Source organism: Roseovarius amoyensis, from assembly GCF_003260265.1.
GTDB lineage: Bacteria > Pseudomonadota > Alphaproteobacteria > Rhodobacterales > Rhodobacteraceae > Roseovarius > Roseovarius amoyensis.
The window spans coordinates 336,744-379,617 of sequence record NZ_QITQ01000001.1 but is presented as its reverse complement, the minus strand read 5'-3'; the positions used below and the strand labels follow the sequence as shown (position 1 = coordinate 379,617).

The window sequence follows — 42,874 nt, the reverse complement described above, 5'->3', positions numbered from 1 at the left end:
GGACCCTGAAATACGAGTGCGTCTACCTGCATGCCTGGGAAACCGGCTCGGAGGCAAAGGCAGGCATCCGAAAATGGATGACCTTCTACAATCACCAACGCCCGCACTCGGCCCTTGGCGGCAGACCACCCGCCGTGGTCTATTGGCAGAGAAATGAAACAACCAACCCCGATCAGCAGATGCAAAGAGTAGCTTGAATTACGCCAGATCCTGTCCAACCGATGGGGAGTAGCTCATGTGCCTGCGCAAGCGTGAACGGACGACGCCCTGCGCGGCACGAATGAACGGCGGCAGGTCAGGCGAGAGGTGCGCCTTCGAGGGGCGGAAATGCGAACAGAACAAAAACAGAATGTTTAGACGAATGTTTAGACGCGCGAGGCCGCGCCTGCCAGAAATCCGCTAAGTCATTGATTTTAAATGGAGGCGAGTACCGGAATCGAACCGGTGTACACGGATTTGCAATCCGCTGCGTCACCACTCCGCCAACTCGCCGCCCTGGATGTGGTTGACACGAATTATCCGATCGTTCGGGGCTTCGCAAGGGCCGTTGCGCAGGTGTTCGATACATACGTGGGCGCACAGGTGATCGTGCGCCGAATGGCGTTGTCGGGCACCGGGATATATGGCAGAAGGTCGGAGAACCAACCGGATGTGAGACTTCAGCGTCATGACAGACTACGCTCAGCGCCGCACGATGATGGTCGATACCCAGGTCAGACCTTCGGATGTCACCAAGTTCCCGATCATCAATGCCATGCTTTCCGTTCCGCGAGAGGCTTTCGTACCCGACCACCTGCGCGAGGCCGCCTATATGGGCGACAATATCGATCTGGGCGGCGGGCGCGTGGTGCTTGAGCCGCGGACACTGGCCAAGATGCTCGATGCGCTGGATATTCAGCCGGACGAGCTGGTGCTCGATATCGGCAGCGCGCTGGGCTATTCGGCGGCGGTGATCGCGCATATGGCCGAGGCCGTCGTCGCGGTCGAGGAAAACCCCGAATTCGCCGCCGAGGCGCAGTCGCTGCTGCCCGAGCTGGGCGCCGACAACGTGGCGGTGCACGAGGGCCCGCTGGTGCAGGGCGCGGCCGAACATGGCCCGTTCGACGTGATCGTGATCGAGGGCGCGGTGGCCACTTTGCCGCAGGCGCTGTGTGACCAGCTCAAGGATGGCGGGCGCATGGCCGTGCTGTTCATGGAGGGCTCGCTCGGCTCGGTGCGTATCGGCTACAAGATCGACGGGCACATGAACTGGCGTTTTGCCTTCAACGCCGGCGCGCCGGTGCTGCCGGGGTTTGAACGGCACGCCGCCTTTACCCTCTAGATACGGCCCGCCTGACAGGAGAGCGTCCCAATGTCATCCCGTTACAAAACCCGCCTGCTGGGGATCGCGGCCGCCCTTTTCCTGAGCGTGGCGCAACCGCTGACGGCGACGGCAGAAACGCTCGCCGATACGCTGGTCAGCGCCTACAACAACAGCGGCTTGCTGGCGCAGAACCGGGCGCTGTTGCGCGCGGCTGACGAGGACGTGGCACAGGTTGTTGCCGGGTTGCGCCCGATCATCAACTGGTCGGTGGACATGTCGCGCCAGTTCGGCCGGAGGGAAACCAACGGCGTTCCCGCCGGGTTCACGGCGAATGTCGCGACGGCCGGCATCGGGCTTGAACTCCTGCTTTATGATTTCGGCGCCACGCAGCTGAGAGTTCAGGCCGCGCGGGAAACCGTGCTTGCCACCCGCCAGAGCCTGCGCGCCATCGAACAGCAGGTGCTGTTGCGGGCGGTGGCGGCGTTCATGAACGTGCGCCGCACGGCCGAACTGGTATCTGTACGGCAAAACAACCTGCGGCTCCTGCGCGAGGAACTGCGCGCCACCCGCGACCGTTTCGAGGTGGGCGAGGTGACGCGCACCGACGTGGCGCTGGCCGAGGCGCAGCTTGCATCGGCCCAGGCGGGATTGGCCGCGGCGCAGGGCGACCGGCGTCAGGCGGTCGAGGAATTCCGCAACGCGGTGGGCCGCGATCCCGGCGCACTCAGCCCGCCGACGCGGCTGCCGCAGCTTTCGGGCGATATCGACGGGGCCAAGGGGCTCGCCGTGCGCAAGCACCCCGACATCCTGATGGCGCAGCACTATGTCTCAGCTGCGGATATGGCCGTGCGGGCGGCCGAGGCCGATATCAAACCCAAGGTGAAATTCACCACCTCGCTGTCGGCCGGGGACGAGATATTGGGCGGCGACTATGACCGACAGGGCAGCGTCGGGGTTTCCGTCAGCGGCCCGATCTATCAGGGCGGGCGGCTCAGCTCTCTGGTGCGCAAGGCGATGGCTCAGCGCGACCAGCAGCGCGCCGGCCTGCATCTGACGCGGCTGCAGGTGGAACAGGATGTGGGCAATGCCTATGCCGACCTGCTAGCCGCCCAGGCGAGCCGAAAGGCCCGTTTGGAAGAGGTGCGCGCCGCGCGCGTCGCCTTTGAGGGATTACGCGAAGAGGCCAAGCTGGGCGCGCGTACCACGCTGGACGTGCTGGATGCCGAACAGGATCTGCTTGATGCACAGGCGGGCTTGATCGACGCCGAGACGGCGCTTTACGTCGCGGCCTACACGGTGCTGGAAACGATCGGGGAACTGACGGCCAGCGACCTGCGGTTGAACGTCCAGATCTACGATCCGGCGGCCTATTACAACCTGGTCAAGGACGCGCCTGTGCCGATCAGCCCGCAGGGGCAAAAGCTGGACCGTGTGTTGCGCGCGCTCGGCAAAGAGTAGAATTCTAGCGAACCAGTTGTGTGAAATGGGCCCGGGCGGTAGACTGCCCGCAGGCAAGAGTGGTAATTGAGCATGTCAGATCCCATCGCGAACGCGGATATAGAGGATGTCCTGTCGTCCATTCGCCGGCTTGTTTCGGCGGAAGAGCGCGGCGAACGCCCAGGCAGACCGCAACCGAATAACAGGAAAAATCCCAGTGCAAAGCTGGTTCTGACCCCGGCCCACAGGGTCGATGACGCGCAACCGGAAGATGCAGAGGATGCAGCCCTGGGCATGGATCAGGGCCATGTCGGCGAAGGCGAGGAAGCCGGAATCGAGATCGACCTGCCAGAGCCGGATATGTCCCTGAGCGCCGAAGAATTCGACACGATTGAGGATGCCGAGGTGGTCGAGGAAGGGGACGCCCCGGCCGAAGCCATTGACGCGGCGGGCGATCATACCGGGCTTGATGAGCACCAAGCCGACGACGAGGACGCGCTTTCCGACGATGAAGAACTGGCATGGTTCATGCGCCACACGGCCCCCGAGGGGGAGGGGGACACATCCGACGATGCCGCCGCGGCACAGGACGACACGCCTGAACCAAATTTGGGCGATGCCGCCCGGGATTCGGACGACGAAGAGGCGTATTTTGCGGCGGAAACAGACGAATACACCGACGACGCCACTGCCGACGCCACCGCCGAAGACACCGCCGCAAAGGTCGATCTGGGCGAAATCGGCGCGCGTATCGCCGAATTCGAAAGTGTCGTGGCCGAACAGCCCGGCGACTGGGAACCTGATGGCGCGCCGGATGACGGCGATAACGCCGCCGATCCGGTTTCGCCCTTGCCTTGGGACGATCTGGAACGCGACGTGTCAGAGCCGGGCGACCAAGCACAGGACGGCGCGGCCGATGGCGCAGAGGACCGTACGGACGCTGAAAGCGGCTGGTATTTCGAGGATTCGCTGATCGACGAGGACGCGCTGCGCGACCTGATCGGCGAAATCGTCCGGCAGGAGCTGCAGGGCGCGCTGGGCGAACGGATCACGCGTAATGTGCGCAAGTTGGTGCGCCGCGAAATCCACCGCGCATTGATGTCTCAGGGCCTCGACGACTGAGCGCCATCCGTCGGCTCGGCAGCGAGGCTGAGCAGCAGATCGAGGTCGAGATGCGCCGCAACATGCGCCGCCAGCGCATAGAGTGTGGCACCCTTACCACCGGCTGAAAGCGCGATGTCCGGGCGGCCCAGTGGCAAGCCCGCAAAGCATGTGTCTTAGGGCAGGCAAAGAAGAACCCCGGCCAGGGCACCAGCCCTTTGCATTTCATAGTGCAGCGGCGGGGCGCAAGGATATGGTTGTCGTCATACTGAAACGCGCTTGCGCAGGTCGCGAGCGCCACATCGGGAGCGACGAGTTCTACGGAATGGTCACGAAGCGGGAGCTTTGCTTTGATTGTGAGCTACGGATTGGACCCAGCAATATTTCCGAAGAACTCTTCGGGCGAATATATGCCTGTCGAGTTTGCTTCAGGTTCAGAAAAAGGTGAAGTTGATATAGCCTATCAGGGCAGATATTCCCAAAATGCCAGTGATGACGGCAAGAGGGATCAGCATCCCCGAGAAATATCCCAACCTCTCCACAAAGAGAATTGGCTTTCTGGCGATATGATCATCGTCGGAAACTTCGGGCAAATGGCCCTGCCCACCGGTAGATGTTAGCGGGTTGAGGAAGTGCTTTGCGAGGTACGAAAATATGACCAGGAAAAAGACAATTCCCGCGCCGCCAAACAATGAAAGCGCCAGGTATCCCGGCGCACCGCTGCCGCCAAATACGATCCAGCCCCAGAACGAAAGAGCCAGAATGCCAACCATGGTGAAAACACCAATACTGGCCATGGGCGTGATGTCGACCTCCGCCGCGCAGTTGCTGCATTTGTAACGGATAACCGAGCTATAGACTTGCATCCGGCGTGAGATCGGCAGCAATGTGGGCTGGGCGCATTCAGCGCATCGTCTGATCATCGGATGTCAACTCGCTCTTACCTGCTGTCTCTGTTCATTCCTGGTCATTGTTATCGCCACTCCGAAAAACCATCCTGTTTTGACCCGGAATGCCGATAGACTATAGCCTTGGAATCGGATTTCCTTGTTGGAAATTTGCAACTAAGACCATATGCCCTACCCGGCAAGGCCCAGTTTTCTCTTACGTTTCGTCGCTATATGATCTTACTTTCTGTCCTCACGCAAATTGAAAAAATCAAAGGCAAGGGACGAGGACATGGTGAAACTTCCGTATAAGATTTTCTCATCAGTGGTGCCGGTGGCCGCCGCACTTTTTGCAACCGCCGGTGTGGCAAGTGCCCAGGGCGATCTCTATTTCATGCACAATGCAAGCGCATATTATCTCTGGTCTGATTACGACACCTGCGAAAGTGACCTGAGCCGCAGCGGTCTTGATTGCCCGCCGGCCTTTGATTCTTCAGTCTGCGGCCATCATCTGGTTTCGAGCATGGCGACCCGCAATGTTGCCGCCGACAAGTTGAAGCGCAACGAAGAAGTGCTGTTGCGCCACACCAGCACGAACGAGGGGTTCTGCCGGGTCACGCCGTAACAAATCGGCCCCACCGGACGTCGCCATGACGCTGATGAAAGCACTGCCGACCCAGAAGCCCCCGAAGAAATCTTTGGGGGCTTTATTCCTGTCTGGGGTTCGTGTTTGCTGAGCCACCCGCGGCGATCTGCATCATGAACTGCAAAGAAAAAACCCCGGCCAGGGGCACGGGGTCTTTATCTGGCCGGGCCCTGGGGCCAGGCATATGTGCGTTGTCTCAGGCTGCTTCGGCCTGCGCGGCGGCCTCGGCCTGGGCGGCGGCGTGACGACGCTCGCTTTCTTCGCGCGACAGCGCCACCGAGGTGCGCACACCCTTGGATACGAATTCCATCAGCCCGCCCACGACGCGTTCGTTCGGGTCGATGCCGGCACAGCTCAGTACCTCGCGGCCATCGCGCGAGCGCGCCCAGCGGGCGATCTGTTCCGGACCGTTGCCATACTTCTTGTCGTCTGCAATGGCATCGTCCAGTGCGGCCAGTACCACGGCTGCGAAAAGTTTGCGCGCACGGTTGCCCTGTTCGGCATTGAAAGCCGTGCCGTCAACGAAATCTTTCATGATCCGTCCTTGGTTCTTATTGCTCTTGCGTTTCTGGTGTTGGGCTGGTTATGGAGGACTTCGCCCGATTCGGATAGCCCTTTGGTGCATATCTGTCATGCGTATTGCGCAAGTCTTTCTGCATACGCATAACGAAATCGGTCATGTTGCCCCGCAGGCCAACCCAAGATATAGGGCCCGTCAAGATCTGATCAACCTTTTGCCACGAGAAAGACCCCATGCCCAAGATCAACGGAAACGAAATCCGCCCCGGCCATGTGCTCGAGCATAATGACGGGCTCTGGAGCGCGGTGAAGGTGGACCACGTCAAGCCCGGCAAGGGCGGCGCCTTTGCCCAGGTAGAGCTGCGCAACCTGCGCAATGGTAGCAAGCTGAACGAAAGGTTCCGCAGCGCCGACAAGGTAGAGCGGGTGCGCCTGGAACAGAAAGACCAGCAATTCCTGTACGAGGATAACGGCAAGCTGGTGTTCATGGACACCGAAACCTATGAACAGATCGAACTGCCGGCCGACATCCTGGGCGAACGCCGCCCGTTCCTGCAGGACGGAATGACCATCACCGTGGAATTCTACGAAAGCGAGGCGCTGAACGCCACGCTGCCGGCCAAGGTCACCTGCCGCGTGGTCGAGACCGAGCCGGTGGTCAAGGGCCAGACCGCCGCCAACAGTTTCAAGCCCGCGGTTCTGGACAACGGGGTCAAGGTGATGGTGCCGCCCTTTGTCGGCCAGGACGAGGATATCATCGTCAACACCGAAACCATGGAATATGCCGAGCGCGCCTGACGCCCGGCCGACCTGGTTTCAGCCCGCCTTGTCCTGATGCTCCAGCATCAGGATGGCATTACCCGCCTGCATCTCGCCCCCCGCGCGGTTGAAGCGCAGATAGGCGATGGCCTGATCCCCCGACTGGGTGAACAGCGTACCCGCGGGCTTGCCCCCGGCCGTGATCGGGGTGCCGACAGGCGCGGCGCCATCTATGCGCACTGTGACCAGCCCCTTTTGCAGGGTGGTCTTGTGCTTCATCCGCGCTGTCACCTCTTGCCCGACATAACAGCCCTTGCGGAAATCGACGCCATTGAGCCGCTCGAACCCGGCCTCGAGGATGAATGTCTCCGGCGTCAGCTCGATGCCCGTCTCGGGGATGCAGTGGCGCACCCGCAGCGCGTCGAAATCGGTGCCGTCGTCGCCCTCTTCGTCGCCATATAGCCGCCAGCCCATATCCGGGTGGCGCGGATCGGTCATCGCACCCTCGGACGGCGTGCCGGTGCCGCGTCGCAGCTTCAGCCCCGTCTCAGTAATATTCACATCGGCGCGCAGCTTGTACATCGTCAGCCGGCGGGCCAGGTCGGCGGCCAGCGCGGCATCGACGTCCAGCATGATCGCATCCCCCCGCCGGAACAGAAAGAAATCGGCGATGTACTTGCCCTGCGGCGTCAGCAGGGCGGCATAGACCAGCCCGTCATTCAGCTTGGCGACATCATTGGTCACCAGCCCTTGCAGGAAATGTTCGGCATCGGTGCCGGAAATTTCAAATACCGTGCGAGTCATCCCGCCTCCTATTTGGTTCGTGGGTGTAATATATGCGTTGATGGGCGGGGGAACAGGGTAACAGCATGCAACCAGGGCTTTCGGTGGTAATCCCGACGCTGAACGCGGGCCAGGGGCTGGCGCGCAGCCTGTCGGCGCTGTTTGAGGCGCAGGAGACGGGCCTCGTGCACGAAATCGTGGTCTCGGACGGCGGGTCGGATGACGACACGCTGGCGCTGGCCAGAGCGGCGGGGGCGGTTATCGTTCGTGGCGCGCCGTCGCGCGGCGGGCAATTGCAGCGCGGGGCCGCAGTGGCGGGGGGGGAGTGGCTGCTTTTCCTGCATGCCGACACGGTGTTGCCGCCGGACTGGGCGGGATGCGTGCAGGCGCATCTGCCCACGGGCCGGCCTGCCTGTTTCCGCCTGCGTTTCGATCGTGGGGGCAGGGCGGCGCGGTTGGTGGCGGGGTGGGCCAACCTGCGCACACGTCTGCTGCATCTGCCGTATGGCGACCAGGGGCTGTTGATCACGCGGGCCGAATATGACCGCGCGGGCGGGTTCCCCGATATTCCGCTGATGGAGGATGTGGCCCTGGCGCGGCGGCTGGGGCGGCGGCTGGTGGTCCTGCCCGCGACGGTGACCACGAACGCCGAAAGATATGTCCGCGATGGCTGGTTCAGGCGGGGCGCGCGCAACCTGTGGCTGCTGGTGTGCTATCTGTGCGGCGCAGACCCGGCGCGGCTGGTAAGGCGGTATTAATGGCCCTCAGAAAATCGTCCGCTTGGTTTCGTTGAACGCCTGTTGCACCGCCTTGAAATCGTATTCGCTGGCGACCCAATCCTCGAACGAGATCGGATCGCGCGCGTTGCGGGCCTCGTAAAGGTCGAGGATGTAATCCAGCACGCCGGTCTTCGTCCAATGGAAATGGATGTAGCGCGCGCTCAGCATACGCCGCGCCTCGGATACCGGGCGGCCCTCGATCACGATCAGATAGATGGCCGAGGCAAAACCGGCGCGGTCGGCGCCCGACTTGCAATGCATCACGAAGGGGCGCTCGATGGTGCGGAACGCCTCGATCACCTTCAGAATATCCCCGGTCGGGGCGGCGTGGCGGGCGTGAAAGGTGACGTTGACCAGGTTCAGCCCCAGTTCGCGGCAACTTTCCTCTTCGACCAGGTAGTGGGCAGCACCGCCGGCGCCGCGCAGGTTCAGGATCGACTTTATGCCCATCGCCTTGAGCTTTTCAAACCGGCGATGCGTCGGCTGGTTCGAGCGATAGACACCCGGCGCCACCTCGTCGAAATTGGTCCAGATCGTGCGCAGAACGGCGTGATCGAACCACAGGTTGTAGATGTGCGCGCGGCGGCGGTTCTCGGGCGTCGAAAGATCGGTATTGTAATGGGCGCGCAGATCCCGTTCCCAGTCGGCGATCCGTTTGAAAAGCTTCATTGCGATTTTTGCGCTCCACGTCCTGCGCCCCGCTGATCGGGCGCGACCCGTCTAGGGGCAACCGGCGCACAAGGCAAGCGGCGCGCGGGCGATTGACGCCGTCGCGCGGCGGCGTAAGGTCCGTCCGGCAAGTAACAGGAGATTACCCAGATGACCGATGCCGGCGGGCGGCCCTACCGGGCGATACCGGGCCCCAGCGTGGTGCCCGACGCGGTGTTGCGGGCCATGCACCGCGCGGCGCCCAACATCTACGAGGGCGAGATCGTCGATCTTACCGCCGGGCTGATCCCCGATCTGAAGCGCGTCGCGCGGACCGAGGGCGACGTCGCGATCTACATCGCCAACGGTCACGGCGCGTGGGAGGCAGCGTTGGCCAACACCGTCGCCCCGGGTGAACGCGTGCTGGTCGTGGCCACCGGGCGTTTCGGCCACGGCTGGGCCGAGATCGCCCAAGCCCGCGGGCTGGAGGTCGAGTTGATCGACTGCGGCACCCGGACCCCGGCCGACCCGGCCCGTGTCGAGGCCGCGCTCAGGGCCGATACCGATGGGCGCATCAAGGCGGTAATGGCCACCCATGTGGACACCGCCAGTTCCCTGCGTAACGACATCGCCGGCCTGCGCCATGCGATCGACGCCACCGGTGGTCATCCCGCGTTGCTGATGGCCGATTGCATCGCCTCGCTGGGCTGCGACCGGTTCGAGATGGATGACTGGGGTGCCGATGTCGCCGTCGCCGCCAGCCAGAAGGGGCTGATGCTGCCGCCGGGGCTGGGTTTTGTCTTTTTCAACGACCGTGCCGCCAGCGCGCGCGCCCGGCTGTCTGTCGTGTCGAAATACTGGGACTGGGTGCCGCGCGCCGCGCCCGAACGGTTCTACCAGTATTTCGGGGGTACCGCACCAACCCATCACCTCTATGGGCTGCGCGCCGCGCTGGACATCATTCATGCCGAGGGGGTCGAGGCCGTCTGGGACCGGCACGAACGCCTGGCGCACGCCATCTGGGCCGCGTGCGAGGCATGGGGGCAGGGCGGCGCGCTGAGATTGAACATCGCCGACCCGGCGCATCGCAGTCGCGCGGTGACGGCGCTGGCGCTGAACCCACCAGACGCCACCCGCCTGCGCGGCTGGATGGAACAGCACACAGGTGTCACACTGGGCATCGGGCTGGGCATGGAAAGCGCCGCCGACCCCGGCGCCGACGGTGCCTTTCGCATCGGCCACATGGGGCATGTCAATGCGCATATGGTGCTGGGGGTCCTGGGTGCGATGGAGGCGGGTATGCAGGCGCTGGATATCGTGCACGGCTCCGGCGCCCTGGCCGCCGCCGCAGGGGTGATCGCGGCGCCCTAGGCGCCCGCGCGCCGGCTAAAGCGCGAGATCGCCAAGTTCAGCACATACCCGATGGCCAGCACCACTGGCATGCCGAAAACTGCCCAGAGCACGGCAAATATCCACAAAAGATTGACCAAGGCCATCACAAGTGCAGCATTGGTGTAGTTGGGTGCTTTTGGCAGAACCCCGCGTTTCATGACCCGATTTTAGCGCAAAATCGGCGCCTGTCAGAAAAAATTGCAGGACGTGCGGTTCAGCCGCGGGCCTCTGCAAGCGCACCGGGCAGAGCCTCGGCCAGAATGTCCAGGTCCTGCGGGCGGCCGCAACTGACGCGGATACAGCGGTTTTGCGGCGCAACGAAGGGCATGCGAACAAAGACCCCGCGTGCGCCCAACGCCTGAACGATGCGCTTGGCCAGCACCCCGTCACCGCCGCAATCCACGGCGACAAAGTTGGTGGCAGAGGGCAGGGCGCTCAGCCCGTTCTGTTCCGCAATGCGGGTGATTTCCTCGCGCGCCCTGGCGACCTCGGCCTGCACATGGGCCAGCCAGGCTCCATCTTGCAACGCCGCCAGTGCACCCGCTTGCGCCACCCGGTTCATGCCGAAATGGTTGCGGATCTTGTCGAAGGCGCGGATCAGGTCGGTCTGCCCCAGCGCATAGCCCACCCGAGCCCCGGCCATGCCGTAAGCCTTTGAAAAGGTGCGCATGCGGATCACCCTTGGGTCATCGGCGGCCACCGGCGCGGCGGTGCCCTCGGGCGCGAATTCGACATAGGCCTCGTCAAGCACCATCAGGCACCCGTCGGGCAGTGCATCCAGCGCGGCGGCAATCGCCTCGCCTTGGTGCCAGCTGCCCATCGGGTTGTCTGGGTTGGCGACATAGACGATCTTGGCGCCGGTCTCTGCCGCGTGGGCAACCAGGGCATCGGGGTCTTCGGCGTCATCCCGATAGGGCACCGTTTTCAGCACACCGCCGAACCCGGTGACATGGTAATTGAAGGTCGGATAGGCCCCGTCGGAGGTGACCACCACGTCGCCCGGCTCGATCAAGAGCCGCACCAGGTTGCCCAGCAGCCCATCTATACCCTCGCCCACCAGCACGTTTTCCACCGCCACGCCGTGATGTGCGGCCAGCGCGGCGCGCAGGTCATGGCTGTTGGGATCGCCGTATTTCCAGACATGCGCCAGCTCTGCCTGCATCGCCTCCAACGCCTTGGGCGAGGGACCGAAAACGCTTTCGTTGGCGCCCAGCCGGGCGCTGAACGGCTCGCCCCGCGCGCGTTCCAGTTCCTCGGGGCCGACAAAGGGCACGCTGGCCGGCAAGCCGTCGATCAGGGCGGTATAGCGCGGCCCGGCCATGGCTCAGGCCACTTCCGCCAGCCGGTTCAACGCATCACGCAGCTTGGCTTCTTCGGCGGTGCGGGCACGCAGGTTGTCGCGGGTTTCCTCGACCACGTCGGCGGGGGCGCTTTCGGCGAATTTGGGGTTGTCCAGGCGCTTGCGCAGGCCGTTGATTTCCTTTTCCAGCTTGGCCACGGATTTTTCCAGCCGCGCCTTTTCCGCCGCCACGTCGATCAGGTCGGCCACGGGCAGGGCAAAGACGCCGCCCTCGACCGGGATGGTGATCGCGCCCTTGGGCAGGGTGTCGGTGCGCGTCAGGCTGTCGATCCGCGCGAGGCGCTTGATCATCGCCTCGTTGCGCTCCCAGGCCTGTTCGCCCGCCGCGTCGATCTCGGTCACCAGCACCGGCACCTGCAGCCCGGCCGGCACGTTCACCTGCGCCCGGGCGGAACGGATCGCCTCGATCAGCGAGATGACCCAGTTGATTTCCCGGTCGGCGTCGGCGTCGATCAGTTCGTCCCCGTAGGTCGGCCAGTCGCCATGCACCAGCATCTTGTCGCGCTTGCCCAGCGTCTGCCACAGCTCTTCGGTGATGAAGGGCATGATCGGGTGCAGCAGCACCAGGCATTGGTCAATTACCCAGGCCATGGTTTCGCGGGTCTCGGCCTGCTCGGTTTCGGTGCCGTCCATCAGCAGGGGCTTGGAAAACTCGACATACCAATCGCACACCTTTCCCCAGACAAAGGCATAGAGCGCATTGGCCGCGTCGTTGAAGCGGAACTCGGAAAGTGACAGATCGACGATATTACGGACCTTGGCAGTTTCCCCGACGATCCAACGGTTTACGGTGATTTTCGGCTGCGGGATGGTGCCGATCGATCCGGTCGCGCCATGCATTTCGGCGAAACGCGCGGCATTCCACAACTTGGTGCCGAAATTCCTATAGCCGGCAATGCGTTGCGTCGAAAGCTTGAGGTCACGCCCCATCGCCGCCATCGCCGTCAGGGTAAAGCGCACCGCGTCGGCGCCGTACTCGTCGATCAGCTCCAGCGGGTCGAGCACGTTGCCCAGGCTCTTGGACATCTTCTTGCCCTTCTCGTCACGGACGAGGGCATGAACGTAGACATGATCGAACGGGCGCTGCCCGACGACGGCGTACTGCATCATCATCATCCGAGCGACCCAGAAGAAGATGATGTCGAAGCCGGTGATCAACACGTTGGTGGGAAAGTATTTTTTCAGCTCCGGCGTGTCCTCGGGCCAGCCCAGTGTACCGATGGGCCAGAGGCCGGAGGAAAACCAGGTGTCGAGCACGTCGGGGTCGCGCCAAATGTATTCGGCTTCCGGATCTGAAAATACTGCATCGTCATTGCTGCTAGGCGGTTCCTGTAGAACGACGATTTTGTCGTTTGAGTAGTTCGCCTTTGCCCACTCAATGGCCTGCTGCTCTGAAGCGCAACAAATCATGTCTCTTGTGCTTTTCAGATTCTCGTAACCACCTCCGTCTTTCGCGCGACGACCATACCACACCGGGATCTGATGCCCCCACCACAGCTGGCGGGAAATGCACCAGGGCTCGATGTTTTCCAGCCAGTGGAAATACACCTTGCGGTCGGATTCGGGCATGATCGTGGTTTCGCCGCTGCGCACCGCGTCGATGGCCGGCCCGACGATCTGGGCGGTGTCGACGAACCACTGATCGGTCAGCATAGGTTCGATTACGACTTTCGAGCGATCACCAAACGGCTGCATGATCGGCTTTTTATCCACAAGCGGGACCAGTTCGCCTTGATCATTTTCAACCATGACCGCCAAACCTTCACTGGTGATCTGATCGACCACCTTTTCACGGGCTTCAAAGCGGTCCAGCCCGCGCAGGTCGTCGGGCACGAGGTTCAGCGCGTCCACCTCTTCGACGGTGAAATCGGCGCCCTCGGCAATTTCCTGCGCGCGTTTCGCGCAGGTGGCGTAATCCGCGCCGTCGCTGCGCATATGCGCGCTTGTGTCCATCAGCCGGTACATCGGGATGTTGTTGCGGCTGGCGACGCCGTAGTCGTTGAAGTCATGCGCGCCGGTGATCTTGACCGCGCCCGATCCGAAATTCGGGTCGGGGTATTCGTCGGTGATGATCGGGATCAGCCGCCGGTGTTCCTTGGGCCCCACCGGGATTTCGCAAAGTTTCCCCACGATTGGCGCGTAGCGTTCATCCGAGGGGTGCACCGCCACCGCGCCATCGCCCAGCATGGTTTCGGGCCGGGTCGTGGCGATGGAAATATAGTCGCGCTCTTCCTCCAGCACGACATTGCCGTCGGCGTTGCGTTCGACATAGGTATAGGTCTCGCCCCCCGCCAGCGGGTACTTGAAGTGCCACATCGAACCCGGCACCTCGGTATTCTCGACCTCGAGGTCCGAAATCGCGGTCTCAAAATGCGGGTCCCAGTTCACCAGCCGCTTGCCGCGGTAGATGAGGCCCTTGTTGTACATGTCGACAAAGACCTTGATCACCGCGTCGTGGAAATTGCCCTCTTCGCCCTCGGGCGCGCCGGGCGCGCCGGACATGGTGAAGGCGTTGCGCGACCAGTCGCACGAGGCCCCAAGCCGCTTGAGCTGGTTGATGATCGTGCCGCCTGATTCCTGCTTCCATTCCCAGACCTTGGCCAGGAATTCCTCGCGCGTGAAATCGGTCCGGCGCTTGCCCTCTTGTGCAAGCTGGCGTTCGACCACCATCTGCGTGGCGATGCCGGCATGGTCCTGCCCGGGCTGCCACAGCGTGTCATAACCCCGCATCCGGTGCCAGCGCACCAGGATGTCCTGCAAGGTGTTGTTGAAGGCATGCCCCATGTGCAGACTGCCGGTCACGTTGGGCGGCGGGATCATGATGCAGAAGGTTTCGTCGCGGTTGGCATTGGCCCCGGCGCGAAAGGCCCCGGCGCTTTCCCAGGCGTCGTAGATGCGGCCCTCGGCCTGTTTGGCGTCGAATGTCTTGTCCATCGCCATCTCTCGCGCTTCCCTTGCGTGTATTGCCCCAAAAGGATCGCGCCCCGAATAGCGAATGTGCGCGCCAAGGGAAAGCCGTTATGCCGGCACTTGGATTTTGCGGGTCTTTGTCGCAGGATCGGGCGCATGACCGGCGATACGCCCCTTTCCCCGGTGCCGATGTGGCGCCTGTTTCTGAAAATGGGCGGCTGGTTCGTCATTGGACTGGGCGTGCCGTTGCTGGTGATGGCCCTGATCGGGCAGTTGATGTTCGTCACCGCCAAACGGTTCGAGGCCGAGGGCCGGCACACGCTGGCGCTGGTGACCGAGAAATACATCACCGAAAGCACCGATTCTGACGGCGACAAGACCATCACCCGTTGGCTGGACCTTGAATTCAGCACGCAGGCCGGCGAACGGATCGCCATGAGCAAATCGGTCAGCAAGGGTGAGTATCACCGCGCCATCGAAGGCGAAGAGATCGACCTGTGGTACCTCGAAAGCGCGCCGCAAAAGGTCGAGATCACCCGCGGCAGCAACGCCCGCGGCGCGCGCATCCTGCAGATCGTCATGATGGTTCTGGGCGCGATCTGGCTGGGGCTTTTCTGGGTGGTCGGGCGCTGGGTGGTCGAGGCGGTGCGCGCGCGCCGCTATGGCGCCTTTGAGACAGCAGAGGTGACAGAGGTTTTTCGCACCTCGGTCAGGGTCAACAACCGCCCCCGTTACCGGCTGAAGTGGCGCGACGGGCAGGGACGCGAAGGAAAGAGCCTGCTGCACAAGGCTGAAGAGTTGGAGGGGTTCGGCCCCGGCGCCCCTGTACGCATCTATCAGGGACTCAAGCGCAGCTGGTGGGCCGGCGACATCGGCGACCGGGCCGAGTAACGGCGGGCCGGGGCGCAAACGGCACAGACGCGACCGGGATATCTTCAACCAGAAAGAAGCAGGGTCGAAGCGCCCTGACCGGCACGCGCCACACTATCTGGTCGCGCCGGCCGGCAGGGCTGCTTCTTCCTGGTGCGGTCATCGGCTCCCCAGCCTGTACCGCGGCAATGACTCTGGAGACGCAGGATTAAGAATTCGTTACTGCTACTTTCTGGTTTCAAATACCCAAACAGCGCGCCGTCGGCGGCCAGCGCCCCCTTGCCAGTCTGGGCGCCCCGGCGTATACGCGCGCCCTGATCCTCGACATTGGAGCCTTGAGATGCACGGCAGCGCCAACCTCAACATCATGATCAAGGCGGCGCGCAAGGCGGGGCGGTCGCTGGTCAAGGATTTCCGCGAAGTGGAGAACCTGCAATCCTCGATGAAGGGGGCGGGTGATTTCGTCAGTCGTGCCGACATCGCGGCCGAAAAGATCCTGCATGACGAATTGCGCGGCGCGCGGCCCAATTACGGTTGGCTGGCCGAAGAGGGCGGCGAAGAGCCGGGCGAGGACCCGACCCGCCGCTGGATCGTCGATCCGCTGGACGGGACCACCAATTTTCTGCACGGGCTGCCGCACTGGGCGATCTCGATCGCGCTCGAACACAAGGGCCAAGTGGTGGCCGGTGTCGTTTTCGACGCGGCCAAGGATGAACTTTTCTGGGCCGAAAAGGGCGAGGGCGCGTGGCTGAATGAAACCCGCCTGCGGGTGTCGAACCGTGCGCGCATGATCGAGGCGCTTTTTGCGACCGGCGTGCCCTTTGGCGGGCGCTCGGACCTGCCGCAGACGTTGCAGGAACTGGCGCGCCTGATGCCGTCCTGCGCCGGGGTGCGGCGTTGGGGTTCGGCGGCGCTGGACATGGCCTATGTCGCCGCCGGTCGCTACGAGGGGTTCTGGGAACGCCGCCTGAACGCCTGGGACATCGCCGCCGGGTTGATTATCGTGCGCGAGGCGGGTGGGCTGGCCGATCCGCTGCGCGAGGGGCGTGATATCCTTGCCGATGGCGAGGTGATCTGCGCCAACGAGGTGATCTTTAACAAGTTCGCGGGTCTCGTCCGAGGCGGCTAAGTGCCGCCGGGCGTTACCTGTCCGAGGGGTGGTTCACCCCGTCCGACCACGGGATCGGCTCCAGCAAGGCCGGGTTTACGCCGTCGATGCAGCCGATATTGACGCCGTATTCGCCGGGGTTCGAACGCCGCCGGTGATGGGTGTAGATGCCGCAGACCGAACAGAACCAGTGCCGCGCGGTGCCGGTATTCCAGGTGTAAAGCGTCAGCTTGTCGGCCCCCCTGACCACCTCCAACGCGTCGACGGGCACGCCGATGGTGGCCGCCCCGCGCCGGCGGCAGAAGCTGCAATCGCAGCGATGCGCCCCGGCCAGCCCCTCGGCGGGCATGGTGAGGTGCAGTTCAACTGCGCCGCAATGGCAGGTGGCGCGCGCCTTGGTCATCGTTTCCGCCTCACCGTCGGGATGTGGCTGCGCGTATAGGTGTATTCGGCATCGGGGTGCGGCGGGTGGCCGTGGGTGCGGCTCCAGAATGCCTGCCCGCCCTTGCGCAGAAGGACCGGCAGCGTCAGCAGCCCGCCGATGACGAAACCGCCGGCATGGGCCCAGTAGGCAACGCCGCCCTGGGTCGCATCCGTGCCCACGCTGCCGATAAGCTGCAAGCCGAACCAGATCGCCAGCATGATCCAGGCGGGGATGGTGATGATGCGGATCAGGAAGATGAAAAATATCAGCACATCCACGCGCGCTTTGGGAAAGAGCAGCAGGTAGCCGCCCATCACGCCCGCGATCGCGCCCGAGGCGCCGACCGTGGGTACGGTTGCGTCGGGGGCGGCCATCACCTGTGCCAGTGCCGCGCCGATGCCGCAGGCGAGATAGAAGAAGAGATAGCGCATGTGCCCCATCTCGTCTTCCATATTGTCGCCGAAAATCCACAGGAACAGCATGTTGCCCGCCAGGTGCAGCAGCCCGCCATGCAGGAACATCGAACTGACGATGCCGGAATAGGCGCCCTGGTGGGTGACCTGGGCCGGCACCATGCCCCAGTCGTAAAAGAACAGGGTCAGCGCGCGCGGGTTATCAAAAAGCGGCCAATATGAAAGGAAAATCAGGACATTGGCCGCGATCAACGCCCACGTCACATATGGTTTGCGCCCCGAGGGGTTATGGTCGCGGATCGGAAACATGCCAGCAAGCTGGGGGCAAAGCCGGGCCCCGTCAAGCAGTCACTCGACGCGGCCCGGTGTTGTGGTGCCCGCTCAGGCCGCCCCGCCCAAAAGCGCGGCGTTGCCGCCGGCGGCGGTGGTGTCGACGCAGACATGGCGTTCATGCGCGACATGGGCGGCATCGGGCAGGCCGGTGATCAGCGGCAGGATCGGCCCCTTGCGGGCGGCAAGCGCCCCGGCATAGGCGCGGCCCCTGTCCGCATCCCCCCACCACAGCACGCCAGAGAGCCCCTGCAGCCCTGTCAGAACCTCGGGTGTGACCGTGCCCGCAACCTCGACCGCGGCGCCGCCAATGGCGCGCACCGCCTCTGCCTGCGCGTGCGCGGTGGTCTCGCCCGGGCCGAGGCAGAGCAGCGCATCGCGGCTATAGCTGCCCAGCCGGTTCGATTCGCCCGTGGGGCCGGGCAGCACCAGATCATCCAGCCTTTCACCGGCGCCGGAATTGGCCTGCCGCAGGCGCGCGACCAGATCGCCGGTGTCCTGCCCCGGCCAGTTGTTGCCCTGCATGGCTGCATCCTGGCGGGTAAAGCGCGCCAGGTAATGCGGCCCGCCCGCCTTGGGGCCGGTGCCCGAAAGCCCTTCGCCGCCAAAGGGCTGGCTGCCGACGATGGCGCCGATCTGGTTGCGGTTGACATACATGTTGCCGGCCCTGACGCGTTCGGTCACATGCTGAACGCGGTCATCGATGCGGGTCATCAGCCCGAAGGTCAGGCCATAGCCGGTGGCGTTGATGGCGTCGATCACAGCATCGAGTTCGTTGGCGCGGAAGGTCGCAAGGTGCAGGACAGGGCCGAAGATCTCGCGCTCCAGATCGGCAATGCCGCCCACGCGGATCAGCGTCGGTGCAACGAAGGTGCCGGCGTTGGGGGTCTTGATCTCGTGGATCAGCCGCCCCTCTGCGCGGGCAGACTGGATATGGGCCATGATGCCGGCGCGGGCCTCTTCGTCGATCACCGGGCCGACATCGGTGTGCAGGTGCCAGGGCGCATCGAGCCGCAACTCATCCATCGCGCCGGTCAGCATTTCGGTCAGGCTGTCGGCAATGTCTTCCTGCACATAAAGGCAGCACAGCGCCGAACAGCGTTGCCCGGCCGACTGGAACGCGCTTTCGACGATGGCCTGCACCGCCTGTTCGGGCAGGGCGGTCGAATCGACGATCATCGCGTTCAGCCCGCCGGTTTCGGCGATAAGCGGCGCGCCGGGGGTCAGGTTCTCGGCCATCGCGGCGCGGATCTTCATCGCCGTCTCGGTCGAGCCGGTAAAGGCCACGCCGCCGACGCGCGGGTCGGAGGTCAGCGCCGCGCCCACCTCGCCCGCACCGGGCAGCAGTTGCAGCACCGTGCGGGGCACGCCGGCCTCATGCATCAGGCGCACCGCCACATGGGCGATCAGCGGGGTCTGCTCGGCCGGTTTGGCAAGCACCGCGTTGCCCGCCGCCAGCGCGGCGCTGATCTGGCCGGTGAAGATCGCCAGCGGAAAGTTCCACGGGCTGATGCAGGTAAAGGTGCCGACCGGCGTGGCCTCGGGCGCGTTGGCGGCGTAGTAGCGCAGGAAATCGACCGCCTCGCGCAGCTCGGCCACCGCATCGGGCAAGGATTTGCCGGCCTCGCGCGCGATCACCGCGAACAGCTCGCCGTGGTTTTCCTCATAGAGGTCGGCCACCCGGGTCAGCACAAGGGCGCGCTCTGCCGCCGTGGCCTGCCACGGCTCGGCCGCCGCCAGCGCAGTTTGAATATCGGCGTCGCTGGCAAAGCGCACCTCGCCGGGGCTGTCGGCCGGGTCGGCGGGGTTGGTTGCGGCGTGTGCGGGCCGGGGCGCGGCAGTGCCGGCAATGATGGGTGCGGCCTGCCAATGGTGGTTGGCAAAGCGGCTGCGCGCGGCCTCTATCGCGTCAAGCGTTGGCTGGTGGGTCAGGTCGAAGCCCTTGGAATTTTTCCGTTCGGGCAGGAACAGCGCTGGGCCGTCGGGCAGGCGTGGCGTGTCGTCCGCGATCGCCTCGAACGGGTCGCGCGCGACCTCTTGGGGCGGCACATCTTCGTCGACGATCTGGTTGACAAAGCTCGAGTTGGCGCCGTTTTCCAAAAGCCGCCGCACCAGGTAGGCCAGCAGGTCGCGATGCGCGCCAACCGGGGCATAGATGCGGCAGCGTGTGCCCTCGGCCGCCTTGATCAGGTCATGCAACGCCTCGCCCATTCCGTGCAGGCGTTGGAACTCGAACACCTCGCGGTTCGGCGCCATTTCGAGGATCGCCGCCGCCGTATGGGCGTTGTGGGTGGCGAATTGGGGATAGATGCGGTCGGTCATCCCAAGCAGCTTGCGCGCGTTGGCGATGTAGGAAACATCGGTAGCAGGTTTGGAGGTAAAGACCGGAAAGCCGGCGACCCCCTCGACCTGGGCGCGCTTGACCTCTGTGTCCCAGTAGGCACCCTTGACCAGACGCACCATGATGCGCCGGTCAAGGCGCTGGGCAAGGGCATAGAGATAGTCGATCACCAGCGAGGCGCGCTGGCCATAGGCCTGCACCACCACGCCAAATCCGTCCCAGCCCGTCAGAGCAGGTTCCGACAGCGCCGCCTCGATCACGTCGAGCGACAGCGACAGACGGTCGGCCTCTTCGGCGTCGATGTTCAGCCCCATGCCCGCCGACCGGGCGAGCAGGGCCAGACCGCGCAGGCGCGGCACCAGAACGTCCATCACCCGGTCGCGCTGCGCCACCTCATAGCGTGGAAACAGCGCCGACAGCTTGATCGAGATGCCGGGATTGTCGCGGATGTCGCGGTTGGTGGCGGCGGTGGAAATGGCGGTGATGGCGCGGGAATAGGCCAGGTGATAGCGGTTCGCGTCGGCATCGGTGCGCGCGGCCTCGCCCAGCATGTCATAGGAATAGGTATAGCCCTTGTTTTCCATCCCGGCGGCGCGTGTCATCGCGGATTCGATGGTTTCGCCCAGCACGAACTGGCGGCCCATTTCCTTCATCGCGCGGCCGACGGCGGTGCGGATTACCGGCTCGCCCAGCCGGCGGATGGCGCCGCGCAGGTGGCCCACGGGGCCGGGTTCGTCGTCTTTCAGCACCTTGCCGGTCAGCATCAAGGCCCAGGTCGAGGCATTGACCAGCGGCGAGGTGGAATGCCCCATGTGGCGGCCCCAGTCGCTGGGCGCGATCTTGTCCTCGATCAGCGCGTGGATGGTTTCGGCATCGGGCACGCGCAGCAGCGCCTCTGCCAGGCACATAAGGGCGATGCCCTCGTCGGTGGAAAGGCCATATTCGGCCAGGAACACCTCCATCAGGCCGGGACTCGACTGGCTGCGGATGTCGCGCACCAGCTCTGTCGCGCGTCGACAGATGCGCGCGCGCCTGTCGCTGTCCAGATCGGCGAGCGCGATCAGTTTCGTGATCGTTTCGCCCTCAGCGGCATAGGTGGCAAGGTCGATGGCGCGGCGCTGGTCGCTGTCATACGGCATGGCGGTATCCGATCATGAGGCCAAAGAGAATTGACCCATTATATCACTGTCAAACTTGTCATATTTCCCGAATAATGCCAAAACACGGGCGAATATCCCGAAAAATGGGGGCACGACAATGCAAGATGACCAGCCCGATCTTGACCGGTTCGACCGCGCGATTCTGCATGTCCTGGCCGGGGATGGACGGATCAGCATCACCGACCTGGCCCGCGCGATAGGCCTGTCGAAATCGCCCACCCAGGCGCGGCTGCGGCGGCTGGAAAAAAGCGGCGTTATCACCGGCTATCGTGCCCAGATCGACCCGATCAGGCTGGGGCAGGATCACGTCAGCTTTGTCGAGGTGCGTCTGCACGACACGCGTGAGGCGGCGCTTGCGGCCTTCAATGCCGCGGTGCTGCGGGTGCCCGAGATCGAACAGGCCTACATGATCGCGGGCAATTTCGACTATCTGCTGAAAATCCGCACTCACAGCATGGCCGATTACCGGCGTGTCCTGGCCGATCGGGTCTCGACCCTGCCGCATGTCGCCAGCACCTCGACCTACGTGGCGATGGAGGCGGTCAAGGAAGACGCTCTTGAGGATGTGATTTGATTGCGCGGGCGGGCGCGTCATAATCCCAACGCATGAAACGGTATCTTGGCATGATGCTGTTCGTTCTGGCGGCGCCGGCCCGGGCCGGGGATTGCCCGCCACCACCGGACAGGGCGGATGAGCTGACGCAGCTGATCGAGGCGGTGCAGCAGGCCCCCGACGCCCAGAGCGCGCGGCTGATTTCCAACGATATGTGGGAAATATGGGCCGACGCCCCCGACCCCCACGCGCAGGAACTGCTGGACGAGGGCATGACACGGCGTGCGGCGTTCGATCTGAACGGCGCTGTTGCCGCCTTTGATGCACTGATCGACTATTGCCCCAACTATGCCGAGGGCTACAACCAGCGCGCCTTTGTCAATTACATCCGACAGGATTATGCTGTGGCGCTGCCCGACCTGGAACGCACGCTGGAGCTGTCGCCGCGCCACTTGGGTGCGATGTCGGGCAAGGCGCTGACGCTGGTCGCGCTGGGCCGCAATGGCGAGGCGGCGCTGGCGCTGCGCGCTGCGCTCAGGCTCAATCCCTGGCTGAGCGAGCGCGGCCTGCTACCGGCGCTGGAGGCGACCGAAGACGACATATAGCGATGCCCCACCGTCCCAATTGGGCCGTTTACACGCGGGCTATTGTGGCTATTCTGCGCGCCGCAGGCCCGCGTGGTGGAATGGTAGACACAGGGGACTTAAAATCCCCAGGCCGAAAGGCCGTGCCGGTTCGAGTCCGGCCGCGGGTACCAATTTGATCGAATCAGTATCCGACTATTGGCGCGCACGTTAAGGGCGACCGCCGAGGTTAATCAAACAACCCCGGCATGCGCCGTGCGCTCGGCCGAATTGGCACCGTTAATGCCAATTCGGAGGGCGGCCGCGATTCAGATTGCAAGATCGTCCAGTGATTTGCCCTGATCAAGATACGCCTTGATCCAATTGGGTTTGCGCCCGCGGCCGGTCCAGGTGCGCGACGGATCGGCAGGGTCGGCGTATTTTGGGGCGCTTACGGTTTGTTTTCCAATGTTTTTTGCGGCATCGGCACCGAAAATCTCGCTTATCGAAAAGCCCATTTCCCGAGCGGTCTTTTCGATAGCGGCTTTCGCCTCCTTGAGCGCTTTCTTTTCCTGTGTCGCGATTGCTGCGGCAACAGCGTTTTGCAATTGCCGGAGTTCGGGAAGGCTCATATCAGCCAAATCTGATTTCTTGATGGTCATTACGGGCTTCCTGAAATTGGTTTCACCAAAGCTATTCATATATGTAATAGGGAATATGGGAAATCAAAAAAAACTGAACCGGCATCCCGAATTTGAATGCAAATCCCGAGAGTGTTGCAAATGGACAAGGTCGGCGTGCCCAGCGGCGTATCAGCCGCGCCCGCCAGAGAAACGCGCCTGCCAGTCTTCGCGCTGTTCATCGGTGATCTTTGCAAACAATACATCGGGCACCGTGAAACCATGACCGGCCGGCAGGGCGGACAGGGCGGCGGTCACGTCGTCGGGCCAGCCGGCGCCCTGTGCGTTCATCGCTGCCAGCATCGCCGCGCTGGCGTCGGGGATGAACGGCGCCGAAAGCACCGCGTAGACCGGGATAAGGTTCAGCGCCAGCCGGATCTGCGCCGCGGCGCGCGCCGGGTCTTCCTTGAAGGCGGCCCAGGGCGCGGCCTCTTGCAGGTATTCGTTGCCCGCAACCCAGATCGCCCGCAGGGCCGCCGCCGCCTTGCGAACCTCGATCGCATCCATATGCGCCTGATAGGCGGCGATCTTGGCCGTCAGGTCGGAAATCAACGCCTCTTCGCGGGGGCCGTATTCGCCGCCCTGGGGCACCTCTTCGCCGAATTTCGAGCGGCAGAACTTGGTCACGCGGCTGACGAAATTACCCAACACATCGGCCAGGTCCTTGTTGACGCTGACCTGAAAGTTTTCCCAGGTGAATTCGCTGTCGGAACTTTCCGGCGCATGGGACAGCAGCCACCAGCGCCAGTAATCCGCCGGCAGAATATCCAGCGCGTCATCCATGAACACGCCGCGGCCCTGGCTGGTCGAAAACTGGCCGCCGTCGTAATTCAGATAATTAAACGACTTGATGTAATCGACCAGCTTCCACGGCTCGCCCGATCCCATCAGCGTGGCGGGAAAGCTGAGCGTGTGAAAGGGGACGTTGTCCTTGCCCATGAACTGGGTATAGCGCACGTCGTCTGCGCCATTGTCGGTACGCCACCAGCGTTGCCATTGGCTTTCGTCCAGCCCCTGCGCGTCGGCCCATTCGGCGGCGCAGGCGATATATTCGATCGGTGCGTCGAACCACACGTAGAAAACCTTGCCCTCCATTCCCGACCACTGCGCGCCGTCGAATTGCACGGGGATACCCCAATCAAGATCGCGGGTAATGCCCCGGTCCTGCAGCCCGTCGCCATCGTTAAGCCATTTGCGCGCGATCGAGGTGGTCAGCACCGGCCAGTCGGTCTTGGCGTCGATCCATTCATTCAGCGTATCGCGCATCCGGCTCTGGCGCAGGAAAAGGTGCTTGGTCTCGCGCGTTTCCAGATCGGTCGATCCGGAAATCGCGCTGCGCGGGTCGATCAGGTCGGTGGGGTCAAGTTGCTTGGTGCAGTTCTCGCACTGATCGCCCCGGGCCTTGTCATAGCCGCAGTTGGGGCAGGTGCCCTCGATATAGCGGTCGGGCAGGAAACGACCGTCGGCAATGGAATAGACCTGTTGTTCCGTCACCACTTCGATCAACCCGGCCTCGTGCAGGCGCGCGGCCAGATGCTGGGTCAGCTTGTGGTTCTGCGGGCTGGAGGAGCGGCCGAAATGATCAAAGCTCAGGCGAAAGCCCCTGGAAAGCGCCTCTTGCACATCGTGCATCTCGGCGCAGTAGTCGGCCACCGGCTTGCCGGCCTTGGTGGCGGCCAGCTCGGCCGGGGTGCCGTGTTCGTCGGTGGCGCAGAGGAACAGCACCTCGTGCCCGCGCCCGCGCTGGTAGCGGGCAAAGAGGTCGGCGGGCAACTGGCTGCCCACCAGGTTGCCCAAATGCTTGACCCCGTTGATATAGGGGATGGCGGATGTGATCAGGTGGCGTGCCATGTCGCGCTGCGTCCTTCGGCCAATGTCACGCTTCCTTTAGCGAAGCTTGCCACCGGGTGCCAGAGGGCAGCGATGTTCAGCGGTCCTCGCGTGAGGTGCCGGTCAGCCGGCCGATGATGAAACTGGTGCGTGGCGACCAGACATAGCGGGTGCGTGGCCCGGCGGCGCTGCGCGCGCGCATCCGCACCAGCCCGAAGACGATCAGAAATGCGTGCCCCGCGGCGATCAGCAGGAACATTGCCGGCGGGCCGAAAAGATCGACCAGCGCCGAGGCCGCCAGCGGCGCGGCGATGGCACCCACCGCGTAAAAGAACATCAGCGCGGCCGACAGCTCGACCCGCTGGCTGCTGTCGGCAAAGTCGTTGGCGTGGGCCGCCGACACTGAATAGATCGGAAATGAGAACATGCCGAACAGGAACGCCGTCAGCATCACGCCGCCCGCGCTCAGCCCGTCGAGCGATGCAGTGACAAGGCAGGCGACGATGGTCAGGACCGAAAGCACGATCAGGACATGACGCCGGTCGTACTTGTCCGCCAGCCACCCCGCCGGGTATTGCGCCAGCGCGCCGCCCAGCACGAAGGCGGCCAGGAACCAGGCGATCTGGCTGGCGTCCAGGCCCACGCCCTCGCCGTAAAGCGGGCCGACCATGCGAAATGATGCGCTCGACAGCGCCGCCACCAGCACCCCCGCCGTGGCCAGCGGTGAGCAGCGGATCAGCAACCCCGGGCGCAACCGGGGCGCCGGCGGTGTTTCGGGCTGGCGCACGGTGGTCAGCGTCAGTGGCAGCAGCGAGGCGCAGCAGATGATGGCAAGGATGTTGTAGGACACATAGCTGGCCGGTTCGAGAACCGAGATCACCAGCTGCGCCATCAGCGATGCGCCCATGTCGGCCATCCGGTAGGTGCCCATTGAGCGTGCGCGCGCGTTGTTGTCGACCTTGGCCTGCAGCCACGCCTCGATCACCGTATAGCACCCGGCCACGCACATGCCTGTCGCCACCCGCATCAGCGCCCAGGCGTGCGGCTCGACAAACAGCATATGCGCCAGCAGGCCGATCGCCCCGGTGGCGGTAAAGGCGGCGAAGGCGCGGGAATGTCCGACGTTGCCCATCAGACGCGGCGCCCACCAGCAGCCGATGAAGAAGCCCACGAAATGGGCCGACCCCAACAGACCGATCTGGGTGGCGCTGAAGCCCAGCTTGAGCCCCGACAGCGCATCCAGCGGCACCACCCCGCCAGACGAAAGCTGTAGCAGGATCACCGACAGGATGAGGGCGGCGAATGAGATAAGTGTCCGCATGTCCGCCCCAGCATGGCAGCCTGATCCGGGTCGGCTGGCGCGTTTTCGACATGGCGGTGTCGTTTTGCGCGGCTCGTGACTATTTCGCGATATAGGCGAGGATGCGCAGGGTGATGGTGTCCCCGATCACGCCGGGATAGCCGCTGGCGCCAAACTCCGTGCGGTTGACCTGGCCGGTCAGCAGAACGATCAGCCGGTCGCGGTCTGTGGGCGCGGTTTCGGGCTGACGGTAGACGGCGGCGCGCAGAATGACGGGGCGGGTGACGCCACGCAGGGTCAGCTCGCCCGTCACGGTGGCGTCGCGCAGCCTGCCGGTGACAGAGGTGGACCGGAACCGGATCAGCGGATGGGTCGCGGTGTCGAGCATCGACGCCCCCCGCATCGCCTGCGTTGCCAAGAAAAACCCCGCTCGTGCGGCGCGCGCGTCAAGCGCCACGTCGACCCGGCTGGCCGGCAGGTTGTCGACATCGAGCGTTATCTGCGCCGCATGTACCGGCATGTGGCCGGTCATGTCCGCACCGTCAAAGACAAAACCGAATTTCACCGCCGAGCGGTTTTTGTCCAGCTCATAGTCCTCGGGCGCGGCGCATGCCGGCGTGGCGGCAACTCCGGCAAGGCTGACAAGGCAGAACAGCAGAACCCTGATCATGGCTTTTGGCAATTGCGGATTGGGCCTCGTATGGGCGGGGGTGCGGGTTGTCTGGCGCTGGCCGGGGCCAGCCCTTTGTCTAGCTGCTCACCGGGCAACGCGCCAGCCCCCGGACGGCAAAGGCGTGCGCGGCGGGATGTCCCGGGGGCCTTGAGCCACGATGCCGTGTCGGAGCCGCCGAGGGCGCGCATGTCGCCGATCGCGCCTTTGCCGCTGTCGATGCCTGTCTGAGCATTGCGCGGAAACACGGGCTCGCCCCGGTGCAGATGGCGCTGGAATGGGTGATGGGGCAGCCGTTTGCCTGCTTGGCGATCTTCATGGTGGCGTCGCGGGCCAGGCTTGCAACCGCGCTGGGCCGCGCCGATGTAACGCTGACAAAAGAGGCGCGCCAGGCCATCGATGACGCCGACCGCGCGCATCCGATGCGCTATTGACGCGGCTCAGCGCGGGGTCAGCTTTTCCAGTGCGGTGCCGTTTTCCCAGGTGCCGTGCAATTCGCGCCCCATCAGCACATAGACGACAGGCGTTGGACTACCCCAATCGACGGTGACGACGCGGCCCTCGATCTGGCCGCGCCCGGTATAGCTCTGGCTGGCGACGTTCCAATAGACCTCGACGGCGCTGCCCTGCTGGGAAATCTGCACCGCGCCGCGATAGACCGAGCCGTCGGGGTTCATCCCCCGCGCGTCATAGGTCCCGGCGATGTGGTAGACGGGCGTCTGCTGGGCTGCGGCCCCGGTGGCAAGCGTGGCCATCGCGGCCAGCGCCCCGGCAATGAAAAGGCGGCGGTCGGTCATGGCGTGTCTCCTTTTGCGCCAAAGCCTGGCGCGGCGCGGATGATCTGGCATACTAGCCTCGATTCGGGGTTCCAGCCCAGAGGGCGCGAACATGGCTCGGCAGGTTGCGTGCGGTGACATGGGCCTCGCGCACCAGGTGGTCGAAATGCCCGGTCAGTGCCTGCACCCGTTCGGTATCGCGAAAGACCATGTAGTTCTGCCCGATATAGATCGCCGCCAGCAGCGGGCCGAATACGGTCAGCGGCGCGGAATAAAGCCGCCGTGCGTCAAAGAGATATATCCGCAACCGGGGGTATAGCTGTTCACAAACCTCCAGCAGGAATTCCACCTGCGCGGCCCGAACCGGATAGGGCAGGCCGGAATAATAGCCCTCAGCCTGCAGAAAGGACTGCAGCTCGTATATTGGCAGCGCGATCTCGTAGTCGGATTGCGCGTCCCGCATCCATGCCAGCCGGTCCTCTGACGCGCCGATGGCCTGGTCGATGCTGCGGCCCAGGTGCGGGGCGTATTCCCATTGCAGGAATTCCCGCGTCTTCAGCATGTCGGGCAGCCCGGCGGGAACGTGACGTATCTTGTAACCTGCGGCCTCCTGGTGCCACAGAAATATCTGTTCATCGACCAGCGCACGTGGCGCCTCGGTCAGCGACAGGCTGCTGGCCAGGATGTCAGCGGCGGTTTCGGGCCGGTCGGTCAGCCCCAGCAGCCAGTCGGCCGACACCCCCAGCGCAGCGGCGCATTCGCCCACCACCTGCGCGTTGGGCAGCCTTGGGCCTGTGCCCTTGATCAGTTGCGACACGGTCGAGCGGTCCACCCCCACGGCGCGGGCCAGCGCGCTCTGGCTGGTGCCGCGTGCCTCCATCGCCTCGGCAAGACGGCTGCGAAACAGGGCCGCGCGGGCGCGTTTGTCGGTTTTTTCCATCATGTGGTGAATTATACAAACAATGTGGAACAATGTTAACTGTATTCGGAGTTCCCCCGTTGCGGCAGTGGGCGTATCGGTTGTGTGACCCAAACAATCGAAGAGGGAAGGAATGGAAACGCGAGCGCGCACGCTTGTGAAAGCACTGCTGTGGAATGCGATCGGCCTGCTGATGATGAGCGCGGTCGGTCTGGCGCTGACCGGCTCTGCCGCCATCGGCGGGATCATGGCGGCGGTCAACACGGCGATCGGGCTGGTGTCTTATGTGATCTACGAACGTGTCTGGTCGCGCATCAACTGGGGCCGTCGCCATGTCTGAGCGTTCGTTGCCGACACAGACCGAGTGGCCGACCCTTGCGATACTGGTGGCGTGCTACGGGCTGTGGGTGCTGGCGGTGTTCTGGGCGGCAGGCGTATGGCTGCCGCTGGGCATCGGGCTGGCGGCGCTGGCCATCGCGCTGCATTCCTCGCTGACGCATGAGGTGCTGCACGGCCATCCTTTCCGCAATGCCCTGCTGAACGAGGCGCTGGTATTCGTCTGCCCTGGGCTTTTCGTGCCATATCGCCGCTTTCGCGACCTGCACCTGGCGCACCATCATGACGAGGTGCTGACCGACCCCTATGACGACCCGGAATCGAACTATCTGGACCCGGCGGTGTGGGCGCGCCTGCCGCGCTGGGGCCGGGCGGTGCTGCGGGTCAACAATACCCTGGCCGGGCGCATGGTGCTGGGTCCGGCGATCGGCATCTGGTGCCTGCTGCGCGACGACTCGCGCGCCATCCGCGCGGGCGATCCGGGCGTTTTGCTGGCCTGGGTGCTGCACGCGCTGGGCGTCGTGCCGGTTGTGGTGTTGGTGGCGTTGTCCCCGATGCCGTTCTGGGCCTATCTCGTGGCGGCCTATGGCGGCATGTCGATCCTCAAGATCCGCACCTTTCTGGAACACCAGGCGCATGAACGCGCCAGCGGGCGCACCGTGGTGATCGAGGATTGCGGGCCGCTGGCGCTGATCTTTCTCAACAACAACCTGCATGTGGTTCACCACATGCACCCGCGCGCGCCGTGGTATCGCCTGCCGCGCCTGTTCGACCAGAACCGCGACACCTATCTGCGCCGCAATGGCGGCTATTACTACCGATCCTATGCCGAGGTCTTTGCCCGCCATTTCCTGACGGCCAAGGACCCGGTGCCGCATCCGCTGTCGCAGGGCAAGGGGCGGGAACCGACGCCATAGCTCCCGTCTGCCGCCGCCGGGTCTGGTAAAGCCCGCTCAACCCGGGCATAGGTGTTGGGTATGGAGGCCTGGGTTGCCCTTTCTATCGTGGCGGCGGCGTTTCAGACGCTGCGCTTTATGTTGCAGAAATTGCTCAGCATGGGGGCGCTGTCCGCTGCCGGGGCGACCTATGCGCGTTTTGCCTATGCCGCGCCCGTGGCCCTGATCCTGGCGGCGGGTTATCTGGCATGGCTGTGCCAGGCGCTGCCGCCCCTCACGGCCCTGTTCTGGCTTTACGCCGCAATCGGCGGACTGATGCAGATCCTGGCCACCTGGTGCGTGGTGCTGCTGTTCGCGCGGCGGAGCTTTGCCGTCGGCATCACCTTCAAGAAGACCGAGGTCATACAGACAGCGCTGGTGGGGTTCGTGGTGTTGGGCGACCGGATCAGCCTGCCGGCGCTGGGCGCCATCGTGCTGGGGCTCTGGGGGGTGCTGGTGCTATCCGACATGCCGGGGCTGGCGGGCGGTCTGCTGCGGCGGCTGTGGAACCGTTCGGCGGGTCTGGGGCTGGCCTCGGGCGCGTTGTTCGCCGTCTCTGCGGTGTCCTATCGCGGCGCCACGCTGGAGGTGGCGAGCGAAGACGCCTTTCTGCGCGCCACGGTCGCAGTAGCGGCGGTCACGCTGATGCAGACAGTGGGGATGGGGCTGTGGCTGGCGCGGGCCGAACCCGGGCAACTGGCACGGATCTGGGGCGCGCGCAGGCAGGGCGTCTGGATGGGGCTGGCCGGTCTGGGCGGATCGGTTGGATGGTTCACCGCCTTCACGCTGCAGAACGCGGCCTATGTCTTTGCCGTGGGCCAGGTCGAACTGATATTTTCACTGCTGGCGTCGGTGCTGTTCTTCCGCGAACGCGTCGCCTGCCGCGAATACGTCGGCATCGCGCTGTTGGCGGCCAGCATCCTGGGACTTGTACTGCTGGGGTAGGGGCCTCAGTCGTTCATCTCGACGCCGTAGAGACGCAGATGAAAGCTGGCCTCGGCGCCGTTGCGAAAGAACGGCACTGATGCCGGCGGGCCGGGTTCATGCAGCCGGGCGGCGGTTTCGGCCAGCACCACCTCGGTGACGAACGGCAGATCCAGCGCGCGCGCCTCTTCCAGCGGCACCCATTGCAGGTGCGAAAGCTCGTCACAGGCGGCCGAGAAATCGTCGAGATCGCCCTCGATCCGCCCCGCGTCGACCAGGAAAAAACGCGCATCGAACCGGCGCGGCCGTCCCGGCGGCGTGATTGCGCGGAATATGAACTGCATCCCCTCTGCCGAGGGCAGGCGCCCGGCCGCGGCAAAGTCCTTCCAGTCCTCGGGCGGTGTTCTGGGCCAGGCGCCGTCGCTACCCAGCATCAGCCCGGTTTCTTCCCACAGCTCGCGGACCGCGGCGACTGCGAGGGCGTGCGAAATATCGCTGGCGCATTCATCCAGTAACCGCCCGCGGCAGGGCTGGGGCAGGGGCGCGGCCAGCGGAACCTGTGCGTCGGCCTGGTCGACCGCCCCGCCGGGAAAGACGAACTTGTTGGGCATGAATGCCGCCTTGGCGCCGCGCTGGCCCATCAGGACCCGCGGCGTGGTTTCGCGGTCGCGCAGCACCACCAGCGTGGCGGCGTCTCGTACGGCGGTCTTGTCTATCGTCATTTGTTCTTCCTCGTTCGGTCTCGTGGTCCGAATGCGCGGTCTGAATGCGCGGTCCGAACAAAGCGGCGGTCTAGTCGGCGCCGCCGAACCCGTGCATCCGCCGGGCCCATTGAAAACCGACGATCGACCCTTTCAGCCTCGGCAGAAGATATAGCGACAGGGTGACGCAGCCAACAGAAAATATAGTGAAAAGTACCAGCGGTTCGGGCCGGAAGGTGGTAAAGACGATATGCAGCAGCGGCGCCATCAGGTGCCCCACGACCAGGATCGTCAGATAGGCCGGCCCGTCATCGGCACGGTGCTGGCTCAGGTCTTCCTGGCAGACGGTGCAGCGGTCGCGCACCTTTAGATAACTGCACATCAGCGGCCCGGCGCCGCATTTCGGGCATTTGCGTCGAAAGCCCCGCCTGACGGCTGGCCAGAGCTCACGCTCGGCGGTGTCGGTGATGGCGGTATCGTCTGCTGTCTGGTCGGTCATGGTGTCCCTCATGAGTAACGCAGATAGATGCCGATTCTACCGGGGTCAACGCTAAGGCACGAAATGCCCTTGCGGCGCGATGTCGCAAAAGGTGCAAAATCCGCTCATCTTTTAGAGGACGAAGATTTTTTCGCGTAGCAGCGACGGAAGCGCGGACCTGATGCGTTCAAGGGGTGTGACCGGGGCAGAAACGGTGCCGGTCGCAAACGGGTTTCACCAACGAAACCGGGACAAGCAGACCAGGAGAAGCAGATATGAAAAACTCATTTGTGATGGCCGCCCTCAGCGCCGCAATCCTCGCCGGAACCGGGATGCAGGGTATCGCCCAGGGTACGGACGATGCCATGGCCGGCAAGGGCGCGCGCCCGAGCTTTACCGAACTCGACGCTGACGGCGACGGCAAACTGACCCGCGCCGAGATGGAAAACCATCGCAAGGCCCGCTTTGCCGCTGCCGATACGGATGGCGATGGCAAGCTCAGCCGCGCCGAGCTGGACGCCCAGATGGCCAAGCGCCAAGCCGAGAAGCGCGAAAAGATGCTCGACCGGATGATCGGCTGGCGCGATGCCGATGGCGACGGCAACCTGAGCGCCGACGAGCTGCAGCGCGGCGATGGTATGCGGATGTTCTCGCGCATGGATCGTGACCGCGACGGTACCGTTTCGGCCGAGGAGTTCGAAAAGATGAGTGATCGCCACGACCGCCGCCACGGCGGCAGGGATGGCCACAAGGGCCGGCATGGCGGTGATCACGGCGGCAAGCACCGCGGCGAACACCGCGGCATGCAGGACTGCCAGGACTGATCCGGCCAGCCCCCGGCCTTGCCAAGGGGCCGGGCGGCGGTCACACTGACTGCCGCCTCACCCCTCCTCCCGCCAAGGATACCTGCCTGGACGATGACAATGCCGTTCGACGACCAGAGCGAAATACCGGATTCAGCGTTGCTGACGCTTTATGCCAATGGCGACGGGACCGCAGCGCGTACGCTGACGGCCCGGCTGGCGCCGCGCGTTCTGGCCCATGCGCAACGGCTTCTGGGCAATCTGGCCGAGGCCGAGGAGGTGACGCAGGAGGCGATGTTGCGCCTTTGGCGCATCGCCCCTGACTGGCGCTCGGACGAGGCCACGCCGCGCACATGGCTATACCGCGTGACCGCCAACCTGTGCACCGACCGGCTGCGCCGGCGGGGGAGGGCAGAGCCGCTGGACGCGGTGCCCGAGCCGGTCGATGGGGCCGCCGGCCCCGCCGACAGCCTGCAGGACCGCACCCGCGCCGAGGCGCTGCAGGCGGCGCTGGGCCAACTGCCGGAACGGCAGCGTCAGGCGGTGGTGCTGCGCCATCTCGAGGAACTTGCCAACCCCGAGATCGCAGAGATCATGGGCGTAAGTGTCGAGGCAGTCGAAAGCCTCGTGGCCCGAGGAAAACGCGCGCTTGCGGCGGATCTGTCCGCCCGGCGCAATGAACTGGGATATACCGATGACACACGAACATGACAGCCCCAATCCGCTGGCCGCACATTTCGAGGCCCTGAAGGCGCGGGCCCCCGAACCCGATGCCGCGCTGATGGCGCGCATCGTGGCGGATGCCGACCGCGAACAGGCGGTGCATGTGGCCCCGCCGCCACGGCCGTCGCGTTCGGGCCTGCTGGCGGGATTGGTTAATGCCCTCGGTGGCTGGCCGGCGATGGCGGGCCTTGCCACCGCGGCGGTGGCCGGTGTCTGGATCGGTGCCGCGCCGCCTGACGGGCTGACCGCGATGGCGCAACAGATGATGGGCGGAGACACGGCGACGTTGATGATCGACGTCGATCTCGAATCCGCCTTTATCCTCGCGGAAGGAGCGTCGTGATGGCTGACAAGACCAAGACCGGCAAGGGGCTGCGCATTGCGCTGATCGTGTCACTGGCACTGAACCTGCTCGTGGTCGGCGTCATTGGCGGTGCGATGCTGTCGGGCGACAGGTGGCAGCACCGTGGTCCGCCCCGGATGCAGGCGATGGGGGGGCCGCTGACCCGTGCGCTGGCCCCCGATGACCGCCGTGCGCTGGCGCGTGAAATGCGCGCCGCGCATCACGACCGCGCCTGGTCGCGTCAGCGTCTGCGCGAGGATTTCACCGGCCTCGTCGCCGATCTGCAGGCGACCCCGTTCGACCCGCAGGCGGTCGAGGCACGGCTGGCCCGTATTCAGGACGGGGTCGAGGAACGGATCAGCAAGGGGCAGGCGATGCTGGTGGCGCGGCTGGCCAGGATGGACGATGCCGAACGCGCGGCGTATGCCGAACGGCTGCAGGCCGAGCTGCAGCGCCGTCACAGGGACGGCGGCGACGTCAGGCCGCGGGACGGCAGCGAAAAGTAACGGTGTTGCGCCCGCCGGATTTCGACGCGTAAAGCGCGCGGTCGGCCTCGGCCAGCAGGGCTTCGGCCTGGGCCGGGCCAGCGGCGGGGTCGGGCAGGGCCAGCGTCACCCCGATGCTGACCGTGACCGCCACAGCCCCCGCCCCGCCCGGCATCGTCACGGGCTTTTCGCGGACATGGCGGCAGATCGTGCCGGCCAGCCTGCGCGCCGCATCCGGCGAGGTGTCGGGAACGACGATCACGAATTCCTCACCCCCCAGCCGCGCGATTATCGCCCCGGCGGGCAGATTGGCCCGCATCCGCGCCGAGACCTGCGCCAGCACCCTGTCGCCGGCGGCATGGCCGAAGCCGTCATTGATCGCCTTGAAATGGTCGAGATCGGCAACCATTACCGCGCACAGGCCGCCGCCCCCTTGTGGCTGGGCCAGGATGCGACGCAGAAAGCTCAGCCCGTAACGACGGTTGTATAGCCCGGTCAGCGGGTCGATGACGGCCGCCTGCAACCCGCTTTCCAGCCGGCCGCGCAGGACGTCGGCCCGCGTCTTGTGCGCGATCTGGGCGGAGATCCGCAGCGTCAGCTCGCGGTCGTCGACGGGCGTCGGCAGAACCTCGCTGGCGCCCATGTCCAGCAGCGGCACCGCCAGGTCGGCAGCGGCGCGGTCGAGCAGGACGACGATTCGGGCATGGCGGGTTGCGGGTGCCGTCTGCAACTCGGCCAGAAGGGCGGGCGCGGTATCGAGGTTGGTTTCCCCCACCTCCAGCAAAACGGCGTCGGTGCCCCGGCGCAGCGCGGCCATGGCCCTGGTGCCGTCCTCGGCAAAGGTGCAGGTGACGTCCGGCAGCGCCGGCGCCAGGCGCTGGCGCAGGGTATGCGCGCGTGCCGCGGTGCCGGCCATAACTGTCAGTCGCGCCGGAGGGCGGAACGCGCAGGGCTCTTCGGCGAAACCCAGCGCATCGGCGGTTGCCGCCGGCACGCCGAGGTCGGCGTCGAGGTGACGCTGACGCAACAGCGCCCGCAACCGCGCCAGCAGGTACCGGTGATCGACCGGCCTGGAAATGACATCGCTGGCGCCGCCGGCCAGCGCGTCGGCACGCTGCGCGGCGGCGTCGTCCGGCAACAGCGCCACCACCGTGGGCAGCACGCAATCGGGGCCGCACCCCTCGGCCAGCGCTGTGACCAGTTCCCCGACCCCTATGTCCGGCAGGGCCCCGCCCAGCAACAGCAGGTCGGGCCGGGCGTCGCGCGCCACGGTCGCCGCCTCGGCCCCGGATCCGGCCTGCAGAACTTCGTAAAATGCTGCAGTAAGCCGTGCCTTCAGCACGATCCGGTTGGTGGCGAGCGCGTCGACGATGAGTATCTTTCCGGTCATCGGGAAAACGGTCCTTCGGACTTGCTCTTGTCGGTGCATCGACTATCCCTGTCAGAGGTTAAGAAAACCTTTCCGGGAATTAACTCTAATGAGCCTGTCGCGGGATTCCGCCGAAGCGATTGCACTCAGATGCCTGGCCTGGCTGGCCGGTAATGACGAGCTGTTGCCGGTCTTTTTGGGCGCCACCGGGGCGTCCGCGATGGACCTGCGCGAACGCGCGCAAGAGCCTGAATTTCTTGGTTCCGTGCTGGATTTCGTGCTGATGGACGACGCCTGGGTCACAGGGTTTTGCGACGCCGAGGGGCTGGATTTTACCGCCCCGATGGCGGCGCGTGCGGCCCTGCCGGGCGGTGCGCAGATGCACTGGACCTGAGGTCAACATGGTGAACGTTCCGGTCAGAAAGCTTGACGCGCTGCTGTTCGACAAGGATGGCACCCTGTTTGAATTCCACGCCACCTGGAGCGCCTGGGCGCATGAGCTGATCGACTGCCTTGCCGGCGGCGACCCCGCCCGGGGCCTGGCAGTGGCAGAGGCAATGGCATTTGACAGTACCACCGGCCACTTTCATCCCGAGAGCCCGATCATTGCGCAGACCAACCGAGAGGCGGCTGAATGCATCGCCTGCGGGCTGGGTTCCGCAGACGGCCCCCCCGACATCGCCGCGCTCGAGGCGCTGATGACGGAACTGGCGGCGCGCGCGCCGCTGGCGCCGCCGGTGCCGCTGGTGCCGCTCTTGGATGTGCTCAGGGCGCGGGGGCTGATCCTGGGCGTGATGACCAATGACAGCGAAACCGCCGCGCATGCCCAGTTGCAGACTGCCGGAGTGGCGGCGCATTTCGATTTCATCGCCGGTTTCGATTCCGGGTTCGGGGCCAAGCCTGACCCCGACCCGCTGCTGGCCTTTGCCCGCGTCCACCGGCTGAACCCCGCCCGCGTGGCGATGGTGGGCGACAGCGCGCATGACCTGATCGCGGGCCGCGCGGCGGGCATGCAGACGCTCGCGGTGCTGACCGGCGTTGCCGGGCATGATGACCTGGTGTCGCTGGCCGATGCGGTGCTGCCCGATATCGGCGCCCTGCCGGGCTGGCTGGACCGGCCATGAGGCGACACCCGCTGTTCGGGCTGGCGGTGGCCGCCGCGGGGGCGCTGTTCCTGACGCCCGATGCGCTGTTCATGCGGCTGTCGCAGATGTCGGGCTTTCAGATGGTCGCCTGGCGGGGGCTGATCATGGGCACGGTGATGGTGCTGGCCTGGGCTGTGCTCAGCCGCGACCGGCGGGGCGAACTGGCCAGCCTGAAATCGGGTGCCGGGCTGATCATTATCGGCTGCCAGGTGCTGAATTCGGTCCTGTTCTGCCTCGGCATCGCCTCGGCACCGGTTGCGATGGTGCTGATCGGGGTGGCGGCGGTGCCGGTGTTTTCCGCGCTGCTCAGCCGGATCGGGCTGGGAGAGCCGACCAGCGCCGCGACCTGGGCGGCGATGGCGGCGGTGATGGTGGGAATCGCCGTCGCGGTCTCGGACGGGCAGGGCACGGGGGTGACGCTGGACGCCGGCGCGCTGACCGGGGCGTTTCTGGGGCTGATGGTGGCGCTGGTGCTGGCCCTCAGCTTTGTCACCCTGCGCGCGCGTCCGGGGCTGCCGATCCTGCTGGCGATCGGCCTTGGCGCCTGGGGGGCGGGGCTGGTCGGGCTGACGGTGACAGGCCCGGGTGCGCTGATGCAGGGCCAGCCCTGGGCGATGGCGGTGACCGGGGGGATCATCCTGCCGGTGTCGTTCTTTTGTCTGTCGATGGCCTCGCGCCACACACAGACAGCCAATGTCAGCCTGCTGATGCTGCTGGAAACGGTACTGGGGCCGTTCTGGGTCTGGCTTGGCGTGGGCGAACGACCGACCGCCGGCATGGTGCTGGGCGGGATCATCGTGGTGGTCAGCCTTGCCATCTATCTTTTCGTGACCGGCCGCGGCCTGCGCCCCAAGCAGGCGCACGGATGATCCCTTAGCGACAGCAGGCGTCGCAAACCGGCATACCCCGTCCCGCGCAGAGTGCTTGCATGGCATCCAGCGCATGACGGAGATACCGATGGCAGACGAAGCCAAACGCAGACGGCGCAGCGGCGGCCGTGCGGGAAATGCCGCCCGGCGCGGCACCGCGGCGATCGAGCAGATGCCTTGGAACCCGCCGATCAACATCGACCCCCCGGTCGAACCGCTGAGCGCCGAAGGTGTTGCCGCGATCCACGATGGTGCGATGCGCATCCTCGAAGAGATCGGCATCACCTTTCTGAACCCCGAGGCGGTCGAGATACTCAAGGCCACCGGCGGCTGCGACATCGACGGCGAGCGGGTGCGCATGGGCCGCGATTTCATGATGGAGATGATCGCCCACGCGCCCGAAAGCTGGGCTATCACGCCACGCAACCCCGACCGCCAGATCACCATGGGTGGGCGGCACTTGAATTTCGGCAACGTCTCGTCGCCCCCCGGATACTGGGACATGGAATTGGGGCGCAAGGTTACCGGCAACCGCGAGATGTGCCGCACCCTGCTGAAGCTCAGCCAGTATTTCAACTGCATCCATTTCGTCGGCGGCTATCCGGTCGAACCGCAGGACATCCACCCCTCGGTGCGGCACCTGGACGTGCTTTATGACAAGCTGACGCTGACCGACAAGGTCGCCCATGCCTATGCGCTGGGCGCCGAACGGGTCGAGGACGTGATGGAAATGGTGCGCATCAGTGCCGGGTTGACGCACGAGGCGTTCGAGGCCCGCCCGCACATGTTCACCAACATCAACTCGACCTCGCCGCTCAAGCACGACTATCCGATGCTGGACGGCTGGATGCGGCTGGCGCGGCGGGGGCAGGGGCTGGTGGTGACGCCGTTCACGCTGGCCGGTGCCATGGCGCCGGTGACGATGGCCGGCGCGGTGGCCCAAAGCCTGGCCGAGGCGCTGAGCGCGGTGGTGCTGGCGCAGGTGGTCCGCCCCGGCGCGCCCTGTGCCATCGGCACATTCACCTCGAACGTCGATATGAAATCAGGGGCGCCGGCATTCGGCACGCCCGAATACATGCGCGCCACCCAGATGACGGGCCAGCTTGCCCGCCTTTACAAGCTGCCGCTGCGCGCCTCGGGTGTCTGCGCGGCCAACGTGCCCGACGCACAGGCGATGTGGGAAACCTCCAACAGCCTGTGGTCGGCGGTGCAGGCGGGCGCGCACATGGTCTATCACGCCGCCGGCTGGCTGGAGGGTGGGCTGATCGCCAGCCCCGAGAAATTCGTCATGGATTGCGAGGTGCTGCAACAGATCCAGCGCTACATGGACCCGATGATCTGGGCCGCCGGCCCCGACGAGATCGCCACCGAGGCGGTGCGCGAGGTCGGCGACGAGGGGCATTTCTTTGGCATCCAGCACACCCAGGACCGCTATACCACCGCGTTCTACCAGCCGTTCCTGAGTGACTGGCGCAACTACGAGGCGTGGGAGGCCGCAGGCGCCCAGTGGACGGCCGAGCGCGCCCACCATGTCTGGCGCGATATCGTGGCGGGGTTCGAGCCGCCGCCGATGGACGAGGGCATACACGAGGAACTTGCCGCCTTCGTCGAACGCCGCAAGGCCGAGGGTGGCGCACCGACCGATTTCTGAGCCGGTCCCGCCAGCCCCCGCGCCGGGGCGGCGCGCATGCGCCCTTTGCGCGCAATGCCGACAATTGCAATTATTGAGCCTTTCTTAAGCCCGCGCTGCGACATTTGCGCCGGGGGCGTGGAGGCGTATCATGCACGGGCTGGTCAATCAGGCCATCGAAAGGTTTGCGTGCGAAACCTATGACGAGGGATTTTGGAAAGATGTCTGCCGCCGCGCCGGGCTTGGCTCCTGCGCGTTTGATGCGATGCAGGTCTATGACGGTGCCATCACCGAAAGGGTGCTCGACGCGCTTTTCCAGACGCTGGGCAAGGGGCAAGACGAGGTGCTGGAGGATATCGGCACCTTCCTGGTGTCGGCGCGGGCATCGACGGCGGTCAGGCGGCTGTTGCGCTTCAGCGGTACCGATTTCGTTGATTTCCTGTACTCGCTGGATGACCTGCCGGCGCGGGTGCGGCTGGCCGTGCCCGACCTTTTGCTGCCGCAGCTGGAATTGCATGAACACGCGGCGCATCGTTTCAGCCTCGCGGTGGGCGCCACTGACGGCCTGCGCAACCGGTATGGTCATGTGATGCTGGGACTTTTGCGCGCGATGGCCGATGATTACGGCGCGCTGGTCGTGCTGGAACACAAGGGCGCGAAGGGTAACGAAGAGATCATTGCGATAACCCTGCTGGAAACCGCCTTTGCCGAGGGCCGAAATTTCGAGCTGGCGGCAGGTGCGCAATGAGTGCCGGACGCTCTGACCCGGCTGCGTTGGCGCAGATGCTTGACACGCTATGCCCGATGCACGCGCTGATCGACGCCACCGGGCATATCCGGCATGCCGGCCCGGCCTTGTGCAAGCTCAGGCCTGACCGCCAGTTGAACGGCCGGCGGCTGTTGGAGGTGATGGAACTGCGCCGCCCGCGCGCCGAGGGCCACATGGCCGGGCTGCTGGCATTGGCGCGGCAAAAGCTGCATTTTGCCTTGCGCGACCGGCCCCGAACCGAGCTGAAGGGCGTTCTGGTGCCTTTGGGGGATGAATTTGGCCTGCCCGGCGGTGCGGTGCTGAACCTCTCGTTCGGCATTTCCATTGTCGATGCAGTGCGCGAATACGCGCTGACCGGCACCGACTTTGCCGCCACCGACCTGGCGGTCGAACTGCTCTACCTGGTCGAGGCGAAGTCGACCGCCATGGATGAATTGCGCCGGCTGAACCTGCGGCTGGACGGCGCGCGCGCCCAGGCCGAGCAGGCGGCCTATACCGACAAGCTGACCGGGCTGAGGAACCGGCGCGCGCTGGAACCGGTGCTGGACGATGCTGTCCGGTCGGGCCGGTCCTTTGCGCTGCTGCATCTCGATCTCGACTGGTTCAAGGCGGTGAATGACGGCTTTGGCCACGCTGCCGGCGACCGGGTGCTGCAGGCCGTGGCCGAACGGCTGACCGAGGGCACCCGCGAGCGCGACACCCAGATCCGCGTCGGCGGTGACGAGTTTTTGCTGGTGCTGCCCCGCGCCGGAGGGCGCGAAGAAATCTCGCGCCTGGCAAGGCGGCTGATCGATTCGATCGAACGGCCGGTGATGCATGACGGGCGCGAATTGCGGGTGTCGGCCAGTATCGGCGCTTGCCTCAGCACCGACTACGACCCTGTCGACGTCACCCGGATGATGCGGGGCGCCGATACCGCGCTATACGCGGCCAAGGCGGCGGGGCGGGGGCGATGCGTGTTCCACGACCCCAAGCCGGGAGGCAGCGGGTTTGCCGGGCCAGCCTGAGCGGCGCTATTCGCCGGGCCGGGCCAGCGAGAATTTCTCGCGCACGACGGTGTAATCGCGGTACCCCATCCGCGCCAGCGGGTTGAACCGCAGCACGTCAAAGATGCCGTCCTTCAGGCAGTTGTCGCGCAGGTGGATGCCAGTGACCTCGCCAAAGACGGTGAAATTGGCCTCTCCCGGCAACTCGATGATCTGTGTCAGACGGCATTCCAGCGACGCCGGTGCGCCGGCCACGCGCGAACAGGCGATGGTTTCGCATTCGGCCCGCTCGATCCCGGCCAGATCGAACTCGTCGACATCCCTGTTCCACGCGCCCGAGGTCTGGTTCATGGCATCGCGCATGGCGTATTCCACGATGTTGACGCAAAACACGCCGGTGTCGCGAATGTTGGCGACGCTGTCCTTGGTGCCGTCGCGGTCGGGCTTGGCCGAGGTCGAGGCGAACATGACCTGCGGCGGCACATAGGCCACGGCGTTGAAAAAGGAATAGGGCGCCAGGTTTTCCGACCCGTCCGCGGCGCGCGTGGCGATCCAGCCGATGGGGCGGGGGGTGACAATGGCGTTGAACGGATTGTGGGGCAGGCCGTGGCCGTCCTCTGGTCTGTAGAACATCGTGCGCTCCGGCATATTGCGGGTTTGTACCTGTCCTAGCGTCGTGCTAGGCGCATGGCCAGCCGATTTCTGACAGGATTTCCGCGTGTTCGAGCTGACACCCGAGACGGGCGATGACTGGTGGGAGGCCGAGGCCCTTTTCGACCTGTGCTTTGCGCCCGGGCGCGAGGCACTCTCGTCCTATCGCCTGCGCGAAGGGGTGGCGCCAGTGGCCGAACTGTGCCTCGTCGCCCGCGAAGAGGGGGTGATCGCCGGCGCGATACGTCACTGGCCGGTGCGTGTGGGCGGGCACTGCTGCCTGCTGCTGGGCCCCGTCGCCGTACATCCCACCCACCAGGGCGAGGGGCTGGGCGGCTTTCTGATCCTGCAGGCTCTGGAACGTGCGCGTGAACTGGGCTGGCAGCGGGTCATGCTGGTTGGCGACGCCCCCTATTACGGCCGCTTCGGATTTCATCGTCTGACGGGGGTCGAGATGCCGCCGCCCACCAACCCGGCGCGGGTGCTGGGCGCGGCGCTGACCCCGGGCGCATGGGATGCGGTGACGGGCGCGGTGACGCGCTGCACTTGACTTGGCCCCCACCGGTGCCGATCTCTTGTCAGCAAGGAGAGGCACCTATGATGGAACTGCTGGACGCTCCGATTTCGCCCAAGGAGGTGCAGGCCCGGCTTGATACGCTGGCCGCGCGCCACCGGCGGGCTGGTAATGCCGGGATCGAACTGCTCAACCTCATCGGGGGACAGGCCGAAGGGCTGCTCGACCGGTTGCCGCCAGCGCTGCGGGCGGGGCTGGCCACGCGCACCGATGCCGCGCTGCGCGCCGCGATGGCGGCGGCGCAGGGTTCGCGCGGGGTAGTGGGGCAGAGGCCCGGCTGGATGACCCGTGCGCTGAGCACCACCATGGGCGGGTTTGGCGGCGTGGGCGGGCTGCCCACGGCACTGATCGAGTTGCCGCTCACGGTGACCGTCTTGTTACGGGCGATCCAGGATGCGGCGGTGGATGCCGGGTTCGACCCGGCCGAACCGGCGGTACAGTACGACTGCATCCAGGTATTTTCCGTCGCCGGGCCGCTCGATCACGATGATGGTGCTGATACGGGCTTTCTCGGCACAAGGCTGACCGTCACCGGGCCGGCGCTGAATGCGCTGATCTCGCGCGTGGCGCCGCGGCTGGCGGCGGTACTGGGCCAGAAACTGGCGGCGCAGACGGTGCCGGTGCTGGGCGCCGCGGCCGGGGCGGCGACCAACTATGTCTATACCGGCTATTACCAGCAGATGGCGCAGGTG

49 protein-coding genes and 2 tRNA genes (1 of these 51 running past the window's edge) are annotated in these 42,874 nt (G+C 65.1%); 29 read left to right on the top strand and 22 right to left on the bottom strand.

All coding sequences use genetic code 11. From position 1 onward, the window contains the following. Positions 1-197 (top strand): integrase core domain-containing protein (locus DL899_RS01885; protein WP_162685459.1); only part of this gene is annotated, 197 nt, incomplete at its 5' end. A gap of 221 nt (positions 198-418) precedes the next feature. On the opposite strand, the gene DL899_RS01880 is transcribed toward DL899_RS01885, so the two are convergent. Further along, positions 419-492 (bottom strand) — tRNA-Cys (locus DL899_RS01880). A gap of 175 nt (positions 493-667) precedes the next feature. Between DL899_RS01880 and DL899_RS01875 the strand changes: the two genes are divergently transcribed. From DL899_RS01875 to DL899_RS01865, 3 genes are all read left to right on the top strand, one after another. Then, positions 668-1,321: a protein-L-isoaspartate O-methyltransferase family protein gene (locus tag DL899_RS01875; protein ID WP_111732056.1), complete on the top strand. Its 654-nt coding sequence runs from the start codon at positions 668-670 to the stop codon at positions 1,319-1,321. Between the two features lie 30 nt (positions 1,322-1,351). Then, complete coding sequence (locus tag DL899_RS01870) at positions 1,352-2,761, top strand: TolC family outer membrane protein (RefSeq protein WP_111732055.1); 1,410 nt, start codon at positions 1,352-1,354, stop codon at positions 2,759-2,761. Positions 2,762-2,833: 72 nt separating this feature from the next. Beyond that, positions 2,834-3,862, top strand: coding sequence for a hypothetical protein (locus tag DL899_RS01865; protein ID WP_111732054.1), 1,029 nt, complete (start codon positions 2,834-2,836; stop codon positions 3,860-3,862). Here the strand turns inward: DL899_RS01865 and DL899_RS19280 are convergent. Together DL899_RS19280 and DL899_RS01860 are read right to left on the bottom strand one after the other, a co-directional pair. Next, complete coding sequence (locus DL899_RS19280) at positions 3,844-3,999, bottom strand: hypothetical protein (RefSeq protein ID WP_162685458.1); 156 nt, start codon at positions 3,997-3,999, stop codon at positions 3,844-3,846. The genes DL899_RS01865 and DL899_RS19280 overlap by 19 nt on opposite strands. Before the next feature lie 276 nt (positions 4,000-4,275). Beyond that, positions 4,276-4,764 (bottom strand): hypothetical protein, encoded by a 489-nt coding sequence (locus DL899_RS01860; RefSeq protein WP_162685457.1) that lies wholly within the window; start codon positions 4,762-4,764, stop codon positions 4,276-4,278. Between the two features lie 256 nt (positions 4,765-5,020). On the opposite strand from DL899_RS01860, the gene DL899_RS01855 reads away from it, so the two are divergent. Further along, positions 5,021-5,353, top strand: coding sequence for a hypothetical protein (locus tag DL899_RS01855; protein WP_111732052.1), 333 nt, complete (start codon positions 5,021-5,023; stop codon positions 5,351-5,353). A gap of 217 nt (positions 5,354-5,570) precedes the next feature. Here DL899_RS01855 and DL899_RS01850 read toward each other — a convergent pair whose 3' ends face one another. Next, complete coding sequence (locus tag DL899_RS01850; RefSeq protein ID WP_111732051.1) at positions 5,571-5,909, bottom strand: DUF6280 family protein; 339 nt, start codon at positions 5,907-5,909, stop codon at positions 5,571-5,573. 218 nt (positions 5,910-6,127) lie between these two features. Between DL899_RS01850 and efp the strand changes: the two genes are divergently transcribed. Further along, complete coding sequence (efp, locus tag DL899_RS01845) at positions 6,128-6,691, top strand: elongation factor P (protein ID WP_111732050.1); 564 nt, start codon at positions 6,128-6,130, stop codon at positions 6,689-6,691. An 18-nt stretch (positions 6,692-6,709) separates the two neighbouring features. On the opposite strand, the gene ygfZ is transcribed toward efp, so the two are convergent. Further along, entirely contained in the window at positions 6,710-7,456 is a 747-nt protein-coding gene (gene ygfZ / locus DL899_RS01840; RefSeq protein ID WP_111732049.1) for a CAF17-like 4Fe-4S cluster assembly/insertion protein YgfZ, read from the bottom strand. A 65-nt stretch (positions 7,457-7,521) separates the two neighbouring features. Between ygfZ and DL899_RS01835 the strand changes: the two genes are divergently transcribed. After that, positions 7,522-8,193 carry a TIGR04283 family arsenosugar biosynthesis glycosyltransferase gene (locus tag DL899_RS01835; RefSeq protein ID WP_111732048.1) on the top strand — a complete coding sequence of 224 codons (672 nt, stop codon included), beginning with the start codon at positions 7,522-7,524 and terminating at the stop codon, positions 8,191-8,193. Between the two features lie 6 nt (positions 8,194-8,199). Here DL899_RS01835 and DL899_RS01830 read toward each other — a convergent pair whose 3' ends face one another. Beyond that, entirely contained in the window at positions 8,200-8,883 is a 684-nt protein-coding gene (locus DL899_RS01830) for a phosphatase domain-containing putative toxin (RefSeq protein ID WP_111732047.1), read from the bottom strand. A gap of 150 nt (positions 8,884-9,033) precedes the next feature. On the opposite strand from DL899_RS01830, the gene DL899_RS01825 reads away from it, so the two are divergent. Beyond that, positions 9,034-10,233, top strand: a complete 1,200-nt coding sequence (locus DL899_RS01825; protein WP_111732046.1) for a pyridoxal-phosphate-dependent aminotransferase family protein — start codon at positions 9,034-9,036, stop codon at positions 10,231-10,233. Here DL899_RS01825 and DL899_RS19570 read toward each other — a convergent pair. The 3 genes from DL899_RS19570 to DL899_RS01810 are packed head-to-tail and all read right to left on the bottom strand — an operon-like array spanning position 10,230 to position 14,554. Continuing rightward, positions 10,230-10,412, bottom strand: coding sequence for a hypothetical protein (locus tag DL899_RS19570; RefSeq protein ID WP_111732045.1), 183 nt, complete (start codon positions 10,410-10,412; stop codon positions 10,230-10,232). The two genes, DL899_RS01825 and DL899_RS19570, sit on opposite strands and share 4 nt — an antisense overlap. Before the next feature lie 56 nt (positions 10,413-10,468). Further along, entirely contained in the window at positions 10,469-11,575 is a 1,107-nt protein-coding gene (locus tag DL899_RS01815) for a pyridoxal phosphate-dependent aminotransferase (protein ID WP_111732044.1), read from the bottom strand. Between the two features lie 3 nt (positions 11,576-11,578). Continuing rightward, positions 11,579-14,554 carry a valine--tRNA ligase gene (locus DL899_RS01810; RefSeq protein ID WP_111732043.1) on the bottom strand — a complete coding sequence of 992 codons (2,976 nt, stop codon included), beginning with the start codon at positions 14,552-14,554 and terminating at the stop codon, positions 11,579-11,581. Between the two features lie 126 nt (positions 14,555-14,680). On the opposite strand from DL899_RS01810, the gene DL899_RS01805 reads away from it, so the two are divergent. Continuing rightward, a complete protein-coding gene (locus DL899_RS01805) occupies positions 14,681-15,415 on the top strand; it encodes a DUF3592 domain-containing protein (RefSeq protein WP_111732042.1) in 735 nt (244 codons plus the stop codon). A 319-nt stretch (positions 15,416-15,734) separates the two neighbouring features. Continuing rightward, positions 15,735-16,523 (top strand): inositol monophosphatase family protein, encoded by a 789-nt coding sequence (locus tag DL899_RS01800; protein WP_111732041.1) that lies wholly within the window; start codon positions 15,735-15,737, stop codon positions 16,521-16,523. A gap of 13 nt (positions 16,524-16,536) precedes the next feature. Here the strand turns inward: DL899_RS01800 and DL899_RS01795 are convergent, their stop codons facing one another. The 3 genes from DL899_RS01795 to putA form a co-directional block, all read right to left on the bottom strand. Beyond that, positions 16,537-16,905: a GFA family protein gene (locus DL899_RS01795; protein ID WP_111732040.1), complete on the bottom strand. Its 369-nt coding sequence runs from the start codon at positions 16,903-16,905 to the stop codon at positions 16,537-16,539. After that, positions 16,902-17,648 carry a rhomboid family intramembrane serine protease gene (locus tag DL899_RS01790; RefSeq protein ID WP_111732039.1) on the bottom strand — a complete coding sequence of 249 codons (747 nt, stop codon included), beginning with the start codon at positions 17,646-17,648 and terminating at the stop codon, positions 16,902-16,904. Before DL899_RS01790 ends, DL899_RS01795 begins: the two co-directional genes overlap by 4 nt. A gap of 72 nt (positions 17,649-17,720) precedes the next feature. After that, positions 17,721-21,149 (bottom strand): bifunctional proline dehydrogenase/L-glutamate gamma-semialdehyde dehydrogenase PutA, encoded by a 3,429-nt coding sequence (gene putA, locus DL899_RS01785; protein WP_111732038.1) that lies wholly within the window; start codon positions 21,147-21,149, stop codon positions 17,721-17,723. Positions 21,150-21,267: 118 nt separating this feature from the next. On the opposite strand from putA, the gene DL899_RS01780 reads away from it, so the two are divergent. The 3 genes from DL899_RS01780 (at position 21,268) to DL899_RS01770 (ending at position 22,480) form a co-directional block, all read left to right on the top strand. Further along, positions 21,268-21,744: an Lrp/AsnC family transcriptional regulator gene (locus DL899_RS01780; protein ID WP_111732037.1), complete on the top strand. Its 477-nt coding sequence runs from the start codon at positions 21,268-21,270 to the stop codon at positions 21,742-21,744. Between the two features lie 32 nt (positions 21,745-21,776). Beyond that, the gene (locus DL899_RS01775; protein WP_239494565.1) at positions 21,777-22,328 is read left to right on the top strand and encodes a tetratricopeptide repeat protein; all 552 of its coding nucleotides are present in this window, start codon (positions 21,777-21,779) and stop codon (positions 22,326-22,328) included. A 66-nt stretch (positions 22,329-22,394) separates the two neighbouring features. Next, positions 22,395-22,480 (top strand) — tRNA-Leu (locus DL899_RS01770). 135 nt (positions 22,481-22,615) lie between these two features. On the opposite strand, the gene DL899_RS01765 is transcribed toward DL899_RS01770, so the two are convergent. From DL899_RS01765 to DL899_RS01750, 4 genes are all read right to left on the bottom strand, one after another. Further along, positions 22,616-22,948, bottom strand: coding sequence for an H-NS histone family protein (locus DL899_RS01765; RefSeq protein ID WP_111732036.1), 333 nt, complete (start codon positions 22,946-22,948; stop codon positions 22,616-22,618). Positions 22,949-23,098: 150 nt separating this feature from the next. Then, on the bottom strand, positions 23,099-24,817 hold the full coding sequence (metG, locus tag DL899_RS01760; RefSeq protein WP_111732035.1) for a methionine--tRNA ligase: 1,719 nt from the start codon (positions 24,815-24,817) through the stop codon (positions 23,099-23,101). 76 nt (positions 24,818-24,893) lie between these two features. Beyond that, on the bottom strand, positions 24,894-26,117 hold the full coding sequence (locus DL899_RS01755; protein ID WP_111732034.1) for an MFS transporter: 1,224 nt from the start codon (positions 26,115-26,117) through the stop codon (positions 24,894-24,896). Positions 26,118-26,196: 79 nt separating this feature from the next. After that, positions 26,197-26,766 (bottom strand): YceI family protein, encoded by a 570-nt coding sequence (locus DL899_RS01750; protein WP_111732033.1) that lies wholly within the window; start codon positions 26,764-26,766, stop codon positions 26,197-26,199. 83 nt (positions 26,767-26,849) lie between these two features. On the opposite strand from DL899_RS01750, the gene DL899_RS20045 reads away from it, so the two are divergent. Continuing rightward, positions 26,850-27,200: an aldo/keto reductase gene (locus DL899_RS20045; protein ID WP_111732032.1), complete on the top strand. Its 351-nt coding sequence runs from the start codon at positions 26,850-26,852 to the stop codon at positions 27,198-27,200. A 6-nt stretch (positions 27,201-27,206) separates the two neighbouring features. On the opposite strand, the gene lfb1 is transcribed toward DL899_RS20045, so the two are convergent. Both lfb1 and DL899_RS01735 read right to left on the bottom strand, forming a co-directional pair. Beyond that, the gene (gene lfb1, locus DL899_RS01740) at positions 27,207-27,563 is read right to left on the bottom strand and encodes an LIC10280 family protein (RefSeq protein WP_111732031.1); all 357 of its coding nucleotides are present in this window, start codon (positions 27,561-27,563) and stop codon (positions 27,207-27,209) included. Between the two features lie 52 nt (positions 27,564-27,615). Next, entirely contained in the window at positions 27,616-28,485 is an 870-nt protein-coding gene (locus tag DL899_RS01735; RefSeq protein ID WP_111732030.1) for a helix-turn-helix domain-containing protein, read from the bottom strand. Between the two features lie 109 nt (positions 28,486-28,594). On the opposite strand from DL899_RS01735, the gene DL899_RS01730 reads away from it, so the two are divergent. Genes DL899_RS01730 through DL899_RS01720 form a run of 3 tightly spaced genes read left to right on the top strand, consistent with a single transcriptional unit; the run spans position 28,595 to position 30,677 of the window. Beyond that, positions 28,595-28,801 (top strand): DUF2061 domain-containing protein, encoded by a 207-nt coding sequence (locus DL899_RS01730; protein WP_111732029.1) that lies wholly within the window; start codon positions 28,595-28,597, stop codon positions 28,799-28,801. After that, positions 28,794-29,714 carry a fatty acid desaturase gene (locus tag DL899_RS01725; RefSeq protein WP_111732028.1) on the top strand — a complete coding sequence of 307 codons (921 nt, stop codon included), beginning with the start codon at positions 28,794-28,796 and terminating at the stop codon, positions 29,712-29,714. The genes DL899_RS01730 and DL899_RS01725 overlap by 8 nt, the downstream gene beginning before the upstream one ends. Before the next feature lie 60 nt (positions 29,715-29,774). Next, positions 29,775-30,677 carry a DMT family transporter gene (locus DL899_RS01720; RefSeq protein ID WP_111732027.1) on the top strand — a complete coding sequence of 301 codons (903 nt, stop codon included), beginning with the start codon at positions 29,775-29,777 and terminating at the stop codon, positions 30,675-30,677. A gap of 5 nt (positions 30,678-30,682) precedes the next feature. Here DL899_RS01720 and DL899_RS01715 read toward each other — a convergent pair whose 3' ends face one another. Together DL899_RS01715 and DL899_RS01710 are read right to left on the bottom strand one after the other, a co-directional pair. Next, entirely contained in the window at positions 30,683-31,378 is a 696-nt protein-coding gene (locus DL899_RS01715) for an NUDIX hydrolase (RefSeq protein WP_111732026.1), read from the bottom strand. Positions 31,379-31,448: 70 nt separating this feature from the next. Further along, positions 31,449-31,856, bottom strand: coding sequence for a DUF983 domain-containing protein (locus DL899_RS01710; RefSeq protein WP_111732085.1), 408 nt, complete (start codon positions 31,854-31,856; stop codon positions 31,449-31,451). Positions 31,857-32,110: 254 nt separating this feature from the next. Between DL899_RS01710 and DL899_RS01705 the strand changes: the two genes are divergently transcribed. The 4 genes from DL899_RS01705 (at position 32,111) to DL899_RS01690 (ending at position 34,210) form a co-directional block, all read left to right on the top strand. Next, the gene (locus DL899_RS01705) at positions 32,111-32,659 is read left to right on the top strand and encodes an EF-hand domain-containing protein (protein WP_111732025.1); all 549 of its coding nucleotides are present in this window, start codon (positions 32,111-32,113) and stop codon (positions 32,657-32,659) included. A 93-nt stretch (positions 32,660-32,752) separates the two neighbouring features. Further along, a complete protein-coding gene (locus DL899_RS01700) occupies positions 32,753-33,349 on the top strand; it encodes an RNA polymerase sigma factor (protein WP_111732024.1) in 597 nt (198 codons plus the stop codon). Next, on the top strand, positions 33,333-33,704 hold the full coding sequence (locus DL899_RS01695; RefSeq protein ID WP_111732023.1) for a hypothetical protein: 372 nt from the start codon (positions 33,333-33,335) through the stop codon (positions 33,702-33,704). The genes DL899_RS01700 and DL899_RS01695 overlap by 17 nt, the downstream gene beginning before the upstream one ends. Beyond that, positions 33,704-34,210: a periplasmic heavy metal sensor gene (locus tag DL899_RS01690; protein WP_111732022.1), complete on the top strand. Its 507-nt coding sequence runs from the start codon at positions 33,704-33,706 to the stop codon at positions 34,208-34,210. Before DL899_RS01695 ends, DL899_RS01690 begins: the two co-directional genes overlap by 1 nt. Here DL899_RS01690 and DL899_RS01685 read toward each other — a convergent pair. Further along, positions 34,182-35,579, bottom strand: a complete 1,398-nt coding sequence (locus DL899_RS01685) for a diguanylate cyclase (protein WP_162685456.1) — start codon at positions 35,577-35,579, stop codon at positions 34,182-34,184. The two genes, DL899_RS01690 and DL899_RS01685, sit on opposite strands and share 29 nt — an antisense overlap. 88 nt (positions 35,580-35,667) lie before the next feature. On the opposite strand from DL899_RS01685, the gene DL899_RS01680 reads away from it, so the two are divergent. The 6 genes from DL899_RS01680 (at position 35,668) to DL899_RS01655 (ending at position 40,978) form a co-directional block, all read left to right on the top strand. Then, positions 35,668-35,952, top strand: a complete 285-nt coding sequence (locus DL899_RS01680; RefSeq protein WP_111732020.1) for a DUF3572 domain-containing protein — start codon at positions 35,668-35,670, stop codon at positions 35,950-35,952. Positions 35,953-35,959: 7 nt separating this feature from the next. Further along, positions 35,960-36,682, top strand: coding sequence for an HAD family hydrolase (locus tag DL899_RS01675; RefSeq protein WP_111732019.1), 723 nt, complete (start codon positions 35,960-35,962; stop codon positions 36,680-36,682). Next, a complete protein-coding gene (locus DL899_RS01670) occupies positions 36,679-37,572 on the top strand; it encodes a DMT family transporter (protein WP_111732018.1) in 894 nt (297 codons plus the stop codon). The genes DL899_RS01675 and DL899_RS01670 overlap by 4 nt, the downstream gene beginning before the upstream one ends. 88 nt (positions 37,573-37,660) lie before the next feature. Continuing rightward, complete coding sequence (locus DL899_RS01665; protein WP_111732017.1) at positions 37,661-39,223, top strand: trimethylamine methyltransferase family protein; 1,563 nt, start codon at positions 37,661-37,663, stop codon at positions 39,221-39,223. Positions 39,224-39,353: 130 nt separating this feature from the next. Continuing rightward, positions 39,354-39,950 (top strand): heme NO-binding domain-containing protein, encoded by a 597-nt coding sequence (locus DL899_RS01660; protein ID WP_111732016.1) that lies wholly within the window; start codon positions 39,354-39,356, stop codon positions 39,948-39,950. 35 nt (positions 39,951-39,985) lie between these two features. Next, positions 39,986-40,978, top strand: coding sequence for a diguanylate cyclase domain-containing protein (locus DL899_RS01655; protein ID WP_239494564.1), 993 nt, complete (start codon positions 39,986-39,988; stop codon positions 40,976-40,978). A 6-nt stretch (positions 40,979-40,984) separates the two neighbouring features. Here DL899_RS01655 and DL899_RS01650 read toward each other — a convergent pair whose 3' ends face one another. After that, positions 40,985-41,590 (bottom strand): flavin reductase family protein, encoded by a 606-nt coding sequence (locus DL899_RS01650; protein WP_111732015.1) that lies wholly within the window; start codon positions 41,588-41,590, stop codon positions 40,985-40,987. Between the two features lie 85 nt (positions 41,591-41,675). On the opposite strand from DL899_RS01650, the gene DL899_RS01645 reads away from it, so the two are divergent. Both DL899_RS01645 and DL899_RS01640 read left to right on the top strand, forming a co-directional pair. Continuing rightward, entirely contained in the window at positions 41,676-42,158 is a 483-nt protein-coding gene (locus tag DL899_RS01645; RefSeq protein ID WP_111732014.1) for a GNAT family N-acetyltransferase, read from the top strand. A gap of 50 nt (positions 42,159-42,208) precedes the next feature. Further along, a protein-coding gene (locus DL899_RS01640) for an EcsC family protein (protein WP_111732083.1) crosses the window boundary here: on the top strand, positions 42,209-42,874 show its 5' portion. The gene runs 111 nt beyond the window's last position; 666 of the gene's 777 nt are visible here — the first part of the coding sequence; it begins with the start codon at positions 42,209-42,211; its stop codon lies off the right edge, out of view.

What these genes read in the sequence shown, in the direction of transcription:
- DL899_RS01765 (WP_111732036.1), bottom strand. Translation starts at nt 22,948, where the DNA reads ATGACCATCAAGAAATCAGATTTGGCTGATATGAGCCTTCCCGAACTC.
- putA (WP_111732038.1), bottom strand. Translation starts at nt 21,149, where the DNA reads ATGCCGTATGACAGCGACCAGCGCCGCGCCATCGACCTTGCCACCTAT.
- lfb1 (WP_111732031.1), bottom strand. Translation starts at nt 27,563, where the DNA reads ATGACCGACCGCCGCCTTTTCATTGCCGGGGCGCTGGCCGCGATGGCC.
- DL899_RS01730 (WP_111732029.1), top strand. Translation starts at nt 28,595, where the DNA reads ATGGAAACGCGAGCGCGCACGCTTGTGAAAGCACTGCTGTGGAATGCG.
- DL899_RS01795 (WP_111732040.1), bottom strand. Translation starts at nt 16,905, where the DNA reads ATGACCAAGGCGCGCGCCACCTGCCATTGCGGCGCAGTTGAACTGCAC.
- DL899_RS01850 (WP_111732051.1), bottom strand. Translation starts at nt 5,909, where the DNA reads ATGAAAGATTTCGTTGACGGCACGGCTTTCAATGCCGAACAGGGCAAC.
- DL899_RS01650 (WP_111732015.1), bottom strand. Translation starts at nt 41,590, where the DNA reads ATGTTCTACAGACCAGAGGACGGCCACGGCCTGCCCCACAATCCGTTC.
- DL899_RS01735 (WP_111732030.1), bottom strand. Translation starts at nt 28,485, where the DNA reads ATGATGGAAAAAACCGACAAACGCGCCCGCGCGGCCCTGTTTCGCAGC.
- DL899_RS01825 (WP_111732046.1), top strand. Translation starts at nt 9,034, where the DNA reads ATGACCGATGCCGGCGGGCGGCCCTACCGGGCGATACCGGGCCCCAGC.
- DL899_RS01690 (WP_111732022.1), top strand. Translation starts at nt 33,704, where the DNA reads ATGGCTGACAAGACCAAGACCGGCAAGGGGCTGCGCATTGCGCTGATC.
- DL899_RS01655 (WP_239494564.1), top strand. Translation starts at nt 39,986, where the DNA reads ATGCTTGACACGCTATGCCCGATGCACGCGCTGATCGACGCCACCGGG.
- DL899_RS01870 (WP_111732055.1), top strand. Translation starts at nt 1,352, where the DNA reads ATGTCATCCCGTTACAAAACCCGCCTGCTGGGGATCGCGGCCGCCCTT.
- DL899_RS01805 (WP_111732042.1), top strand. Translation starts at nt 14,681, where the DNA reads ATGACCGGCGATACGCCCCTTTCCCCGGTGCCGATGTGGCGCCTGTTT.
- DL899_RS01830 (WP_111732047.1), bottom strand. Translation starts at nt 8,883, where the DNA reads ATGAAGCTTTTCAAACGGATCGCCGACTGGGAACGGGATCTGCGCGCC.
- DL899_RS01695 (WP_111732023.1), top strand. Translation starts at nt 33,333, where the DNA reads ATGACACACGAACATGACAGCCCCAATCCGCTGGCCGCACATTTCGAG.
- DL899_RS01715 (WP_111732026.1), bottom strand. Translation starts at nt 31,378, where the DNA reads ATGACGATAGACAAGACCGCCGTACGAGACGCCGCCACGCTGGTGGTG.
- DL899_RS01680 (WP_111732020.1), top strand. Translation starts at nt 35,668, where the DNA reads ATGAGCCTGTCGCGGGATTCCGCCGAAGCGATTGCACTCAGATGCCTG.
- DL899_RS01860 (WP_162685457.1), bottom strand. Translation starts at nt 4,764, where the DNA reads ATGATCAGACGATGCGCTGAATGCGCCCAGCCCACATTGCTGCCGATC.
- DL899_RS01670 (WP_111732018.1), top strand. Translation starts at nt 36,679, where the DNA reads ATGAGGCGACACCCGCTGTTCGGGCTGGCGGTGGCCGCCGCGGGGGCG.
- DL899_RS01865 (WP_111732054.1), top strand. Translation starts at nt 2,834, where the DNA reads ATGTCAGATCCCATCGCGAACGCGGATATAGAGGATGTCCTGTCGTCC.
- DL899_RS01710 (WP_111732085.1), bottom strand. Translation starts at nt 31,856, where the DNA reads ATGACCGACCAGACAGCAGACGATACCGCCATCACCGACACCGCCGAG.
- DL899_RS01780 (WP_111732037.1), top strand. Translation starts at nt 21,268, where the DNA reads ATGCAAGATGACCAGCCCGATCTTGACCGGTTCGACCGCGCGATTCTG.
- ygfZ (WP_111732049.1), bottom strand. Translation starts at nt 7,456, where the DNA reads ATGACTCGCACGGTATTTGAAATTTCCGGCACCGATGCCGAACATTTC.
- DL899_RS19570 (WP_111732045.1), bottom strand. Translation starts at nt 10,412, where the DNA reads ATGAAACGCGGGGTTCTGCCAAAAGCACCCAACTACACCAATGCTGCA.
- DL899_RS01720 (WP_111732027.1), top strand. Translation starts at nt 29,775, where the DNA reads ATGGAGGCCTGGGTTGCCCTTTCTATCGTGGCGGCGGCGTTTCAGACG.
- DL899_RS01835 (WP_111732048.1), top strand. Translation starts at nt 7,522, where the DNA reads ATGCAACCAGGGCTTTCGGTGGTAATCCCGACGCTGAACGCGGGCCAG.
- DL899_RS01725 (WP_111732028.1), top strand. Translation starts at nt 28,794, where the DNA reads ATGTCTGAGCGTTCGTTGCCGACACAGACCGAGTGGCCGACCCTTGCG.
- DL899_RS01705 (WP_111732025.1), top strand. Translation starts at nt 32,111, where the DNA reads ATGAAAAACTCATTTGTGATGGCCGCCCTCAGCGCCGCAATCCTCGCC.
- DL899_RS01810 (WP_111732043.1), bottom strand. Translation starts at nt 14,554, where the DNA reads ATGGCGATGGACAAGACATTCGACGCCAAACAGGCCGAGGGCCGCATC.
- metG (WP_111732035.1), bottom strand. Translation starts at nt 24,817, where the DNA reads ATGGCACGCCACCTGATCACATCCGCCATCCCCTATATCAACGGGGTC.
- DL899_RS01665 (WP_111732017.1), top strand. Translation starts at nt 37,661, where the DNA reads ATGGCAGACGAAGCCAAACGCAGACGGCGCAGCGGCGGCCGTGCGGGA.
- DL899_RS01800 (WP_111732041.1), top strand. Translation starts at nt 15,735, where the DNA reads ATGCACGGCAGCGCCAACCTCAACATCATGATCAAGGCGGCGCGCAAG.
- DL899_RS01855 (WP_111732052.1), top strand. Translation starts at nt 5,021, where the DNA reads ATGGTGAAACTTCCGTATAAGATTTTCTCATCAGTGGTGCCGGTGGCC.
- efp (WP_111732050.1), top strand. Translation starts at nt 6,128, where the DNA reads ATGCCCAAGATCAACGGAAACGAAATCCGCCCCGGCCATGTGCTCGAG.
- DL899_RS01790 (WP_111732039.1), bottom strand. Translation starts at nt 17,648, where the DNA reads ATGTTTCCGATCCGCGACCATAACCCCTCGGGGCGCAAACCATATGTG.
- DL899_RS01815 (WP_111732044.1), bottom strand. Translation starts at nt 11,575, where the DNA reads ATGGCCGGGCCGCGCTATACCGCCCTGATCGACGGCTTGCCGGCCAGC.
- DL899_RS01660 (WP_111732016.1), top strand. Translation starts at nt 39,354, where the DNA reads ATGCACGGGCTGGTCAATCAGGCCATCGAAAGGTTTGCGTGCGAAACC.
- DL899_RS01875 (WP_111732056.1), top strand. Translation starts at nt 668, where the DNA reads ATGACAGACTACGCTCAGCGCCGCACGATGATGGTCGATACCCAGGTC.
- DL899_RS01675 (WP_111732019.1), top strand. Translation starts at nt 35,960, where the DNA reads ATGGTGAACGTTCCGGTCAGAAAGCTTGACGCGCTGCTGTTCGACAAG.
- DL899_RS01685 (WP_162685456.1), bottom strand. Translation starts at nt 35,579, where the DNA reads ATGACCGGAAAGATACTCATCGTCGACGCGCTCGCCACCAACCGGATC.
- DL899_RS01750 (WP_111732033.1), bottom strand. Translation starts at nt 26,766, where the DNA reads ATGATCAGGGTTCTGCTGTTCTGCCTTGTCAGCCTTGCCGGAGTTGCC.
- DL899_RS01700 (WP_111732024.1), top strand. Translation starts at nt 32,753, where the DNA reads ATGACAATGCCGTTCGACGACCAGAGCGAAATACCGGATTCAGCGTTG.
- DL899_RS01755 (WP_111732034.1), bottom strand. Translation starts at nt 26,117, where the DNA reads ATGCGGACACTTATCTCATTCGCCGCCCTCATCCTGTCGGTGATCCTG.
- DL899_RS01775 (WP_239494565.1), top strand. Translation starts at nt 21,777, where the DNA reads ATGAAACGGTATCTTGGCATGATGCTGTTCGTTCTGGCGGCGCCGGCC.